This window comes from Neobacillus piezotolerans (assembly GCF_003362805.1).
Classification (GTDB): Bacteria; Bacillota; Bacilli; order Bacillales; family Cytobacillaceae; genus Bacillus_D; species Bacillus_D piezotolerans.
Map to the genome: position 1 here is coordinate 115,344 of NZ_QNQT01000006.1, position 57,671 is coordinate 173,014.

The following is a 57,671-nucleotide window of genomic DNA, read 5'->3' on the forward strand; positions in this document are numbered from 1 at the left end:
TGCGGCTTTTTTTCTTGGAGACTCAGATTAGGCGGGAAGTCCGGCTGCCTGGTGAGTGACAAAGATGTCCGAAGCCCGGAAAGTTGGCACACAAAGTCTTTAGTGACAACCACAGGTGAAAATCGGGCAGGGTAGTCAGAATGAGCCCGGATATCTAACAAGCCACAGGCGAAAATCGGGCAGGGTTGTCAGAATAAGCCCGGATATGTGACAACCGCAGGAGAAAATCCGATTTAGTTTTCTTTTCAAACTCGGCTGAGTGACAATGGCCGAATCAAATCCAAAAGAATGTCAATCAAAATTAGAATTAGGATTAGGCCGAACGGGACCAAGGCATGTTGGACGTATCGGATAACAGATATATCTGCCTGTAAGTTTCCGATATCTTTTAAATTACCAACTTATGCTATACTGTAGGAAAGTTTTCGATAGGAGGGCCATCCATGCCGCTGACAGACAGGGAAATGACTGTCCTTGCCGAGATCAAGGATTGGGAAAAGAAGCTTCTCGACTACGAACCGAATGACCTTCAGCTTACGTACGAAAAGTATTTGGAGTCTGGTTTTTCAATGCTTCCTGAAGAAGCGCGCAGCCAGTTCTTCGCTGTTGTTGACAATTGGCTATTCCATCTGAATGCTATGATTCAGGGCGCCCAATTCCAGTTGGACGCGAAGGAGAGAATTCTAGCTGCCGCGAGGGTCTTCGACAGCGGGGTTGGAAGAATTGAAGACATGAAGCATTTGGAAATAGACCAGTTAAATTATATTGCCCAGCAACAGATTGCAAGGCACAGGCTCTATTCTTTTGCCCAGGGCGGTATGGCGGGTACGGGGGGAGCGCTTCTGTTAGGAGCAGACCTACCAGCCATGGCAGTAATCAATCTCCGCGCGGTACAGCTTTTGGCGATGACGTATGGTTATGAAGTGAATACTCCATTCGAGATGATGACATCCCTAAAGGTTTTCCATACCGCGACATTGCCTCCAAGGCTGCAGGGAGAAAGCTGGAATCAGCTTTTAGAGGATTTAAAGGGGGAACGGGACAGGTATTTCTATGAAGGGAATGATCAACTGACAGATCCATCCTGGCTGGAAATGCCTATGAGGCAGGTTTTTAAGGGTGCCTTCATTACCCTTTTCAGAAAAAGAATGGTCCAAGGCATCCCGCTCGTAAGCATGGCGATCGGCGCCGGTGCAAACTATCAGCTTACAAGAAGGGTGACCGATTTTTCACATAACTATTACAGGCTCCGTTATTTAATGGACAGGGAGGAACGTTAATGAGTGTTCAGGAGCATAAAAAGGAAGCGCCACGGTATGTTTCATGCAAAGTCATTACTGTCAGTGACACAAGGGATGAGAACACCGACAAAAGCGGGCAGTTGATTATGTCCCTCCTAGAATCCAATGGTCATAAAGTGGCGGGTTACGCCATTGTAAAGGATGAAGGGGAGCTGATCAAGGCGGAGGTCCTTAGCGGCTGCGCCGACCCGGAGATCGATGTTGTCCTTACCAATGGCGGTACTGGGATTGCTGTTAGGGATGTCACAATCGAAACCGTCAAGAAGCTTTTTGACAAGGAGATTACCGGGTTCGGGGAACTGTTCAGGATGCTGAGCTACCAGGAAGATATCGGCTCAGCTGCAATCCTTTCCCGGGCAGCCGCGGGAGTTGTCAACAATCGGGCGGTCTTTTCCATCCCGGGTTCATCAGGCGCTGTTAAGCTCGCCATGAACAAACTGATCCTTCCGGAAATCGGACATGTCGTCAGGGAGCTTAAAAAAGACCTCGCTTAAATGAAAGAAGAAAGCTCCCGATGAATTGCGCGGGAGTTTTTCTTTAAGTATGCATTTTTTCTTCCACAACAGCGTCTGTAGCCCTGTACCATAGCCACAAATCGTTGATAATCGACGCAAGCCCGGCAATTTCAGTGTTTAATTCACAAGACTTCTCGAAGTTGCTTTCATTGGATAGCGCGGCCTGCTTTTCGTTTATGGAATGCTCTAGTTCCTTGATCCGGTCAGGAATCGAACCGCGGATCTGTTCCCATGAAAATAGAATTTTCTCTTGAATCTCCGGGCTGTATTTATCAAGGCTCTTCTCCATATCGGGTATCGGAATGCCAAGGCGGCTATCATATGAAAAAAATTGTTCCATGCTATTTCCTCCACTTTCCCTCACGTAAACTCTTTTTCAGATCTGACAACAAGCACATCACATGGCGCGTGCCGGCTAATATGTTCTGAAACGCTGCCGATTAAAAACCTTTCAACCGCGTTAAGTCCCGTTGCGCCGCAAATAATTAAATCGATGTTATGCTTTCTCGCGATTTCTTTTGGAATCATTAACTTTGGGGAACCAAATTCAACAAGAAAAGAAACATCCGACAATCCGCTGTCCAGTGCCTGTTGCCTATATTTTTCTAGCAAATCAAGGGCGTATTGGTCAGCACGGTCCGCAATGGCCTGGTCGTATGCTTCGACAATCGCGAATGTCCTAGTATCAATGACATGGACGAGCAGGAGTGATGCCTGGTTCCTGTCGGCTATGCCTAGTGCTTTCCTGAACGCTAGTTCCGCTTCCTTTGACCAGTCAACCGCTACCATAATTTTTTGATAATTGGTCCCCATTGCCTTTCCCCCTGTCAAAAGAAATTTAAACAAATAGGTGCCAGTTAGCCTTTTACCCAAATTATACATGAAAAGTGGCGGCATAGAAGGACCATCCCTATGAAAAAATATTATTTGTTAGACAGCTCTGTATCTTTAAAATAAAACAAGAATAGGAATGGTGCGGAATGCAAAAGAAAAATCAGGAACAGCGTCCAGCTTATAGCTATGAGGAAAAAGGGATTCAGGAAGTAAGCGCCCAAATCATGGATGCCTATAACAGCGGTTTCATGGGGGAAGAGGAGGCACGGGAACGAACAGACGAATATCCGGTTATGAGAGGGGATCTCGAATAACGAGGCGTTGTGGACATCCGGATATCTGAACGGTACTCCGTATAACCCCCATTTCCTGCGTGCAAGTTTGGACTGTTTACCCAGGAAATTTATAATAGCGGGGCAATAACCCAAGACCCTCCTCCTTTCGACGCATATCCTTTAGTGTATTTAAAAATTACAGAGGAGGAATTACCTTGTACAACGAGTATCAATTTGCGGGTGGACAGCCTGTTCATTTTACAAACCACAATATGATCGGCCCGAATGACGAGCGATTCGGCTTTGGGAGGCCTTGGGGCTTCGGTTTTGGCAGGCCGTGGGGCTGGGGCTTTGGTGGTCCTTTCGTAGGCGGCCTTCTTGGGGGCCTTGCAGCCGGAGCGCTAATTAGTCCATTTTTATACGGATATGGATATCCTTTTTACGGGGGATTTGGTTACCCTTACTTCTGGTAAAATAATATGTGAATCAATCGGGGCGCCGGGCTTATGCCCGCGCCTCCTTGGCTGTTTGGCCCAGATTGCCGGAATGTAGATTAATTGTTTCCGTTGATAGTTTATTTTGGTAAAATGAAAGTGCTTGCATAACAGTACATATTTTGTGGGAGGCATTGAATCATGAGGATTGGGGTACCAGCGGAAATAAAAAATAATGAGAACCGTGTCGCTATGACGCCTGCCGGTGTTGTAAACCTGCTCAATTTCGGCCATGAAGTTTATATTCAGTCCGGGGCCGGGCTTGGTTCGGGCTTTACGGATGAAGATTACGAGACGGCCGGCGCGAGCATTGTCAAAACGGCTGCGGAAGCTTGGGACAAGGATATGGTCATGAAGGTAAAGGAACCTCTTCCGGAAGAGTTTAAATACTTCTATGAAGGTTTAATCCTGTTTACGTATCTTCACCTTGCACCTGAGCCTGAATTGACGAAGGCGATGATGGAAAAGAAGGTTGTCGGAATTGCGTATGAAACCGTTCAGCTGCCAAATGGCGGCCTTCCGCTCCTTACGCCGATGAGTGAGGTAGCCGGGAGGATGGCAGCGCAAATTGGCGCGCAATTCCTGGAAAAAGTCCACGGCGGTAAAGGAATCCTGCTATCTGGCGTTCCTGGAGTCCAAAGAGGTACTGTAACGATTGTAGGAGGCGGTGTTGCAGGAACGAACGCTGCTAAGATGGCGATCGGCCTCGGAGCGAAAGTTACAATCATCGATTTAAATCCGGAAAGGCTTCGCCAGCTCGATGATATTTTCGGTTCGGACATCACAACACTTATGTCCAATCCGTATAATATCGCGGAAGCTGTAAAGGAATCCGATCTTGTTATCGGAGCCGTCCTGATTCCGGGCGCGAAGGCCCCTAAGCTTGTCACAGAAGAGATGATCGAATCGATGACTCCTGGCAGCGTCGTCGTCGATATCGCCATTGACCAGGGAGGCATTTTCGAAACGACCGACCGGATTACCACCCACGACAATCCAACATATATCAAGCATGGAGTCGTCCATTATGCTGTTGCGAATATGCCAGGTGCGGTGCCGAGGACATCGACGATCGCACTTACGAACGGAACCGTCCCTTACGCAATCCAAATCGCCAACAAAGGCTACAGGCAGGCCTGTCTTGATAATGAGGCCCTCCTGAAAGGAATCAACACCCTTCATGGCCATGTTACCTATAAAGCGGTAGCCGAAGCACAAGGGCTTGAATACGTAAGCGCGAAGGAATTGCTTGGACAGGAATAGGAAACACAAACTCCGTCCCGCGCTTAAGCCAGGAAACTTTAATGGCTCATACTAATTAAAAAGCAGGCATACCGTCACGCGGTAGCCTGCTTTTCCTATATTGGAAGCTTTATTTTATGATCTGAAGTTCCTTCGGATACTTTGTCAAAATTTCAAGCCCTGACGCTGTTACGTGGACATCATCCTCAATCCTTACGCCGGCGACGCCCGGAACATAAATGCCCGGTTCGATTGTGAAGACCATTCCTTCTTCCAGCTTTAAAGGATTCGTTTCAGTTACTGACGGGTATTCATGGATGTTGATTCCAAGTCCGTGCCCGAGGCGATGCGGGAAATATTCGCCATAACCTGCCTCTGTAATAACGCTCCTTGCGGCAAGGTCAACAGCGGAACAAGGCGTTCCGGGCTTTCCTGCTTCAATTGCAGCCAGCTGGGCTTTTAGGACCGTATCGTAAATTTCTTTTTGCTTGTCGCTGACATCCCCGTAAGCAAGTGTGCGGGTAATATCGGAGCAGTATCTGTCTACGACGACTCCCAGGTCAAACAGGACAAAATCTCCTTTTTTGATTTTAGTCTGACCTGGATTTCCATGTGGTGAGGCGGCATTTTGGCCGGCCAGTACCATCGTGCTGAAGGACATTTGGCTGACGCCTTTTTTCTTGAGTTCAAACTCGATGGCAGCGAGGACTTCGAGTTCGCTTTTTCCTTCGCTGATCTCACTTGCCCCGACTTCAATCGCGTAGTCCGCCAATGCGGCCGCTTCCCGCAGTGCCTTTAGTTCATTTTCGTCCTTTACAAGCCTCAACGACCGCATTTTTTCTTCAGCCGAAACAAACTGTTTGGCGTCAGGGAAAAGCTTCATGAGCTCCTCATAGCGCTCCACATTCAAATGCTCTTTTTCGATTGCGACTTTCGAAGCGTTTTTTTGTAGGCGCTTCGCGGCTGCGGTATGTACCATTTCCCAAGGGTTTTCAGTGTCCGTGAAACCGATGATTTCGTGGGCCCATCCGGATTGGAGGGCATCATTTTTTTCCATGGCCGGCAGGACAAGGAACGGCTCCTCATCCTGGAAAACCGCAAGGCCCAAAAGGCGCTCATGTGGGTCCGTAAAATAGCCGCTCAAATAAAATACGTTATCCGGAGAAGTCAAAAAACATACATCTATGCCGTTTTCCTTCATCCAGGAAGAAAGTTTCTTCAATCTTTCGTTCATTCGAATCCCCCTCGCAATGTGTTTGGAAACAGTCTTATTATATCAATAATGGGACGCTGATATAGGTTATTCGCATTAAAATGATGTTAAAAGTATAGCATGGCAGGAAATATAAAAAAAGAATGGAACCTATTAAGTAAATACTTTTATGGGAAGGGGATTGTAAAATGAAAATATCCTATCATGGACACTCTGTCGTCAAAATCATTACCGGGGGGAAAACGATTTTAATAGACCCTTTTATTAATGGGAATAGGCTTACCGATTTGAAGGCAGAAAATGAAAGCCCGGACGTGATCATCCTATCCCACGGGCACAATGATCATGTAGGGGATACGGTCAGCTTGGCGAAAAGAAATAATTCCCTCGTCATAGCAAATGCTGAAATTTCCGATTTCCTCGGCTGGCAGGGCGTCAAGACCCATGCGATGCACATCGGAGGGTCCTACCAATTTGACTTTGGGAGAGTAAAACTCACCCAGGCATTCCACGGCTCCAGTTATGAAACCCCTGATAAACAGCTGATCTATTGCGGCATGCCAGCTGGGATCCTGTTGATGGCCGAGGGCAAAACGGTTTATCACGCAGGGGATACCGGGCTGTTTTCCGATATGAAATTGATTGGCGAACGTCATCCTATCGATGTGGCCTTTCTGCCTATTGGCGATAATTTTACAATGGGGCCGGAAGATGCGGCCTACGCGGCGAAGCTCCTCAATGCAAAAATGGTAATACCGATGCATTACAATACATTCCCGCTAATTAAACAGGACCCCCACTCCTTTATTGAAATGCTCGAAGCCGGAAACGGTAAGGTATTGGACCCGGGTGATTCAATAGAAGTGTGATGGCCTAACCCGTTTGAGGACATTTTCCCTTCCTACGCGCATAAAATGGAACAAGCTTATGTAAGGGGGGAAAAACTGTGGCAAAAAATAGGTACATGCTTTGCTTTTTACTGGCAATCTTCCTCATCTATTACGCGGGGCCAAGGCTACCGTTTGAATTTGGCGGCGCCGGAGGAATATTCACGGCATCATGGACGGTGCTGGCCCTCCTGGTGCTTGGCGGAAATTTAGCGGGCACGATTCGGGCAAAAGAGGCAGCCGGGCCGCGTCCCGCGCGTATGCCAGGGCAAAAAAAGAGGATGCGTTCCCGCTATTGACTGCCTTTGCACCGCTTTTCGGCTATCCTGCATTGAATCGGGCATTTTTTAACCTTATAATAAAAATAAAATGACGTCCTTAATTGATAGCGGGGATAGGATAAAGGGTGAAGGTCTTGGCAACAAAGCACGAACAAATTCTGCAGTATATAGATGAGCTTACCATTGGGGATAAAATTTCCGTGCGCCAGATCGCCAAGGCGATGAATGTGAGTGAAGGGACCGCCTACAGGGCGATAAAAGATGCTGAAAACAAAGGATATGTCAGTACCATTGAAAGGGTAGGGACCATCCGGATTGAACGGAAGAAAAAAGAAAATATTGAAAAACTGACATATGCGGAAATTGTCAATATCGTGGAGGGCCAGGTGATTGGCGGTAAAGCGGGCCTCCATAAAACGTTGAATAAATTCCTGATTGGCGCAATGAAACTGGACGCGATGATGAGATATACGGGCGCGGGCAATCTCCTCATAATCGGAAACCGGACAAAGGCGCATGAGTACGCGCTGAAAGCGGGGGCAGCCGTGCTGATAACCGGAGGCTTCGATACGGAAGAGCATGTAAAGAAGCTTGCCGACAAACTGCAGCTTCCGATTATATCGACAAGCTATGATACCTTTACAGTCGCAACGATGATCAACAGGGCGATTTATGACCAGCTTATCAAAAAAGAAATTATCCTTGTCGAGGACATCCTGACCCCTTTGGAAAAGACAGTTTACCTCAGGACATCGGATACGGTCAGCCAGTGGCACTCAAACAACCGCGAGACTAAACACGGTCGCTATCCGGTAGTCGACCAGGGCATGAAAGTACAGGGGATCGTTACTTCAAAAGATATACTGGGCCAGGAAATGGATACACAGATAGACAGGGTAATGACGAGGCATCCAATGACTGTCGGCGGCAAAACGAGCGTTGCGTCCGCCTCGCATATGATGGTCTGGGAAGGCATCGAGCTATTGCCTGTAGTGGATGACTCAAACCGGCTTGAAGGCATCATCAGCCGCCAGGATGTCCTGAAAGCCCTCCAGATGGTCCAGAGGCAGCCTCAGGTGGGTGAAACGATTGATGACATCGTTACAAGCCAAATGCTTCTTACCCAAGGGAAAACAAAAGGCGAAGATTTTTATAAAATTGAAGTTTCCCCGCAAATGACAAACCACCTTGGGACCGTTTCCTATGGAGTTTTTACGACGGTTGTCGCAGAAGCGGCAAGCCGGATTTTAAGAGGCTATAAAAAAGGGGACCTTGTAGTGGAAAACATGACCATTTACTTCCTGAAGCCGGTACAGATCGACAGCATCCTGGAAATTTATCCGAAGGTGCTTGAAGTCGGCCGCAAGTTCGGGAAAGTGGATGTCGAAGCGTTCAGCGATGGATTGATGGTCGGGAAAGCCATGATGATGTGCCAGCTGATTGATCGGCAATAACCGCTAAGAAAAAAACTGCGCCTCCTTCAGGCGCAGTTTTAAAAAATGGCTTTGGACTCAGTTTTTGCCTTCCGCCTCTTCAATCGCATATGGCAAATAAAACTTGTATGCCTTTATTCCCGACCAAATATTGATTCCGCCAAGAAGGACAAAAACGGCGGCGATGATGAAAGACACCTTGGACTGGTAGATATACAACTGGTTGATGCCAAAAGCGAGCACAAACAATCCAAGAGCAATCCCGGATTTCGAGGAAATCCACTTGCGCTCGACGGGTTTGTTGCTCCTTACATATTTTATTTTATAGAACACGTAAAAGGCCAGGGAAAATACGATAATGGTTACAAGTATTGGCATTTGGAAGAACCCCCTCTTTCTACTACGATTTCAATTGTAGCCGGAAACGACGACAAATGCCACAATCCTGGTATTATTTTGTTTGTAATCATCTGATTTTAAGGAGACCATTTATGGAAAACAAAATTTTTGATGCGATTGAACAGCATGGAACAATCATCATCCATAGGCATGTCAGGCCCGATCCGGATGCATACGGTTCACAATGCGGGCTTGCTGAAATATTACGTGCTTCCTTTCCCGGAAAGGCTGTATATTCAGTCGGCAAGGATGAGGACACCCTCTCTTACCTCTGTGAAATGGATAAAATCCCCGACAGCGCCTACGAGGGGGCCCTTGTCATCGTCTGTGATACCGCCAATACGGAAAGGGTATGCGATGAAAGGTACAGGCTGGGGAAAACATTGATTAAAATCGACCATCATCCGAATGAGGATCCTTACGGAGATGTAATGTGGGTGGATACAACCGCAAGTTCGACGAGCGAAATGATATATGAACTGTACCTTTCCGGAAGGGAACGCGGCCTTGTCCTGAACGATGAAGCTGCAAGGCTTTTGTATGCGGGGATTGTCGGGGATACAGGAAGATTCCTCTACCCGAGCACAACCGACAAAACCTTTGCGTACGCGGGCGAATTGATCCATTACAATTTCTCAAGGACCGATCTGTATGACAAGATGTACGAACTGAGCCCGAATATCATTAAGCTGAATGGATTTATCCTGCAAAACTTTGAAATGCGGGAAAACGGGGTCGCATCCGTTATTTTGACAAAAGAACTCCTTCAGGAACATGGCGCGCTTCCATCCGAGGCTTCACTTCTTGTCAGCGAGCTTGGAAATGTAAAAGGAATAAAAGCATGGGTATTTTTCATTGAAGAGGATGACCAGATAAGGGTTCGGCTAAGGTCGAAAGGTCCGGTCATCAACGGGGTGGCTAGGAAGTTCCACGGTGGTGGGCATCCGCTAGCGGCAGGGGCGTCGATTTTTTCGTGGAATGAGATGGATGATGTCATCCGTGAAATGAATAAAGCATGCGAATAGGTTTTTTCGATTTTTAAGGGCCGACCGGTTTGAAACGCTGGACGGCCCTTGTTTTTTTACTGGAATTATCACGCGTCAAGGGTTAGATGGAGGACGATGGTGATGTTTGTGAAAAATACCAGTTCTTTTACCTCGAGCCTGTACTTTTTACCGTTCAGCGATACAGACCTGTTTTCGATGACCCTTTTTATTAAATCCCTGTTTTTATAAACGGTTTCAATATCTTTTGCCTTTAGTGTCTTTAAATCTTCCAGGACGGCTTCCTCTGTCTCGTGGACGCTGAGAAGGTCGAGCCCATATTTTTGATGGTTTGTTATTTTAACCGTTATTTGCTGGACTAGAAGGTGCCCGATGTTTTCTTTGTTCAGGTTTTTGAACTCCTCTTGCCAGATTAAGATGTCGCCCCTCAATTCCTGTATGGTATCTTTCTGCTCCTGGATAAGCAATGTCTGTTTTTCCTGAAGGACTCCATTCATATAAATGAACAGAAGCCAGCTGATTACGCCCCCGATGGCCATCCCCGCGAAAAATCGCTGCCACGACTTGTCATTGTAAAAGGCGGGGACCCTCATGAAGAAATGAACTCCTGGGTAAACCATTCAATAAGGAGAGCCCCGGTCTGCGCTCCGCCTAAAGCGGATAAAATCAATAGAATTTGTTTGAAGATATCTTTCGTTTGGCCGTCGAAAATTCCCTTTTCAAATTCATAGATGGGATCGAATGTACCTCCTATCGCGGCTACGATGGCCCAAATCCTTAAAGAGGAGGATAGCCTCGATATCACGGTAAGAGCGGGCTGCCCTGTAAGGAAGGCCGCGATTCCCCCGATTAAAGCCCCTCCAAGGAGGACTCCCAGAGCGATAAAATAACTTTCAATGAAAGAAGAAATGAATCCTGCCTGGTTCATGGCATCAACCCTTTTCATGACATAGCCTTCCTATTTCAATCTTATGGACAGACATTCCGATTTATGAATATAGGGAAAATCCGCAGTGCTGAGAGTTTCCCTTATAGAAGGCATGAAAAAGGGGAACATATTTTCTTTTCCATGCTGAAGCTCTATAATAGAAGAAGGACGCAATAAGGGGGAATGAGAAAAAATGTCTTTTATCCACCTTCATACATATAGCGCGTACAGCCTGCTTACCAGCACCGCTTCAATCCCATCGCTTGTTGCGGCAGCAAGTAAAAAAGGCTTTAAGGCGATTGCCTTGACTGACCGGAATGTCCTTTATGGAGCGATTGAGTTTTACAAGGAATGTAAAAAACGCGGCATAGCCCCCATCCTGGGCCTGACAGCCGATGTCCTGTCCGAACGGGAGGAGCGTGTCGCATTTCCTCTCGTATTGCTAGCAAAAAATAACGCCGGATTCAGGAATCTCCTTAAAATTTCAAGCGCGATCCAAACAAAATCCCGGGATGGCATACCGCTTAAATGGCTGAGGCATTACGCCGCCGGGCTCATCGCGATTACTCCCGGAGTTGAAGGGGAAATTGAACGATTACTGCTTGAAGGAAAGAAAGAGGAGGCGGGGACACTCGCCCAATTATATAAAACTATTTTTGCCGGGGACTTTTATTTTTCCATTCAAGACCATGGGCTTGAGGAAGAAAGGGACCTTCTTGGCATAATTCCTGAATTCGCCGAGCCGCTTGGGATTGGGCTGGCCGCTACCAATGCGGTCCATTACCTCGAAAGCGGCGATGCGCTCGCGCATGAATGCCTTCTGGCAATTAGGGACGGAGCCAGGATGCAGGACGAAGGCCGTTATAAGCTGTCAGGGGAGGACTATTACCTCAAATCGGCGGAGGAGATGGCCGGGTTATTCGGTGATTTCCCGGATGCGCTCGAAAATACACTGGACATTGTGGGAAGATGCTCGGTATCGATTGAATTCGGGCGGTTCCATATGCCGAAATATCCCCTGGAACCTGGAACGGAGCCTGGCCAAATGCTTGGGCAGCTTTGTTTTGCCGGATTAAAAAAGAGGCGTCCGGAATATGGGGATGAATACTCGGAAAGGCTCCAATATGAGCTTTCGATCATCCACAAAATGAATTTCAATGATTATTTCCTGATCGTTTGGGACTTTATGAAATATGCGCGGGAACGGGGAATCCTTACCGGTCCAGGGCGCGGCTCTGCTGCCGGATCGCTTGTGGCCTATTCCCTTTATATAACCGATGTCGACCCTTTGGAACATGGGCTTCTTTTTGAACGCTTCCTGAATCCGGAGCGGATTTCGATGCCTGATATCGATATCGATTTCCCGGACACCAGGCGCGACGAAGTTATTGAATATGTCGCTCGAAAATATGGAGAGCTCCATGTCGCCCAAATCGTGACATTCGGGACACTTGCTGCGAAAGCGGCAATACGCGACGTCGGCAGGGCGTTCGGCCTGAATGGGAAAGAACTGGATTCGCTTTCAAAAGCAATCCCTTCAAGGAACGGGATCACCCTAAAGGATGCCTACCGTGAATCGGCAAGGCTGCGTGAGTTTGTTTCAGGGAGTCCGTTCAATGAAAAAATTTTCGAAACAGCCCTTAAGATTGAGGGCCTTCCAAGGCATACGTCCACCCACGCGGCTGGCGTTGTCATCAGCGAAAAGCAGCTTGTTGATCTGGTCCCGATACAGGCAGGGCACAACGACGTGTTCCTTACCCAATATTCCATGGAGCACCTCGAGGAAATCGGGCTTTTAAAAATGGATTTCCTTGGCTTGAGGAACCTTTCCCTTCTGGAAGGGATTGTTGCATCGATCAACCGGGAAGGCAGAAGGAAGATCGATATAAGGACGATTCCCCTCGAGGACGAAAAAACGTACCAACTCCTGGCCAAAGGAGAAACGACAGGAATCTTCCAGCTCGAATCGGAAGGAATGAGGAAGGTCCTTACCCGTTTAAGGCCAACAAGATTTGATGACATTGTCGCCGTAAACGCCCTTTACAGGCCAGGGCCGATGGAAAATATCCCTTTATTCATCTCAAGGAAGCATGGCGGTGAAAAAATCGTCTATCCCCATATAGACCTTGAGCCTATTTTGGAAAATACATACGGGGTTATTGTTTATCAGGAGCAAATCATGCAAATCGCCTCCACAATGGCCGGATTTACGCTTGGGGAGGCAGATTTACTGAGGAGGGCCGTCGCCAAAAAGAAGAAAGAGGAACTAGACAGGGAAAGGGAGCATTTCGTGGCCGGGGCGGTTAAAAAGGGATACGGCCGAAGCGTTGCGGATGAAGTCTACGATTTGATTGTGAGGTTCGCGAACTACGGCTTTAACAAGAGCCACTCGGTAGCTTACAGCGTCATATCCTGCCAACTAGCCTATCTAAAGGCCCATTTTCCCGCGCATTTCATGGCGGCTCTGCTTAGTTCCGTAACCGGAAACGATGTGAAAATAGCCCAGTATATACGGGAGTTAAAAGCGTTGGACATACCCGTTTTCCCGCCATCAATCAACAATAGCCTGTTTTCATTCAAAGCTGAAAATGGTGGGGTCCGGTTTGGGCTTGGAGGGATTAAGGGCATTGGCGGGTCGGTTGCAAGGGAAATCCTGCAAGAAAGGAAACGGAAGCCTTTTGCCGATCTTTTCGACTTCTGCATCCGCCTGCCGCAAAAAACAGCCAGCCGAAAAACGCTTGAGGCTTTGGTCCATTCCGGCTGTTTTGATGAATTTGGGAAAGACAGGGCCACTCTGCTGGCGAGCCTCGATATCGCAATCGAACATGCCCAGTTGATGAGTCCGGGTGAAGATGGGCAAACAGGGCTGTTTTCGGATCATTCGCTTATGCCCGCGCCTAAATATATGGAAGTCGATCCAATAAGCCTTGAAAACAAACTCGCTTATGAGAAGGAGGTTCTGGGGTTTTACCTTTCAAGCCATCCGATATCCATGCATGAACAGAATCTCCTGGAGGCGGGAGCGTCCCCGCTCGCGGATTTGAAGCCTGGGACCAAATTCTGGAATGCAGGGGTTTATATAAATGCAGTAAAGAAAATCCGGACAAAAAAAGGTGAACCAATGGCTTTCCTCACAGTAAGCGATCCAAGCGGGGAAATGGAGGCGGTCGCGTTTCCCGAGGTATTTAAAAAGCATACGGCCCTTCTAAACCAGGGCGGATTGGCTGTCATTGAGGGCAAGGCTGAAGAGCGCGATGGAAAAGCACAATTCATCATTCGCAAGGCTGGGGATATCGACAGTTGGCTCAAGGAGAATTCATTGCGGCGCCTGTATTTGAGGCTCACCGATGAAAATCAGGAACCATCCCGGCTAGAAGCACTGAACAAAATTCTCTCGTCAAGCAAGGGGGAGGTTGAAGTCGTGCTTCACTATGACGGCGGCAAGACAGTCGGCCTAGGACCCGGGTATGGGATTCAACCGACAGATTCGGTGCTCCGCCTCCTATATGATTTTCTTGGGAAATCGAATGTTATTTTAAAATAAACAGCTTGTAATTTCTTGCTTTACATCGATTCAAGATGTGTTATAGTTGTAAAGGAAAGTGTGGTCTGACCACCGTAATAACCATGTCCTTCCATATCCTAAAGGAGTGAATATCTTGACATTGCGTGAAGAAGCACTGCATATGCACCGAGTAAACCAGGGGAAGTTGGAATCAAAATCGAAAGTGGAGGTAAGGAACGCCAGGGATTTAAGCCTTGCTTATTCTCCGGGGGTAGCCGAACCTTGCAAGGAAATTTATGATAAGCCCGAAACGGTATACGACTATACGATGAAGGGCAATATGGTAGCGGTGGTGTCAGATGGAACAGCCGTGCTGGGGCTGGGGAATATCGGGCCGGAAGCAGCACTCCCCGTTATGGAGGGAAAAGCTGTACTGTTCAAGAGCTTTGCAGGAGTTGATGCGTTTCCAATTTGCATTAACACAACAGATGTTGAAAAAATTATTGAAACAGTCAAGCTTCTTGAGCCGACATTTGGCGGGGTGAATCTTGAGGATATCGCCGCTCCTAAATGTTTCGAAATAGAGGAAAGGCTCAAAAAAGAAACGAATATTCCAATTTTCCATGACGACCAACACGGAACAGCGATTGTTACTGTAGCTGGACTAGTCAATGCGCTGAAGATTACCGGCAAAAAAATGACTGAAATCAAAGTGGTCGCAAACGGTGCGGGTGCAGCGGGGATCGCGATCATTAAGCTTCTTTACAGCTACGGTGTCCGAGACATCATAATGTGTGATACAAAAGGGGCGATTTATGAAGGCCGCCCTAGCGGAATGAACGCCATCAAGGATGAGGTTGCCCGGTTTACTAACAGGGACAGGCTTCAAGGGAACCTTGCGGACGTTATCAAAGGGGCTGATGTGTTCATCGGTGTTTCGGTTGCTGGCTCCTTGACTAAGGAAATGGTTGCCACGATGAATGACGGTCCAATCATCTTCGCTATGGCCAATCCGGTACCGGAAATTATGCCGGAGGAAGCCAAAGAAGCTGGAGCGCTTGTCATTGGAACGGGACGTTCGGACTTCCCGAATCAGGTCAACAATGTCCTTGCTTTCCCTGGTATTTTTAGGGGAGCCCTTGATGCTCGGGCTACCCACATAAACGAGGAAATGAAAGTAGCCGCGGTTGAAGCAATCGCAAGCCTGATAAGCGATGATGAACTGAATGAGGATTATGTCATCCCGGCCCCATTTGATGAAAGAGTCGCTCCAGAGGTCGCATCCGCGGTAGCCAAGGCAGCGATCGAAACAGGGGTTGCCCGCCTTCGTGTCGATCCGGAAGAGGTAAAGGAAAAGACAAAACGCCTTTCATTGATAGGTAGAAATAAGTGAACGATTCTATAAAGAGCAAATCCCAAAACTCAAAGGTATATATCGAAATTGTCAAGCAGCTACGGGAAATGATAGCTGCCGATGGACTGAAAACCGGGGACAAGATACCTTCCGAGCGGGAATTGTCCGAGCGCCTCATTGTGGGGCGCTCCTCTGTTAGGGAGGCTCTCCGGGCACTGGAATTATTGGGACTTATTGAGACAAGAAGGGGAGAGGGCACTTTTATCCGTGACTTCCAGGGAAACCAGCTTGTCCAGCTCCTTAGCACCTTCATCCTTCAGGACGAAAAAGCCAGGCGGGATGTGAAGGAAACGAAATACTGTATCGAAATGGATTCCCTGAGGCTTATTCTCCAAAAAGCTTCTGGTTTAAACCTTGAAGATATATTCGGATTGGTCGGAAAAGCGAAAATTAACGATGATGAATTTTTCCATCATCTAATCGTGCTGGCTGACAACCATTTGGTATTGCGCATATGGGTCATTTTAAAGGACTATTACCATTCCCAGGACTTTGAAAAAGAAATTGCCCGCCCCGAAGATTACAGGGCTCTCCTCGAGGCCCTCTCGGCCGGGGATGAGGAACTGGCAATAGAGAAATATAAGGTATTGAGAAAAATGTCTAAATCCTAGCGACAGAAAGCGGCATCTTTTTTTAAAAAAGTGCCCTATAGTATGGACAGGCAAGCCTTGGCTATCCGGGCCATTTTTAATCTTCAAGTGGTCTGGCCACTGTTGCTGCTACGCATCCGGAAAGTTTTTCGCTATACTATAGTATGACGAAAATGCCGATGCTCATCCACCAAAGTGGAATGCCAGGATCCCGGCCTGCCGGAAGACGGTCAATAAATGCTTAAGCATTGCAGTTCCCGGCTTCAATCCCACTCTTAAAACTAGGGAGGTACTAACTTGCTAAAAGAGCTATTTAATAAAAAACCGAAGAAGAAAAAATATGCCGCAATTCCCTCTGAAGCAGCAAAGCAGGACGTCCCTGAAGGCATCATGACAAAATGCCCTGGTTGCAAGAAAATCATTTATACACGGGAGCTTGCAAAAAACCTGAAAGTTTGTTTTCATTGCGGTCGCCATTATCCAATGAATGCGCGTGAGAGGATTCAAAGTTTCCTTGATGAAGGAAGTTTTGAAGAAATCGATGCAGGCATGATTTCGGAAAATCCGCTTGGATTCCCGGAATACCTGGAAAAAATTGAAAAAGATAGAATCAAAACAAAAATGAATGAAGCCGTGGTCACGGGAACCGGTACCGTGAACGGCATTAAAGTGTCCATCGCGATTATGGACTCAACGTTCCGTATGGGTAGCATGGGCTCGGTTGTCGGTGAAAAAATTACCCGGGCTGTTGAAAAGGCCGGGGAACTTGGCGTGCCATTTATCATATTTACAGCTTCAGGGGGAGCCAGGATGCAGGAAGGCGTTTTAAGCCTAATGCAGATGGCTAAAACGAGTGTGGCCCTGAAGCGGTTTAGTGACAATGGCGGGCTGATTATTTCCTTTATGACCCATCCGACAACGGGAGGGGTATCCGCGAGTTTTGCTTCCCTGGGCGATTACAATATAGCTGAGCCAGGCGCGTTGATCGGCTTCGCTGGAAGGCGGATTATCGAGCAAACCATCAGGGAAGAACTGCCCGAAGATTTTCAGACGGCGGAGTTTTTGTTAAAGCATGGCCAGCTTGATGCGGTGATTGACAGGCATGAGCTAAAGGGCCAAATTGGAATAATTCTTGAACTTCATCAGCGTGGAGGTGAGCTTGTTTGGTAGGGGAACTGGAATTCGAAAAGCCGATTATCGAGCTGAGAAAGAAGATTAGCGAACTTAAGGATTATACTAATAAAACGGATGTCGACCTTTCTTCTGAAATTGAAAAGCTCTCGGCCAGGCTTGAGAAGCTTGAAAATGATATTTACTCCAATATTAAGCCGTGGGACCGTGTGCAAATCGCGCGCCATCCAAACAGGCCAACAACCCTCGATTATATCGGATATTTATTCGACAGCTTTATGGAATGCCATGGCGATAGGTTATATGGGGATGATGAAGCGATCGTGGGCGGGATTGCGAAGTTTAAAGGCGTTCCCATTACGGTGATTGGACATCAGCGCGGAAAAGATACGAAAGAAAACATCAGGCGTAATTTCGGGATGCCCCATCCTGAGGGATACCGGAAAGCTTTGAGGCTGATGAAACAGGCTGAGAAGTTCAGCCGCCCAATTATTTGTTTTATCGATACAAAAGGGGCTTATCCTGGTAAAGCGGCTGAGGAGCGCGGCCAAAGCGAGGCCATTGCCCGCAATCTGTTTGAAATGGCAAGCCTGAGCGTACCGGTTGTCTGCATCGTTATTGGTGAAGGCGGCAGCGGCGGCGCCTTGGCACTTGGCGTCGGGAACCATATCCTGATGCTGGAAAACTCCACGTATTCCGTTATTTCGCCTGAAGGGGCCGCGGCACTCCTGTGGAAAGATGCTTCCCAGGCGAAACGCGCCGCCGAATCGATGAAAATTACCGCCCCGGATCTGAAAGATCTCGGAATTATTGATGCGATCATTCCTGAAGTGCGCGGCGGAGCCCATCGGAACGTCGAGGCGCAGGCGCATGAAATCGAAATGGCCCTTTTCCGATCCCTGAAAGAGCTATCAAGGCTTACAGGAGCGGAACTGAAGGATCAGCGGTATGAAAAGTATAAGGCGATTGGCGAGTATTCGTTTTTAAATGATTATATAGGGGTAAATTAAAAGCGTGCTTTTCGAAGCACGTTTCTTTTTTTGGACGGGTGCAATACTTCATACTTTGATGCATCAAAACAAATACTAATTGAATAGTTTCATACGTCCGGGCCATTCGATTCGTTAAAAAGTCCAAGGATTTTTTTATTAAACGCTTACACTGGATTCCTGTACCGTTTTTTGCTTTTTTCGCGCCGATTAAGTTGTTAGACCTCTTCCTTAATGGTATTTTATAAATGACCAGTTTGTTACCCTTATAACAATTTGAAGGTTTACAACAACAATTGTCTAGTGAACGAGTAAAGATATGGGGTGAAAAGTTCAATGAATAAAATTGGAGTTTTGACAAGCGGCGGGGACTCCCCAGGTATGAACGCTGCCATCAGGGCAGTTGTCAGGAAGGCAATCTTCCATGATATCGAGGTTTACGGAGTTTACGGTGGATTTGCCGGATTAATCAATGGGAATATCAAAAGGCTTGGATTGGGTTCCGTCGGGGATATTATCCATAGAGGCGGCACAATGCTCCAATCCGCTCGGTGTGCTGAGTTTAAAACGAAAGAAGGCCAAATGAAAGGGATAGAGCAGATGCGGGAGCATGGGATCGAAGGCCTTGTTGTAATTGGCGGGGACGGATCTTACCGCGGAGCCAAGGCACTTACCGAACTTGGGTTTCCGTGTGTCGGCGTGCCGGGAACAATTGATAACGATATCCCTGGAACCGAATTTACAATCGGATTTGATACTGCCTTGAATACAGTCATTGATGCAATCGATAAAATCCGTGATACTGCAAGTTCGCATGAGCGGACTTTCATTATTGAAGTAATGGGCCGGGATGCGGGGGACATCGCTCTTTGGGCAGGGCTTGCCGGAGGAGCCGAAACCATCCTCATTCCAGAAGAAAACTATGAAATGGATGATATCGCCGACAAGCTTCACCGAGGGAATGAACGCGGGAAGAAGCACAGTATCATAGTCGTGGCTGAAGGCGTATGCAGCGGAGTCGAGTTTGCCCGGAAGTTGAAAGAGGCTGCGAATATTGATACACGGATTTCCGTACTTGGCCATATGCAAAGGGGCGGATCGCCTACCGCGGCAGACCGTGTCCTTGCGAGCAGGCTTGGCGCCAGGGCGGTCGAGCTTCTACTTGATGGCCAAGGCGGCAGGGCTGTGGGGATCGAGCGGAACCGGCTGGTCGATTATGATATTATCGAGGCGATTGAAGAGAAAAAACATGTGCTTGACTTGGATTTGTATAAATTGTCCCAAGAACTATCTATCTAATGGCTGACAGGAGGATATAGCATGCGTAAGACAAAGATTGTTTGTACGATCGGTCCCGCAAGTGAAAGTGTTGAAAAACTAAAGGATTTAATGGTTTCAGGCATGAATGTCGCCCGCCTCAATTTTTCGCATGGCGATTTTGAGGAACACGGCGCAAGGATTGCGAATATCAGGAAAGCGGCTGAAATGACCGGAAAGACCGTCGCGATTCTTCTTGATACGAAAGGACCGGAAATCCGTACCCATAATATGAGGGATGGCGCGATTGAACTAATTGCCGGAGAAAATGTCGCCGTTTCAATGAAAGAAGTTGAAGGCAGCCCCGATATGTTCTCCATTACATATCCAGGCCTGATTGAAGACGTATCGAGAGGATCAAAAATTCTATTGGATGACGGGCTCATCGGGCTTGAAGTAACAGACATTGATCAAGATAACCAGCTAATCCATACAAAAATATTGAATACTGGAACATTAAAAAACAAAAAGGGCGTTAATGTTCCGGGGGTATCGGTCAATTTGCCGGGAATCACGGATAAGGATAGGAAAGATATCCTTTTCGGAATTGAACAGGATATTGATTTCATTGCTGCTTCGTTTGTCAGAAGGGCGAAGGATGTCCTTGAAATCCGCCAGCTGCTTGAGGAAAATAATGCATCGCATATTCATATTATTCCTAAAATCGAAAACCAGGAAGGGGTCGATAACATCGATGAAATCCTTGAGGTTTCGGATGGCCTTATGGTTGCCCGCGGCGATTTGGGCGTAGAGATTCCGGCTGAAGAAGTGCCTCTTGTGCAAAAGATGCTCATAAATAAATGCAATGCTGAAGGAAAACCAGTCATTACAGCGACACAGATGCTCGACTCCATGCAGCGGAACCCAAGGCCGACAAGGGCGGAAGCTAGCGACGTCGCAAACGCCATTTTCGATGGCACCGATGCGATTATGCTTTCCGGTGAAACGGCAGCAGGGCTTTATCCAGTTGAGGCTGTCCAAACGATGCACAATATCGCCTCTAGGGCTGAAGAAGCATTGAACCATAAAGAAATTCTTCAAAAGAGGAGCCGGGATACTGAAACCAATACGACAGACGCGATTGGGCAATCTGTAGCCTATACAGCTCTTAACCTGCAGGTGAGTGCAATCATTACTCCTACAGTCAGCGGCCATTCGGCAAGGATGGTTTCGAAGTACAGGACGAAAGCGCCTATCGTTGCCGTAACCTCAGACAAGGGCACTCAAAGGCGTCTTTGCCTCGTCTGGGGAGTGTATCCTCAGATTGGCAGGAAGGTTAAGACAACTGACGAAATGATGGATATCGCTGTTGGCGAAAGCCTGAACAGCGGCATTGTCCAACATGGCGATCTTGTCATCATTACTGCTGGGGTCCCTGTCGCGGAAGCCGGGACAACGAATTTGATGAAGATTCACATTGTCGGGGATATACTTGCCAAAGGCCAGGGAATCGGCAAAAAATCCGCGTATGGGAAAGCGGTTATCGCTCGGAATGCGGAAGAAGCATTGGCGAAAATAACACCTGGTGACATTCTGATTACGATTGGCTCGGACAGGGAAATGGTTCCCGCGCTCGAGAAGTGCGGCGCGCTGATTGCCGAAGAAGGCGGTTTGACAAGCCATGCGGCCGTTGTCGGCTTGAATCTTGGTATACCGGTTATAGTCGGAGTGGAAAATGCGACAGACGTTTTAAAGGATGGACAGGAGATTACGGTTGATGCGACAAGGGGCGTTATCTATAACGGCCACGCAAGCGTACTGTAATTGATTCGAAAAGAAGGGAGAGGCATCCCTTCTTTTTGTTTAAACGGCCGCTTGCTCTTTTCTAAAAAGAAGTGAATGTATGAAATTTGTCTAGCTCCAGTGCCCAGCGCCTAGTGTACTTCGGCCCCCTCGCAACGATAAGTCAACATCGATTCGCCTTCGCTCATCGTGTTTCCTTTATCTCCATCGGGGCCCTCCAGTCCATTCGGCGCTAAACGGCCGCTTGCGCTTTTCTATGGGGAGGTTGGGGATATAATGTTCCGTACTTATTTATTTTTGCTCATTATTCTTGTTCCAGCAGCAGAAATTGGGATATTGCTTTGGTCCGGAAAAACGATAGGCGTGCTCCCCACTGTCTTTATGATTTTATTTACCGGGGTGATGGGGACATATTTGGCCAAGAGCCAGGGATTGAAAGTCATCCGCCAGGCGCAGCAGCAAATGGCGTATGGCCAAATGCCCGGGGAGGCAATCTTGGACGGCATATGCGTTCTTGCCGGGGGTATCCTGCTCCTTACACCGGGATTTGTCACCGACCTTGCGGGGCTTCTCCTTCTGATTCCGGCAACCAGGAAGTTTTTCAAATATTGGCTGGCAGCAATTATAAGAAGATGGATGAACAAGGGAACAATCAGAATCATAAGATAAAGCCATGATAAATGGTTTTGTGCGGGACGCCAACCACGGGCAATAGGAAAAACGCCGGCTTCGGAAGCCGGCGTTTTTCCTATATTTTTGTTTCATTTCCTTTAATGAAATTCCATAGGTCTTCAAAGACATTAGCGCGTTTAAGGGTATTGAATATGACCAGGACGACTGGTCCGGCTATCAGGCCGAGAAATCCAAGCAGCTTGAAGCCTACGAAAAGGGCGACTAGGGTTGCCAAGGGATCCAGGCCGATGCTTGATGAGAGGATTTTGGGCTCCATAACTTGCCTTTGGACAAGTACAACGATATAGAGGACGCCTAGCCCAATCGCGAGGCCCATATCCCCCGCAATCGCCTCATACAGGATCCAGGGGACGAAAACGGTACCGGTGCCTAGATATGGGATGATATCGACAATCCCGGCAACAAGCGCGATGGTAATTGCATAATCGACGCGAAGCACCAGCAGCCCAATCAGGATGATGACGGTGGTGATTGAGATAAGGGTCAGCTGGGCCTTGATAAAACCGAAAAGTGCCTTTTTAAGGTCGGTGAATACGGTCCTGCCGCTAGCCCTTGCTTTTACAGGCATAAGCCGGCCTCCCATGGCGGACAGTCTTTGCCAGTCCTTGCTGATAAAAAAAGTTGCCAATAAAGAGAATATTAAGACTGTCGCAGCATTTGGAAACCAGGATAAAATCATGGGAATGTTCCCGAAAAATCCATTTAGGAATTGCCCGACGGTTGAGCCGACCCTTTGGCCAACATTCTGGATATTCTTCATAATTGTTTCCTGCTGGCCGGCATCTAGGTTGTTGAATAAGCCTGTGAGCTGATTGTACAGAGGGATGATCTGTGAGGCGAACATGTCTTCACTATACCGGATCAACGTGTTTAAATGCTTTGGAAGGACATCCGCTAAGTAAGTGGCGCCGCTGACAATTTCGGCAACCAATAGGGTTACAAGCCCCGCGAAAACCGCGAAAATAATAACCAATGTGATCAGGACCGCCAACGATCGCGGCATTCGTCCCCTCTTTTCAAAAAACTCGACCAGGGGATTAATCAGGAAGGCGATGGCAAAAGCAATTAGGAAAGGGTACGTTACCGCCGATATGTAATAGAACGCGATAAAAGCGCCTATCACCAGGCCCACTACCAAAAGCAGCCTGGCTGTCCGGGCTAGATAGACAGGATTCAATCCTTGGATTCCTCCTTCAGCTTAATCAGATAGTTTAAGTTTAACATTTTGCAAATGAATGTGCATTAAGGCTATACTTTTAAAAGGCGGAATCGAGACGGTTCCGGAAAATCCGCCATTCTTTGCCGGGATCTGCTATTTTCTATTAATATAATATTTTTTATTTTTCCAATTCCTTTTCATTCACAAAAATCTGACAATTGGTTATAATAAGACATGTAAGCGCAATCTTTTTTACATATGTTTTATTATTATGATTAAATAATTGTGTATAGTGTAAAGTGAAGGGATTTTTTTCAGCTTAATAGGCTTCTAGTGTGTGGCGGGGGAAGTGGCATTTGCTTCAGGGGATTGCAGATGCTCATTTTTTGGAAAGGTTCCGAGCAAGCGCTCATGCAATTAGCCGAGCAGTCCGGACTTCCAACTACACTATAGGAAAAGGGTATGGGGAAATTACAGATTGCAAAGGAGAGGTTTGGGATGTCAGTTACACGTGGACTAGAAGGGGTTGTGGCAACAACTTCCTCAATCAGCTCGATCATTGACGATACATTGACTTATGTCGGCTATGACATTGATGATCTTGCAGAGAATGCTAGTTTCGAAGAAGTCATTTATTTGTTATGGCACCGAAAATTGCCTACAAAGGCGCAGCTTGAGGAACTGAGGGACCAGCTTTCCGCCGAAGCGGGGCTGCCTCAGGAAGTGCTCGACCATTTCAAAATGTATCCGATCAAGTCTGTCCATCCGATGGCCGCTTTAAGGACGGCCGTATCGCTGCTGGGCCTGTATGATGATGAAGCGGATGAAATGAGCCAGGAATCCAATTACATGAAAGCTGTCCGACTCCAAGCAAAGATTCCAGCACTTATTACTGCTTTCGCGAGAATCAGGAAAGGGCTTGAGCCAATTGCACCGAGGAAAGACCTTGGCTTTGCGGCAAACTTCCTTTACATGCTGACAGGAAATGAGCCAGAGCCGATTGCGATTGAAGCTTTTAACAAAGCGCTCGTTCTGCATGCTGACCACGAATTGAATGCTTCGACCTTTACTGCAAGGGTTTGTGTCGCTACACTTTCCGATGTATATTCCGGAGTTACCGCCGCGATCGGCGCCCTTAAAGGCCCGCTACATGGCGGAGCGAATGAAGCGGTCATGAAGATGCTGTCGGAAATTGGATCCCCTGACAATGTCGAAGCCTATGTAAGGGGCAAGCTTGATAATAAAGAAAAGATCATGGGTTTTGGCCACCGAGTTTACCGTAAGGGAGACCCACGCGCGAAGCACCTGAGGGAAATGTCACGGAAACTGACCGGGTTGACAGGGGAACCGCACTGGTACGATATGTCGGTGAAAATTGAGGAAATAGTCACCAGTGAGAAAAATCTTCCGCCGAATGTCGATTTTTATTCAGCTTCTGTATACCACAGCCTTGGCATTGACCATGACTTATTCACGCCAATCTTTGCCCTGAGCCGTGTTTCCGGATGGCTTGCCCATATTCTTGAGCAATATGACAATAACAGGCTGATCCGCCCGCGCGCCGATTACACTGGGCCAGGAATGCAGAAATACATTCCGATTTCGGCACGCTGATCCGCCTGCGAATCGGTTTACTTTTCCATAAGAAATTGATGTAATGAATAGAGCGGGAAAGCCAAAGGATGGCCTTACCCGCTTTCAAAGGTTAGAAGCAGGCCTTCTAGCCTTTAGGTGTGGTTAACGTAGTTTATATCCTAAAAGGGTTCATCAGTGGAGGGAGAAATGACAATGCAAGGTGAAAAAATTACAGTCCAAAACGGGGTATTGAATGTCCCTAACAATCCAGTTGTCCCATTCATCGAAGGAGACGGAACCGGCCCGGACATTTGGGCGGCTTCAGTAAGGGTGCTTGATGCAGCAGTTGAAAAGGCATATAAGGGCGAGAAGAAAATCGTCTGGAAGGAAGTGCTCGCTGGAGAAAAGGCGTTCAACAAGACCGGCGAATGGCTGCCGCAGGAAACGCTCGACTTGATCAACGAATACCTGATCGCGATTAAAGGGCCTCTCACAACCCCGGTTGGCGGCGGAATCCGTTCACTTAACGTCGCGCTTCGCCAGGAACTTGATTTGTTCGTTTGCTTGCGCCCTGTTAGATGGTTTGAAGGCGTGCCTTCTCCAGTAAAGCGCCCGCAGGATACCGACATGGTCATTTTCCGTGAAAATACGGAAGATATTTATGCCGGAATTGAATATGCAAAAGGATCCGACGAAGTTAAGAAACTGATTGCATTCCTTCAAAACGAAATGGGTGTAAACAAAATCCGTTTCCCTGAGACTTCAGGCATCGGAATCAAGCCGGTTTCTGAGGAAGGAACAACCCGCCTTGTCCGTGCGGCTCTTAATTATGCAATCAAGGAAGGCCGTAAGTCGCTTACCCTGGTACATAAAGGGAACATTATGAAATATACAGAGGGAGCATTCAAAAACTGGGGCTATGAGCTTGCCGAGAAAGAATTCGGAGACAAGGTCTTCACATGGGCCCAATATGACCGGATCAAGGAAGAAGAAGGCACTGAAGCAGCCAATAAGGCTCAAGCCGACGCGGAAGCAGCAGGCAAAATCATCGTAAAAGATTCAATTGCTGATATTTTCCTCCAGCAGATCCTGACACGCCCGAAGGAATTCGACGTTGTTGCGACTATGAATCTTAACGGCGACTATATTTCCGATGCGCTGGCGGCGCAGGTTGGTGGTATCGGCATCGCGCCGGGAGCGAACATCAACTATGAAACTGGGCATGCCATTTTCGAAGCGACTCACGGCACAGCCCCTAAATATGCCGGCCTCGACAAGGTAAACCCTTCTTCCGTTATTTTGTCAGGCGTGCTTATGCTTGAGCACCTTGGCTGGAACGAAGCTGCCAATATGATCGTGAAATCAATGGAAAAGACAATCGCTTCCAAGGTAGTCACGTATGATTTTGCCCGCCTGATGGATGGCGCGACTGAAGTGAAAACGTCCCAATTCGGCGACGAGCTTATCAAAAATATGGAATAGGCGGGGCAGATTGCCCTCAACCCAATTTGCATTTCATGGCGACGGGCGGCAATGCTTCCCGCCGGCATCCCAGTTTAAAACGATAACCAGGGAGGAAACGACATGTCAATGAAACGCAAAAAGATTTCAGTCATCGGGGGAGGCTTTACTGGGGCGACGACCGCATTCATGCTCGCCCAAAAAGAGCTTGGAGATGTGGTTCTTGTCGATATTCCGCAAATGGAAAATTCGACAAAGGGTAAAGCTCTAGATATGCTGCAGGCAAGCCCTGTCCAGGGATTTGATGCAACCATTACGGGAACATCAAATTATGAGGACACAAGGGATTCCGATATTGTTGTCATTACCGCGGGAATCGCACGGAAACCGGGCATGAGCAGGGACGACCTTGTCCAGACAAACCAAAAGATCATGAAGAGCGTCGCTGGGGAAATAGTGAAATATTCACCGGAATGTTTCATCCTTGTTTTGACCAACCCTGTTGATGCCATGACTTATACAGTTTTCAAGGAAAGCGGCTTCCCTAAAAACCGTGTAATCGGGCAATCAGGCGTACTTGACACCGCCAGGTTCCGTACGTTTATCGCCCAGGAGCTCAACCTGTCAGTAAAGGACATTACCGGTTTCGTCCTTGGAGGGCATGGCGACGATATGGTGCCGCTTGTCCGCTATTCCTATGCGGGCGGCATTCCGCTTGAGACGCTTATTCCAAAAGACCGCCTTGAGGCAATAGTTGAGCGCACCCGTAAAGGCGGAGGCGAAATCGTAAATCTTCTTGGCAACGGAAGCGCATATTACGCGCCGGCAGCCTCCCTGGTTGAAATGTGTGAAGCAATCCTGAAGGATCAGCGCCGCGTTCTTCCATCAATCGCCTATCTTGAGGGCGAGTATGGATACGAAGGCATTTATCTTGGCGTGCCAACCATTCTTGGAGCAAATGGCATCGAGAAGATAATTGAGCTTGAACTGACAGAGGACGAGAAAGCCGGGCTTGATAAGTCGGCTGATTCAGTACGCAATGTCATGGCTGTGCTTGCGTAATAAAATAAACCGAATTCGGGGGAGCTTCCCCCGAATTTTTTCGCTAAATTGGAAGTTGCCCCTTATTTGATATAGGGAAATAATAGTTTGTGGACCGCTTAGAAAAGCGGCCAATAAGGAGGGCAGAGAACATGCTTTTAGGTAAAAAAAGAAAGCTTGGCAGAAGGATAGAAGAAATGTCAGTCGGAGAAAAACTTTCCCTTACGGAAAAAATAGAGGACAAGGACCTTCTTCTCTACCTTGGACTCACGAATGATGCGAATCCCTTATACATACAGCATGATTATGCGTCACAAACTCCGTTTGGGAAACCGGTTGTGCCGGCCATCATGCTGACTGGAATTATTACATCGGCCATTTCAAAATATCTGCCGGGACCTGGAAGCCATATCCTGGCGCAGGAACTGGAGTTTCCCAAACCGGTTTACCATTATGGAACTGTCGATTTTCTTCTCAAGGTAATTGATGTGGACCCAAAATCACATACTGTCACAATTTCGGTAACCGGAAAAAACGAAAATGAGGAAAACGTAGTTACGGGAAAAGTAAAAGTCTGCCCTCCCCATCGCCTCTCAAGGATGGATGGCAGCGCGCTGGAAAACTTTTAAGGGCAGCCCATAGCTGCCCTTTCGCCATTCTTGAAGGTAAAAAATATTTACTATAGTATAGTAATAGGGGAAGTTATAAATATATAGGGGATTTCTTATTTACGGAGGTTGTTATGAGGAAAAAGGTACTAGTTGTAGACGATGAACAATCGATTGTCACGCTGCTTAAATACAATCTGGAACAAGGGGGATACGAAGTCATCACGGCGATGGATGGAGAGGAAGGCAGGGAGCGGGCGATAAATGAAAGCCCCGACATGATAATCCTTGACCTTATGCTTCCCAAAATCGATGGGATTGAAGTTTGCAAGCAGCTCCGCCAGCAAAAGGTGATGATTCCGATCCTGATGCTCACGGCGAAGGATGACGAACTGGATAAAATATTGGGCCTGGAGCTTGGCGCCGATGATTATATGGTCAAGCCATTCAGCCCCCGTGAAGTTTTGGCGCGTGTAAAAGCGATACTTCGCAGGACAGAGCAATATCAGGAAAAACAACAGGAAAAACCGGAAGAGGAAGATGCACTCCTGGTTGGGGATTTGAAAATTTTCCCGGATAGGTTTGAAGCTTTTTTCAAAGATGAATTTCTTGCGCTTACGCTAAAGGAATTTGAACTCCTTAATTGCCTTGCGCAAAATAAAAACAGGGTGCTGACAAGGGACCAGCTTTTAAGCACTGTCTGGAATTATGATTTTGCCGGCGATACACGAATTGTCGATGTACATATTTCACACCTTAGGGAGAAAATCGAGGCAGACTCCAAAAAGCCTGAATATATCAAAACTATCCGGGGATTGGGCTATAAAATGGAGGAACCGAAGACCGAATGACAAAATACAGGACAAGGCTTTTAATTGCAATGGTTCTCCTTACTGTCGCGGTGCTACTTGCCCTCGGCATCCTGCTTGGCCAGCTTCTTAAAAATTATTACCTTGATTCCTATTATGAGAGGCTAGAAAATGAAAGCAGCTTGCTCCGTATGTATATCGAGGATTACGGAGGCATGCTTGGCGTGGACAGGAATGAGCTGGGGAAGTTTGGCGATAAGCTGGGGGCAGGCATCTTACTGGTGGACGTCGACGGAGCCATCCTGTATAACAGCAAGAATAATATCTCCACGCCAGAGGACCTGATTACGGATATTGTCTCGGGTGGAAACAAAAAAAAGCGGTTTTTTAAATTGAAGGACAGGCAGGAAGTCCATTATTATTGGACAGAATTGAAAGTGGGGAACGATACTGAAGGATACTTGCTCCTTAGCCTGGCTTCTAGCCAATTGAAGGATGCGTATAAAAATATTTGGTGGTTTATCTCCCTTACCCTAGGCCTTGCCCTGGCAATTATCGTGCTGCTGGGAATGAGGATTACAAGAAAATATGCCAAGCCCATCGAATCGGCGGCGAATGTGGCCATGGAACTTGCGAAGGGGAATTACCGCGCAAGGACTTATGTAGAGGAAAACATTGATGAGACCGGGTTATTGAGTACTTCCATTAACGTCCTTGCGAGAAACCTGGAGGATATGGCAAAGACGAGGGACATGCAGCAAGAGAGGCTGATGGCCCTGATCGAAAATATCGGCAGCGCCCTTGTGCTTATCGATAGCCGCGGTAATATTAGCCTCATCAATCGTGGATACAGGGACTTGGTTGAGGTGGAGCCGGCGGATTTGTTATATCGGCCTTACTTCGAGGTGATTCCTTTCAGGGAAATCCGTGAAATGATTGAAGAAATCTTCATGACTGAACAGGAGCAGAGGAGGCAGTTCATTTTGCCTGTTTCAATCGAAAGAAAGTATTTCGACGTTTCAGCCCTGCCGATAATTGGTACGAACAACGTCTGGAAAGGCGTACTGCTGGTTTTCCATGATATAACGGAACTGAAAAAATTGGAACAAATGAGAAAGGACTTCGTGGCGAATGTCTCGCATGAGCTAAAGACGCCGGTCACTTCAATCAAGGGATTTGCCGAAACGCTGATTGATGGCGCGATGAGGGATGAAAAGGCGCTACAGGAGTTCCTTTCCATAATCCTTAAGGAAAGCGACAGGCTCCAAAGACTGATCCAGGACCTTCTTGAACTTTCAAAATTGGAACAGCATAATTTCGTGCTTGATATCTCGCCATTCAGCCTCGATCCTATTGTAAAGGAAATTTTGGCCATCCTTGAAGGAAGGGCCTTTCAAAAAAATATCAGCCTTGTGGTCCATCCGTTTCCGGTCAAAACCGAAATGGAAGGAGATCCATTCAGGATAAGGCAGGTATTGATCAACCTCCTTTCAAATGCAATAAATTATACGCCGTCTGGCGGGAAAGTTGAATTATCCGTCCAAGAAGCTGGAAGCGATATTGTCATTTCCGTGAAGGATACCGGCATAGGAATTGAGGAGGACGAGGTACCGAGGATTTTTGAACGCTTTTACCGTGTAGACAGGGCGAGAAGCCGAAATTCCGGAGGCACTGGCCTTGGTCTCGCGATTGTAAAACATATCGTCGAAGCCCATCGGGGAAAGATTACAGTAAAAAGCAGGCCGGGAAAAGGGAGCGAATTCATTCTTGAATTCCCAAAAAGGGCGCGGAAAGTTTAACAATTTAAGTGGACCGATTTTGCAAAAGGGTTTTTACAGTTAGGGCCGGTTTTGCAAAGGGACAGGAGGAATATTTGTGGAAAAAAAGAAGCTCGTTTTAATTGATGGAAACAGCATTGCCTACCGCGCTTTCTTTGCATTGCCCCTACTCAATAACGACAAAGGCATTCATACAAATGCTGTGTACGGGTTTACAATGATGCTGCAGAGGATCCTTGAAGATGAGAAGCCGACTCATATGCTTGTCGCATTCGATGCCGGAAAAACGACATTTCGCCATACAACATTCAGTGAATACAAAGGCGGAAGGCAAAAGACGCCGCCAGAGTTGTCCGAACAGTTCCCGTTCATCCGTGAATTATTGGACGCTTACCAGGTTTCAAGATATGAGCTTGAAAATTATGAGGCCGACGATATCATTGGAACTCTATCGCTTGAAGCTGAAAAAGAAGGTTTTGAAGTGAGGGTGATTTCGGGGGATAAGGACCTTACACAGCTGTCATCTGACAAAACGACAGTCGGCATTACAAGGAAGGGCATTACCGATATCGAAGAATACACTCCGGAGCATATACAAGAAAAGTATGGCCTTGAACCTTGGCAAATCATTGATATGAAGGGCTTGATGGGTGATGCATCAGATAATATCCCAGGAGTTCCAGGTGTCGGTGAAAAGACGGCTATCAAGCTTTTGAAGGAATTTGAAACTCTCGAAAACCTGCTTCAATCCACAGACAAGGTAAGCGGGCAGAAATTGCGTGAGAAACTTGAGGAATTCAAGGGCCAGGCAATCATGAGCAAGGAGCTTGCGACAATTACAAGGGAGGCGCCAATTGAAGTAAAGCTTGATGAAATATCCTATGAAGGCTTTGACAAGGGTAAGGTCGTGTCGATTTTCAAAGAGCTTGGCTTCAATTCACTGCTTGATAAACTCGGCGAGGATATTGGCGGAGATGAATCGGAAGCGGATCTGGCTGAAGTCAATTTTGAAATACCGGCGGAAATAAGCGGAGATATCTTTGGGGATGAAACAGCCTTTTTTGTTGAAATTCTTGAAGATAATTATCATTACGCTGACATAATCGGAATGTCTGCAGTAAGTGAAAAGGGTCGGTTTTACCTTCCAGCGCAAAAAGCGCTTGAGTCCTCTGAATTCAAGCAATGGGCGGAGGATGAAACGAAAAGGAAGGTTGTGTATGACGCCAAGGCGACCGAAGTGGCCTTGCGAAGGCGCGGCATTCATCTCAAGGGGGTCATTTTCGATGTGTTTATCGCCGCCTACATTATTGACCCTTCCGCAAATAGTGATGACCTTTCCACGATTGAGAAGAAATATGGATTTCGCAATGTCCAGGCCGATGATGCGTTTTATGGAAGGGGCGCGAAAAGGAAAGTTCCCGATGAGGCGGATCTGGCGGGGCATCTAGTCAGAAAGGCAATTTCGACAGCGGAACTTAGGCCGCTGCTGGAAAAAGGACTGCGTGAAAACAGCCAGTACGAATTATTTACTGAGCTTGAGATGCCGTTGAGCCTAGTCCTCGCCGATATGGAATCAACGGGGATAAAGGTTGACCTTGCCAGGCTAAAAGCTATGGGCAGTGAAATCCACGAAAAATTGGAAGTCATTGAACAAAAGATCCATGAAATGGCCGGTGAAAAATTTAATATCAATTCCCCGAAACAACTTGGCGCCATTTTATTTGAAAAGCTGGGTCTTCCTTCGGGCAAAAAAACAAAAACAGGATATTCAACCTCGGCCGATGTCCTTGAGAAGCTTGCGGATGAGCACGAAATCATCAGGCTAATCCTTGATTACCGGCAGCTTGGGAAACTGCAGTCCACTTACATTGAAGGGCTCCTGAAAGTGGTGGATCCCAAAACGGATAAGGTCCATACCCGCTTCAATCAGGCTCTAACGGCAACTGGAAGGCTAAGCTCAACGGACCCGAACCTTCAGAACATCCCCATCAGGCTTGAAGAGGGCAGGAAAATCCGGCAGGCTTTCATCCCGTCCGAGGAAGGCTGGGTCATTTTCGCGGCGGACTATTCTCAAATTGAGCTAAGGGTGCTCGCCCATATCGCGAATGATGAAAAACTGATTGAAGCATTCCAGGAGGGCGAAGATATTCATACAAAGACGGCAATGGCTGTTTTCCATGTCGGGGCGGATGAAGTAACCTCGAACATGCGCCGCCATGCCAAGGCTGTCAATTTCGGGATTGTATACGGAATCAGCGATTTCGGCCTTTCCCAAAGCCTTGGGATTACAAGAAAAGAGGCCGGGAAGTTCATAGAACGGTACCTTCAAAGTTATCCGGGTGTTCAGGATTATATGGAAGATATCATAAAAGTCGCCAAGCAGAACGGATATGTAACAACCCTTATGCACAGAAGAAGATACATCCCTGAAATCACCAGCAGGAATTTTAACCTGAGGAGCTTTGCCGAGAGGACGGCAATGAACACGCCAATCCAGGGAAGCGCGGCCGATATTATTAAAAAAGCGATGATTGACATGGCTGACGCGCTTAAGGAAAAAGGTCTAAAATCCCGCCTGCTTCTCCAGGTTCATGACGAATTAATTTTTGAAGCGCCTCGAGAAGAAATTGAAACACTTGAGACACTTGTTCCTGAAATTATGGAAAATGCCCTCGAGCTAAACGTCCCTCTAAAAGTGGATTACTCATACGGGCCAACCTGGTATGATGCAAAATAGGCGCGGGCGGCAAAATGGAAAGGTGGGCTTGGAATGCCGGAACTGCCGGAAGTAGAAACCGTCAGGAGGACGCTTGAACAGCTGGTAATTGGAAAAAGGATCAGCAATGTATCCATCTTTTGGCCAAAAATGGTGAAAAATCCAGAGGACACAGCTCAATTCACCGATGCATTAAGGGGTCAAAGTTTCCTTGAAATCGGCAGGCGGGGAAAATTCCTGATTTTTTATACGGAAGAGTTTGCCCTTATTTCCCACTTGAGGATGGAGGGAAAATATTCTTTGAACAAATCCGGCGACCCGACGGATAAGCATACCCATGCGATTTTCTTTTTTGAGGATGGAACCGAGCTTAGATACCGGGACGTCAGGAAATTCGGGACGCTTCATTTGTTCCTGAAGGGGACGGAATTCAGCCAGCCTCCACTTTTCGGCCTTGGACCGGAGCCTTTTTCGGAACAGTTTACCGCGGGGCATTTGGCCGAAAAGCTCGGGAAGACGAACCGGAAGGTAAAAACCGCGCTGCTTGACCAGCGGGTCCTTGTCGGGCTTGGAAATATTTATGTGGATGAGGCGCTGTTCAGATCTGGCATCCATCCGGAGCGGCCCGCGAACACGCTTGTCGGGGAAGAAATAGAAAGATTATATGAAGAGATTGTGGCCACACTTGGCGAGGCCGTTGAAAAAGGCGGCAGCACAATCCGTTCCTATGTGAATTCACAGGGACAAATGGGAATGTTCCAGCTTGAATTGTTTGTTTACGGCCGAAAAGGCGAAGAATGCAAAAACTGCGGGACGCCTCTATCCAAAGGAGTTGTCGGCGGCAGGGGAACCCATTACTGCCCGAATTGCCAAAAGTTATAGCCGCGATTTGTAAGTTTTAAGGCGGTTGCCTTTGGAGCGAAGCAATCCTTCTCGGACTTGCCCTGTCCCTTGATTCGTTTGGGGCAGGGATTGGGGCGGCTATGCTTGGCCTGTCCCCGATTTATCTTTCATTGGCAGCAGCAGCCATGAGTTCCGGATTCGTCTATGCCGGAATTAAATGCAGTTCCTATTTTTCGCATTGGCGCTGGTTTGAGAAGATCTCGTTTTTCCCTGGCGTGCTGCTCATTATTTTGGGGATTTGGAAATTATATAGTATCGGGGTAATCATTATGGTATTGACTATCGGGTTAACCGGCGGAATCGCCAGCGGAAAAAGTACAGTAGCAAATATGTGCAAGGAAATGGGCATACCGGTCATTGACGCGGATATAGAGGCACGCCTTGCTGTCGAACCAAGTGAGCCCGCATACAGGAAAATTGTAGAAGCTTTCGGCCCTGGAATCTTGCTGCCCAACGGGGAATTAGACAGGCAGGCGCTTGGCGCTCTCATCTTCCATGACGTAGCAAAAAGAAATCTGCTGAACGGGATTGTCCACCCGGAAGTAAGAAAAAGGATGGCTGAAAAAAGGGAGGCTGCGGAAAAGTCCGGAGCGGAAGTCATTATCCTCGACATCCCTCTCCTTTTTGAAAGCAAATTGACACATTTGGCGGATAGGACACTCGTCGTCCAAGTCGACTGGGAAACCCAGCTTTCCCGGCTAATGGCAAGGAATTCTTTTTCAAAGGAAGAGGCGGAAGCAAGAATCCGTTCCCAAATGCCCTTATCTGAAAAAGCGGCCTTGGCAGATGCTGTCATTGACAATAACAAGGGAATTGAAGAAACAAAACGCCAGCTGCTTGAAATACTTGCGCGCTGGCGGGCGGAACACGTCATATAGCTGGTTTTAGGATACAGGGACCCACAGGTATGGGTGCCTGTATTTTTTTGTCTATTATTTTTAAAAAAACACATTGAAAAAGGTAAAAAATCAACGCATTAATCATCACAATTTGTTTTAAATATGTTATACTAATTGTGTAAAAATGCGGATATAAGTATAACATAGTGTGGAAGGAGCCAAATAATGAAGGCGAGAATTGCGATCAATGGGTTTGGGAGAATTGGAAGGATGGTTTTCCGGAAAGCCATTCTGGAAGAAAATATTGATGTGGTTGCTGTCAATGCCAGCTATCCAGCTGAAACACTGGCACATTTAATTAAATACGATACAACACATGGCCCTTTCAATGGGGATGTGGTGGCTCTCGAGAACGAACTGATTGTAAATGGAAAGCGTGTTAGTCTGCTTAGCAACAGGAACCCAGAACAGCTGCCATGGAAGGAATTGAACATAGATATTGCAATAGAAGCTACAGGGAAATTCAATTCACGTGATAAGGCGGCCCTCCATCTTGAAGCGGGAGCGAAGAAAGTCATTATCACAGCTCCGGGAACAGATGAGGATATTACAATTGTAATGGGCGTAAATGAAAGCGCATTAAATATTGAAGAGCACAGCATCATTTCAAATGCCTCCTGCACGACAAATTGCCTTGCGCCGGTCGCGAAATTGCTTGATGCGAAATTTGGAATTGAAAACGGCCTGATGACGACCGTGCATTCATATACAAATGATCAAAAGAACATTGACAATCCCCACAAGGATTTAAGGCGTGCGAGGGCTTGCGGCCAATCCATCATCCCGACCACTACTGGTGCCGCCAAAGCGCTAGCCCTGGTGCTTCCGCAGCTTAAGGGGAAGCTGCATGGGATGTCACTCAGGGTTCCGACCCCAAATGTATCCCTTGTCGACCTTGTTGTTGACTTGAAAAAGGATGTTACTGTTGAAGAAGTCAATGCGGCATTCATTGAAGCGTCCAGGGGGGAAATGAAAGGCATACTCGATTTTACAGATGAGCCACTCGTTTCGGTCGACTTCAATACCAATTCGCATTCTGCTATCATCGATGGCCTGTCGACAATGGTCATGGGCGGCAGGAAAGTAAAAGTATTGGCATGGTATGACAATGAATGGGGCTATTCGTCCCGCGTAGTCGACCTGGCGCTTTATGTCGCCAAGCAAATAGCTTCCAAATCGGAAATCAAAATAGGATAACGTGAAAAGCCGCCGTGTTGGCGGCTTTTCTGCTTGTTTGGGGTACATTGAAGTTCGCGAGTCTTTCAGCTTTCTGGGAGCTGTTTTTTATTCAAAACTAGGTCGCTGAGTGAGAAAGATTAAGCTATTGAAAAAAGATATTCGGAATCAATGACAATGTTTTCATATTCGTCAAAGGAAATCACTCAAATCCCGTTGAGTGACATTGATTGGGCACAATTTGAAAAGGAAGTCACGCAAATCCGTTAACAGACAGGCGTTTGTAACCCTGTAAAAGCATTTCGCTTCCAGATACTCCCTATATACCAAGGATAGCTACCAAAAATCAGCCAAAATCCGCTCCCGTTGACGGTCGCTTTCTTTGAATTAAAAATCATTTTAATAGGTTGCAAAAAGAATATAAACAAAGTATACTAGTCATCGTGAACTTCTTGAAATTAGGTAGCGATTAATTACTTAAAGGGTTAGGACCTCTCTGGACTAACTTTCCCCCGTGGTAATTACCGGTTACCGTCAATTGTATGGTTTCAAGAATGAAGCGAAAATGTTTGAGGGGGATAATTTAATATGGAAACTATGGGACGACACGTGATCTCCGAACTGTGGGGATGCGACTTTGAAAAGCTGAATAACATGGATTTTATTGAAAGAACTTTTGTTGAAGCTGCTTTAAAATCAGGAGCCGAAATCCGGGAAGTGGCATTTCACAAATTTGCGCCACAGGGAGTGAGCGGGGTAGTCATTATTTCCGAATCCCACCTGACAATCCACAGCTTCCCTGAACATGGGTATGCTAGCATCGACGTTTATACGTGCGGCGATTTGAATCCAAATGTTGCCGCGGATTACATCGCTGAAGCGTTGAATGCACAAACACGCGAGAATATCGAACTTCCTCGCGGCATGGGCCCTGTGCAGGTTAACCAGGCGAAAGCCCTTTAATTTCATACTGACGAAACCAAAGAGGCGTGAATGCGCCTCTTTTTATATTTGTCCACGAATAAATCAAATTAAACCTTTTAGATAACTCGAAACAAGTTGTTGTAATCCAGCTCCACAAGGAAAGCTGCGGCAGCATAGCATCGCACGAAAGAAAAGTGTTTTTCTTTTCCGAGGAGCGCCTAGCACCTCGAGGTCGCTTCGGTCCTTCAGGTGAAGTCAAAGAGCGACTTCTCCTTCAGGCCCTCCAGCGCTTGTCGGGGCTGACCACTAAGGAAAGCTCCTGAGAATAATCATCGCAGGGACAGGCGGTCTTTGCCTGTCACGAAGGCTCTTGCGCATTTTGTTCTTTTCCTAAATGTTGTACACTGGATATAGTTAATGTTCAACCTGCCTTCAACAACCCGAAGGCAAGAAAAAAAGCGGTGGGGGAAGGAATTGTGTTTAAGAACTTGGTGCAGCGTTTTTCAAATGTATGTGAAACGAGCGAAGGTAATTCCGATGGCGGGCTTCGGACGCGTTATTACCGTACAGGCAAAGACCCGTTGTTCACAAGCCTGGAAGGGGTCCTCAGCAAACGGCCGGGATTCAGGATTGTGGATTCATCGAAAGAACGGGGGGAAATCGCCTGCGAGCTTTCCGAACCTATTCCCTCCTTCCTGATCATCACAATTGTGAATGTCAGGCCATTTGAAACAGCCGTGGATTTCCATCTTTCAACCGAACGCCCCGCTATATTGGGGAACTATAAGAAACTGAGGGGAATCGCGCTTGATTTATACAAGGTTCTGGACAAGACGCATGCATATATTGGCTCCGGGAAAAACAATGAATAATCCTTGTACAAAAAGCCTCTTTTATATAAGATTAAAGATGATGGGAATACAATTTCAACCCGGCAACGATTGTGAGTGATGCCGGAAACAATTTGGAGTTGATTGAATGAAATGCCCGGCTTGCCAAAATAGCGGTACACGCGTGCTTGATTCAAGGCCTGTCGATGAAGGGCGTTCCACTAGGAGAAGACGTGAATGCGAGGAGTGCAGCTACCGTTTCACGACATTCGAAAAGGTGGAAGAAATCCCCCTGATTGTTGTTAAAAAAGAAGGCACACGTGAAGAATTCAGCCGCGATAAGATATTACGCGGTTTGATCAAGGCATGCGAAAAGCGCCCGGTCGCACTCCATCAACTTGAGGAGATTACAAGTGATGTGGAAAAAGAGCTGCGCAGCCAGGGAACTTCCGAAATAAACAGTGAAGTGATTGGTGAAATGGTGATGGACAGGCTTGCATTGGTCGACGAGGTCGCCTATGTCCGTTTTGCCTCCGTTTACCGACAATTTAAGGATATTAATGTATTTATAGAAGAACTGAAGGAATTACTAAAAAAAGAAAAGGGTTAAAGGCAAGTGGATGGAACTCCATTACATATGCCAGGACTTAGGCATTCGCTAAAAAGGAGCGGATGCCTCATTTTTCTAAAATGGAAAAGAGGTTAAGGTTATGGCCCAGCACTGGCAGGAACTTGTACCGGTTGACAGATATATAGTCGCCTCAAACGGCCTCCTTCATGAGTATGATAGAAAAATACTTTCTTTTCTCTATCAGCCCCTGATTGGGTCTGAATGTTTCAGTGTGTATATGACTCTCTGGAGCGAACTTGAGGAAAACCGTTTATGGTCCGAAGCATCTTCCCACCACTTTTTAATGAACCTGTGCGGCTTGAACCTGAAAAGGATTTATGAGGCTAGGCTAAAACTTGAAGGAATCGGCTTGTTAAAGACCCGTGTAAAAAACGAGGATGACATCCGGTCGTTCATCTATGAACTGCAGCCCCCGCTAAGCCCGCAACAATTTTTCATGGATGGGATGCTGAACGTTTACCTGTACAGGAAAATCGGCAAAAACCATTATCTTAGGCTGAAACATTTCTTTTGTGACGGCACAATGCCGGAGCATGAGGGGTATGAGGAGATTACAAAGCCATTCCAGGATGTGTTTGTTTCAGCTCCATCGAACTCCCTTCAATATTTGCAGGACCATTCTGAAGAACTTGACGCGGAGGACGGGAAACAGTTTATTGGCCGGCAAGCTGCCGCTCCCATTCAGCTTCCCCACCATACGTTCAATTTTGATCTCCTTGTCTCGGGATTGGGGGATTCCCTCGTTCCAAAAAGGTCCCTAACCCCGAAGGTGAAGGATGCCATTTGCAACCTCGCCTTCCTGTATAATATTGATGCGCTTCAAATGAAAAACATCGTCCTTAGCGCTGTGAACGAGAAGGATGAAATAGAGATAGAAGAGCTGAGGAAGGCGGCCAGGGATTGGTACCAGTTCGAGAATTACGACAAACTGCCCGCATTGGTTCAACGCGTCCATCCTATGGCCGACAGGGTCCAGCACGAGGAGCCAAAAACCCAGGAAGAAAAGCTCATCAAGTATTTGGAGACAGCTTCGCCACTTCAAGTTCTGAAAGACCTATCCGGCGGGGCGGAGCCTTCAACCGCAGATTTACAGGTTATCGAGGGCGTCATGCTGAACCAGCAGCTGCTTCCAGGGGTAGTCAATGTGCTCATCCAGTTCGCTATGCTGAAAACCGACATGAAGCTGACGAAGGGATATGTTGAAAGGCTGGCGGGCCACTGGGCGAGAAAACAAGTCAGGACGGTTAAAGAGGCGATGGAACTGTCAAGGCAGGAACATGCCAAATACATTGAATGGAGTTCTGGCAACGGGAAACCATCCACAAAAAAGCAGTCGAAGCAGAAACCGATCCGTACGGAAATGCTTCCGGAATGGTTCGATAAAGAAGGAAATCCTTCAAATGGGGATACAGGCGGTACCGAGGAACTTGAAGCAAGGAAGAAAGAAGTCGAAGAAATGCTGAAAGCGTTCAGGGATTAGAAAGGAGGGAACTGAATGGAGCGGATTAACCAAACACTGAAACGGCTTGCGTCAAATGAAGATTTCATGAAACGGTATGAGCAAATGAAAAGCCAAATCATGAACGACAGGGATGTCAGGGAATTTATCCAAAAGAACAAAGACAGCATTACCGAAAACATTATTGAAAAAAGCATGGTTAAGCTTTACGAATATACGAATCAAAGCAAGCATTGCCAGTTTTGTGAAAGCCTTGATAAGTGCCGGAACATTATGCAGGGCTACCACCCAGGGCTTGTTTTGCAGCGGGATTCCATTGATATTCAATATGAACGGTGCCCTCGTAAAATAATGGCGGATGAAAAGAGGAAAAATGAACGGCTGATCAAGAGCCTGCATGTGCCCAGGGAAATCCTCAATGCTTCATTTTCATCCCTTGATGTTGAAGGCCTACCGGGAAGATTGGAGGCAATGAAGAAAGCCGCCTCATTCGTCATGGAGTACCAGAACGGGGAGAGGCCAAAAGGGCTCTATTTATATGGGGAATTTGGGGTCGGAAAATCATTTTTGCTCGGCGCGCTGGCCAATGAGCTTGCAAAGAAACAAATCTCTTCGATGATTGTTTACGTACCCGAGCTTCTGAGGGAAATGAAAAGTGCGATAGGGGACCACACCCTCAATGAAAAAATAGATGCATTGAAAAAGGAACCAGTCCTGATGCTGGACGATATTGGCGCTGAAGCTGTGTCGAGCTGGACAAGGGATGAAGTGCTTGGCCCAATTCTCCAATTCAGGATGCTGGAAAATCTGCCAACCTTCTTTTCCTCCAATTTCAACCACAAGCAGCTGGAACACCATTTAACTTACAGCCAGCGAGGGGAAGAAGAAAAAATGAAAGCCCGCAGGATTATGGAACGCATAAAGTATTTGAGTGAGCCTGTGATGCTTGATGGTCCGAACCGCCGCCAATAATAAGGTAATACCTTTCAGGAAGCCGCTTCTAAAGCGGCTTCTTTTGCTTTTTCAAAAAGGCCGTGGTACTTCTAATCCCACTATGTCCCCCATATACATGATTATAGGAACCAGCGGGACAGGGAGGGATATGGTTGGGAGAAATCATCTTCGAGAACGGGCCTGATGCCAGGGGCTTCTTTACGCGGGTACAAAAGCAGTTTCAGAATGCCGGGCACGGTATCGAACTTCAGATTATAGAAGACCGCCATTGCAATAAAATACTATTTGGGTCCCTTGATGGGAATTCAATTGATAAATTAGCGCAGGCTTTCTGGTTGTACCTTGCCGAGGCCAAATGGGACGAGTGGTTCAGGGGGATTTTGCGGGACACATATTATTTCAGCGACCCCTCAGAGCAGCAGCACATTATTGACATAATGCACTCCATCCTTGAAGGTGACAGGAGGGAACTGTTTGTTTTCCTCGGGAAAAATGGTCCGGAAAGCTATGTAAAAGAATCAATCGGGCAGATGTTACGGGAAGGCACGAGTTTTTCGTTTGATTCATTTGTAAAATTCAGGCTCCGCCCTTTTTTTGACTATATGGAGGAAGTGGCTGCCCTATCTATCGATGAATATAAAATGGAGCAGGAATACCTTATTTTTATTGAGTCGTTAAGGGAGTTTGTCCAGGGCCGCCCCGCGCGCATGAACCTGCTTCACGTTCTGGCGGGTGAAGAAATCACATTTTACGATGAACAATTGGCCGAAGTAAAAAGGGCTGAACTTGTAAAAATGATTGACAGGAAGCTACTGAACAACCACCCGGTATATGTGGATTCGTATTCAATCGCGCCGCTTCTCTCGATTGCCCCGGCTGCAATCCACCTATACGCGGAGGAACCGGAAATACCACTTATCAGGACGATTTTGAACATTTTCGAGGAAAGGGTCGAGCTCCATAAAACGGATGAGTTTCCGGCCAGGGCTTAGGGGCAGGGAAAATGATCTGGCCGCTTGATTTTTTTATGGCAAATCCTTATAATAACGTACATAGCAACTATCGAAGCAAAAGTGATGATAAGGACATGGGTGTTTCTTTACGGCTTGCAGAGAGGGAAGGATTGGTGGAATCTTCCCAGCACGAATGGAATGCTTACCCCCTTTAAACTCCAGCCGTGAAAGTGGACATGAGTAATTGCTGGCGGCCGCAGCCGTTATCTGTATAAAGTCATTTTTTCAAACGGGCCGGTGTGCCTGTTTAAATGAAAAATTGGGTGGAACCACGTGCGTAATAGCTCGTCCCTTTTCCAGGGGCGGGCTTTTTTGTTTTTTCAAACCAGCTTGGCGGAATTTCGCCAGGTTTATGAATAGAAGGAGGAAAATAACATGGCAGAATTAAAAATTACGTTCCCTGATGGAAATGTGAAAGAATTCGCGAAAGGTACTTCAACAGAAGATATCGCCGCATCCATTAGCCCGGGATTAAAGAAAAAGGCAATCGCGGGCAAGGTGAACGGGAAAATGTACGACCTGAGGAGACCGATTGAAGAAGACGCATCGGTGGAAATCATCACCCAGGATTCCCCTGAAGCGCTCGAGGTGCTTCGCCACAGCACGGCCCACCTGATGGCACAGGCAATCAAGCGCCTGTATCCTGAAGCCAAATTTGGGGTTGGCCCTGTAATTGAAGGCGGGTTTTATTACGACGTAGACCTTCCTGAATCGTTGACTCCGGAAGACCTGCCGGCCATTGAAAAAGAAATGGCTAAAATCGTGAATGAAAACGTTGAAGTGAACCGCAGGGAAGTCAGCCGTGATGAAGCGGTTGCTTTCTTCAAGAAAATCGGTGATGAATACAAGCTTGAGCTCATCGAAGCGATTCCTGCAGAGGAGACAGTCACAATTTATGACCAGGGCGAATTTTCCGATCTTTGCCGTGGCGTTCACGTCCCATCAACAGGGAAAATCAAGGAATTCAAGCTTTTGAGCATTGCCGGCGCTTACTGGCGCGGTGACAGCGATAATAAAATGCTGCAGCGCATTTACGGCACCGCATTTTTCAAAAAAGAGGATCTTGCGGAACACCTCCGCCTGCTTGAAGAAGCGAAGGAGCGCGACCACAGGAAAATCGGCAAAGAGCTAAACCTGTTTACAAACTCGCAAAAAGTCGGACAGGGGCTACCAATCTGGCTTCCAAAAGGCGCGACAATCCGCCGGATTATCGAGCGCTATATCGTTGATAAGGAAACAAGGCTTGGTTATGATCACGTCTACACACCTGTCATGGGAAGCGTTGACTTGTACAAGACTTCCGGCCACTGGGACCACTACCAGGAAGATATGTTCCCGGTTATGGAAATGGACAATGAACAGCTTGTCCTCCGCCCGATGAATTGCCCGCATCATATGATGGTATACAAGAATTCCATGCATAGCTACCGCGAGCTGCCAATCCGTATTGCGGAGCTCGGTCTGATGCATCGCTATGAAATGTCCGGAGCCTTATCCGGTTTGCAAAGGGTGCGCGGCATGACGTTGAATGACGCCCATATCTTCGTACGCCCGGACCAGATCAAGGAAGAATTCAAGCGTGTCGTCAACCTGGTCCTTGAAGTTTATAAGGACTTTGATATCAACGACTATTCATTCAGGCTTTCCTATCGTGACCCAGAAAACACTGAAAAGTATTTCGATGATGATGAAATGTGGGAAAAAGCGCAGGCTATGCTGAAGGAAACGATGGATGAGCTTGGCCTTGAGTATTTCGAGGCGGAAGGCGAAGCCGCTTTCTACGGACCTAAGCTTGACGTCCAGGTTAAGACGGCGCTCGGCAAGGATGAAACATTGTCGACTGTCCAGCTAGACTTCCTTCTTCCGGAGCGATTCGACCTTACTTATGTCGGCGAAGATGGCAAGCAGCACCGCCCGGTTGTTATCCACCGCGGAGTTGTATCCACAATGGAACGTTTCGTCGCGTTCCTGATTGAGGAATACAAGGGAGCATTCCCAGCTTGGCTAGCGCCAGTCCAGGTTCAGGTTATTCCTGTATCACCGTCCGCCCATTACGAGTATGCCCGTAAAGTCCAGGAGCAGCTTCAGATGGAAGGGTTCCGGGTTGAGATGGATAATCGCGATGAAAAAATCGGCTATAAAATCCGTGAGGCGCAAATGCAAAAGATTCCTTACATGCTTGTCGTTGGTGACAAAGAAGTGGAGGAAGGCGCCGTCAACGTCCGCAAATACGGCGAACAAAAGTCGGAGACAATGCCATTTGATCAGTTTGATGCACTCTTGAAAGCGGATGTAACACGATAATGAAAAACAGCTGCCGGAGTTCATGCCCGGCAGCTGTTTTTTGTTTTTAGAAACGATCGTTGCGGCCGTTGTCCAACACGTCTCGTTTTCCATCGAAATCTCTCTCATCATCCGTTTCGATATGCGCCTCTTCACGCTTGACGTTTTCAACAACCCTTTCGGTCGACTGCACTTCCTTTTTGCCGATTACGAGTTCTTCCGTTACGACCGGCCTTTTCGTGACTTCTACTTTTTCTTCCACAATTGGCACGCGAATCGTTTCATCGCCCCCGATTTCCCCGGCGTCGGCATCAAAATTGTCAACCTCGCGGCGTTCCACGTAGACCTCTTCGCGGGATACAGGGACATATATAGACTCCTGTTCTTCGACTACGTCCTTGTGAACCTTCACTTCGCCTGTTTGGACGCGGTCCTTTTGGACGTCGAGCTGTTCTTCACGAAGCTTAAGCGTACGTTCATCATCGGAATCGAGCCTGTCCCGGTCGAACCCGGTTAGATTTTGGCCTGTATCTGTGAAGCGTGTTTGAGTATTTGTGGCCTGTCCGGTAACATCGGTATCCTCGAAAAGGATAATCCGTCCCGCTTCTAAATCGCCGACGTACTCACGGGCTTCGCTTTCACCTAGTCCCAATCCTACGAGGCGGTCGTAATAGGTAACTTCGCCTGTGTCGTCGGGATCATCAAAGGCGGAAGCAAGACTTTTGAAAAATCCCCGGTTGTCCGTTCCGGCATCCTCGTTCAATGTTTCCTCCCGCAAGCCCGTCAAATTTCCGAGGTGTGACATGGTCCCGTCTGTATTTCCGAATACGGACAGGTTGTTCAGCGTATTGCCTTCTGTCTGGTAACGGTCAATAGCTTCAATCAATTCTTCTTCATTGTTATAAACTCCAACTACTCGTTTAGCCATTTTTAATCACCCTCCATATTTTTTTGGACGTCCCTTAAAGCAGGGCGTATGTGCCGTTTTCCCGCTATGCCGGGAGTGAAAACAAATAAACGGTGGCAATTCCGGGTTATTTTGGAAATAGTTTTCGTGGTTTCCAAAAAACAGTGTTGAATTTTGTTGGATGGTCTGGTAGAATAACTAACGTTGCCATCAAAAACAACATGATTGACACCCTTGCTGGTGTGTGATATAGTTACAAAGGTGAAATTGAATACGAAAATTTGGGAAAGAAGAAGCACCCGCTTCTCACCTGGCTGACGCCTAGGCAGTTGGCAGGTTTTACGTAACTGGTTTTTTTAAACCTTTTTCTGTTCGTAAAAGTGTGGGTGTGTGCATCCGCGCTTTTTTTATTGCAAAAAACCTGTCCGGCCTGGAGCTGGAAGCCCTTTGCCCCGGACAACGTATTCGTTATTAAACCTTGGAGGTGGCTAACTATTAGCAAAGACCAAATGTTGTTGAACGAAGGCATTCGCGCCCGGGAGGTTCGCCTGATTGACCAGAACGGCGAGCAGCTTGGAATCAAAACGAAATTTGAAGCTCTCGAAATCGCAGGCCGTGTAAATCTTGATTTGGTGCTGGTCGCACCGAATGCAAAGCCGCCGGTAGCCCGGATAATGGATTACGGCAAGTTTAAATTCGAGCAGCAAAAGAAAGAAAAAGAGGCGCGCAAGAACCAGAAAATCATTACAACAAAAGAGGTTCGCCTCAGCCCGACCATTGATGAGCACGACTTCAACACGAAGCTTCGCAATGCGATCAAGTTCCTTGAAAAAGGAGATAAAGTAAAAGCATCAATCCGCTTCAAGGGCCGTGCAATCACCCATAAGGAAATCGGCCAGCGAGTTCTGGACCGTTTTTCTGAAGCGTGCAAGGACGTTGCGACGATCGAATCCCATCCAAAGATGGATGGCCGGAGCATGTTCCTGGTTTTAGCACCTAAAAACGACAAGTAACAAGGAGGACATCCCAATGCCAAAAATGAAAACTCACCGCGGCGCTGCCAAGCGTTTCAAAAAGACCGGATCTGGTAAACTGAAGCGTGACCACGCTTATACAAGCCACTTGTTCGCGAACAAGTCTACTAAAGCAAAGCGCAAGCTTCGCAAATCTGCAATGGTTTCTAAAGGTGACTTCAAACGCATTCGCCAATTGTTGGATAATCTTAAGTAATATCGAGCGATCGATTCATATAGGAGGGAAATTACATGCCACGTGTAAAAGGCGGTACTGTTACGCGCAAGCGTCGTAAAAAAGTTCTTAAATTAGCAAAAGGTTATTTCGGTTCAAAACATACACTCTACAAAGTTGCAAACCAGCAGGTTATGAAATCCCTGATGTACGCATTCCGCGACCGTCGCCAGAAGAAGCGCGACTTCCGCAAACTTTGGATTACCCGTATCAACGCGGCTGCACGTATGAACGGCCTTTCCTACAGCCGTTTAATGCACGGCCTTAAGCTTGCGGGCATCGAAGTAAACCGCAAAATGCTTGCTGAGCTTGCTGTCAGTGATGCAGCGGCATTCGCAGAACTTGCAAATGTTGCAAAGCAGCAATACGAAAAATAAGAACAATTGTAAAGCCATTTCCTAAAAAGGGAATGGCTTTTCTGCTATATTAATTAGGTGTGGACTTAGTAAAGTACATTTCGCTTTTTGGGGGAAGGATATGGCCGCGGTATACGGATATATTTTTGTTGTGAATATTGTCGCTTTTGCGATGATGGGGATTGATAAAAAAAGGGCGAGGAACGGAGAATTCAGGATCAGGGAGAGATCTCTTTGGCTGGCGGCGCTCGCCGGGGGAGCAGTCGGGGCAACATTTGGGATGAACTTTTTTAGGCATAAAACAAAGCACACCACCTTCAGGTTCGGCTTTCCTTTTTTGGCGCTCCTTGAGACCACCCTGATCCTTTATTTGGTGTTGTTTTATTGATAAATCGACATAAGCTTTCTCAAATGCTCCTTCGCCGAGCCATTCCATTCGATTGAAGAATGCGGATAGGATTTCGCCAATTCACTTTGGATGAACAGGAAGTCTTCATGTGTCATGCCATTAAGCTTGACGGCTTCTTTCGGCCAAAGGGAAATAGAGATAACGCCAAAGGAATCACCGGTAATTCCCAGATACTTTTCTCCTTCAAAAACCGCCCCTTTATAAGTAAGGAAAAAATTCTTTCTAGGGTTTGAAATATCGTCCAGGAGGAAAAACCGTTTCTGGTTTTTCGCGGACGCAAGTTTCCTCGGTCCACTGAAAATAATCCCGGCAATCCAGTAAATAATGGAGGCTACTAAAACGAGCCCTGTTAGACGCAATGCTAAGATCATATTTACGCCCTCCTGGCATTGGATGCATTTCGTTCCGATTTATAGTTATGCGCAGCGCTTCTATCCTGGTCCGGGGAAATTTTTACTGGAAATCCAGGCGTGCTGTTTCTTGATTTTGCCGAAAATCTTCTGGATTCAAGCGGATAAAGCTACTCGAGCCACTATTTTTGGATTCAAAACCTTTTTGTATCCTATACATACGAAGCAAAAGGAAAAAGGTTCCCAATTGGAGCCTCGATAACAAATTAGACACCGAACATAGATTACAGAGTCGCGTTTAAAACCAGCATGACCTTCATTGAATGGAAGTGTGGTGTAAAGGCCGTTTCGCGGGGTTAAGTCCATCGAAAAGGTCTTAAGAGGAGGCATAAAGGCCGTTTCACTGGAAAAAGCCCATTGAAACAGTCTTAAGAGGTATTGTTTACCAGGGGGCTATCTTATCAACAACAGGGAGGACAGTTATGAATCTTAAAAAATTATATGAAATGCAAAAAGCACTTGATTTCCACATCGAAATGAAGCATGGTTTGGAAAATCAGGATCTTTTTGACCAAAAGGTTCTTGCCCTTTTAGTCGAAGTCGGCGAATTGGCCAATGAAACCCGCTGTTTCAAATTTTGGAGCAAGAAGCCTTCATCGCCGCGTGAAACCGTCCTTGAGGAATTCGTGGATGGCATCCATTTCATCCTTTCGCTTGGGATCGAATGCGGTTTCACTTCGGAAATTGAATTCATGGGCGAATCTAAAGGGAGTATAACTGAACAATTCAATGACGTTTTCAGGACGATTTCTTCTTTTCAAAAAAGCAGGTCGGAAAGCGATTATCGAAACCTGTTCCGTTCATTTATGAATCTTGCGAACCTTCTAGGTTTTGCAACAAACGATATTGAAGAGGCATACCGCGTGAAAAATGAAGTAAATTATGAGAGACAGCAAAACGGCTATTAGCAGAAAATTTTTACAAATCTAGAGCCGTTTTGTATAATGAACTGGTCAAATACATAAAAAAAGGGAGTCATAGATATGGCACAACTGGATGAAACATTGCAAATGCTTAAAGCGCTCACGGATGCAAATGGAATTCCGGGAAATGAGCGGGAAGTACGCGAAGTCATGAAAGAGTATATTACTCCTTATGCAGACGAAGTCACAACTGATGGCCTCGGCAGCCTAATTGCCAAGAAAACCGGCAAGGAAGGCGGCCCTAAAATCATGGTCGCCGGCCACCTTGATGAAGTTGGGTTCATGGTAACCCAGATCGATGAGAAAGGATTCATCCGCTTTCAGCCTGTCGGCGGCTGGTGGAACCAGGTAATGCTTGCCCAGCGTGTCACGATCGTTACCCGCAAAGGAGATGTAACCGGCGTAATCGGTTCGAAGCCTCCACACATTTTGACAGCGGAAGCGAGAAAGAAGCCTGTTGAAATAAAGGATATGTTTATCGATATCGGTGCGACGAGCAGGGATGAAGCATCCGAGTGGGGAGTCCGCCCTGGAGACATGATTGTTCCGTACTTTGAGTTCACAGTGATGAAAAATGAAAAGATGCTTCTGGCAAAGGCGTGGGACAACCGAATCGGCTGTGCGATCGCCATCGATGTCCTGAAGCAGTTGAAAGGTGAGGATCATCCAAACGTCGTTTACGGCGTGGGGACGATTCAGGAAGAAGTCGGCCTGCGCGGAGCCAGGACAGCGGCAGCTAAAATCCAGCCTGATATCGGCTTTGGTGTCGACGTCGGGATTGCCGGAGATACTCCAGGGGTTACTGAAAAAGAAGCGCTTGGAAAAATGGGCAATGGCCCGCAAATCATCCTTTACGATGCGTCTATGGTCTCCCACAAAGGATTGCGTGATTTCATAACCGATACAGCCGATGAACTGAATATTCCTTATCAGTTCGATACTGTCCCAGGCGGCGGAACCGATGCAGGCGCCATCCATATGTCCCATAATGGCGTTCCATCTTTGGCGATTACAATCGCAACCCGCTACATCCATTCGCATGCGGCGATGCTTCACCGCGATGACTACGAAAACTCAGTCAAGCTGATTGTCGAAGTTATCAAACGCCTTGACAAGGAAACCGTCGAGAAAATTAAATTAGGCTAAAAACAAAGCTCCCCTGATAAGGTCATGGGGAGCTTGTTTTATCATGATTTTTTCAATCCGCCTTCAAGGGCCTGAAGCATTTCTTTTTTCTCGTTTTCCGAAGAATTGTTCCAGATGATTTCAAATAGGACGCCAAGTCCCGGAAGCATTTTTTCCTCGCCATTCTGGATGGCGTCGACAATTGTGTCTTCTAGTTCCTGCTGGGTATTTTCGTGAATGTTATGGATAACAGCAGCGCGTAAATTAAGGTCCATTATTCAATCCTCCTTTTCAATTTTCATTCATCCCTATCTTTTTCTATTTCAGGTTTTAATATGTATGGGAGTTAAGCTATAATAGGAAAATGAGTGATTAAGAAAGGGGGGCAGCTGTGAAACATATCCAATCCGCCCAAAACCCTCAGGTGAAGCAATGGAAGAAGCTGTCCATGAAGAAAGAAAGGGACCGATCCGGCCTGTATTTGGCTGAAGGGTTCCATCTTGTTGAAGAAGCAATCAAAAGCCCGGGTACAATCGCTGAACTGATTTTATCCGAAGGAACCGACATTACTCCCCGGTTTGATTATAAGGATATTCCCATTACCCTCGTAACGAAGGATATTTTTAAAAGCCTGTCAGAAACAGAAACACCACAGGGAATCATGGCGGTATGCAGGCAGAAATCCAGCCAAGCTGCTTTAGAAAGCGCGGAGACGTTTCTATTGCTTGATGCTGTACAGGACCCAGGCAATCTTGGGACGATGATCAGGACCGCTGACGCCGCGGGAATTGATGTTGTCATAGCAGGAACAGGCTGTGTTGATATTTATAATCCTAAGGTGCTTCGTTCAGCGCAGGGAAGCCACTTTCACCTGCCAGTCGTGACCGGGAGGCTTGAAGAATGGATTCCTAAGCTTATTGAAAAAGGAATCGCCGTATACGGAACCGCGCTTGAAGGGGCCAGCAATTATACGGAAGCAACGCCAGCGAAAAGGTTCGCGCTTCTTGTCGGGAATGAAGGGAATGGTGTTTCCAAAGATCTTTTGGAAAAAACAACTGAAAACCTGTATGTCCCGATTTACGGAAAAAGCGAATCGCTGAATGTCGCCGTCGCGGCAGGGGTGCTGTTATATTATTTGCGGACGCATCAAGCCCAATAAAAGAACAATTTTCAGAAAAACCCTCGCAGCGGTAAATTAATTCCGCTGAAAGAGTTTGAAACAAATGCGAAAATACGCTATAATAGCTACTAAATTTATACAAGAAAAACAATGACGGAGAAAAGTACCTTGACCGTAGCCTTTTAGGGAAAAAGTGCCCTGGACTGAAAGCACTTTTAGGCAAAAGCAAGCGAAGTTCACCTCCCGAGTTGGCACCGGGACCATCCACAATGGATATAAAGGTGCGCCGGCAGAAGCCGTTATCTCAATGAAGCGAACACGAATGTTCTATACATACGTGTTTACAAGGGTGGTACCGCGAACACAAGCCTCGTCCCTTATTTGGGATGGGGCTTTTTTTGTTTTTTAGGCAATTTTAAAATCGAACATTGTGGGCAACTCGAAATAAGTTATTGTAATCCAGCTCCAGCGCCTAGCCCCTCGAGGTCATAAGCCGGTTCCCTCCGGAGGGCAGGCCCGTCCTGCGGGCCCCGTCTTATGCTTGTCGGGGCTGACCAAGGCGCTTGCGCATTTTGTTCTTGCCTGAAAGTGCACTGTACTTAGCCCTGATTGATAAAAGGAGGAATATATCCATGCAGGAAAGATTGACGGAATTGCAAAATGAAGCCATTGAAAAAGTGGCCCAGGCGTCAAGCCTGAAAGAACTGAACGATGTCCGCGTCGCCTATCTCGGCAAAAAAGGGCCGATTACAGAGGTGCTGCGCGGAATGGGCAAGCTGTCCGCGGAAGAACGCCCCGAAATGGGGGCGCTTGTCAACGAGGTGCGCGAAGCGATTGAAGCGGAAATTTCCGCCAAGCAGCAACAGCTTGAAGAAGCGGCTGTCAATGAGCGTTTGGCTTCGGAAACAATCGACGTGACATTGCCAGGCAGGCCGGTCAAGACCGGAAGCCATCACCCATTAACGAAAATTATTGAAGAAATCGAAGACCTGTTCATCGGAATGGGTTATCAAATCGCCGAAGGGCCGGAAGTTGAAAAGGATTATTACAACTTTGAAGCCCTTAACCTGCCAAAAGGCCATCCGGCGCGCGATATGCAGGATTCCTTTTATATTACTGAAGAAACATTGCTTCGCACCCATACTTCGCCTGTCCAGGCAAGGACGATGGAAAAGCAGGGCGGCGAAGGCCCAATCCGAATCATCTGCCCGGGGAAAGTGTATCGCCGCGACAACGATGATGCAACGCATTCTCATCAGTTCATGCAAATCGAAGGGCTAGTTGTCGGTGAAAATATCCGGATGAGCGATTTGAAAGGAACGCTTGCCGAGTTTGCGAAAAAAATGTTCGGCGATGACCGCGAAATCAGGCTGCGCCCTAGTTTCTTCCCGTTCACCGAACCATCCGTGGAAATGGACATTTCATGCAAGATTTGCGGCGGCCACGGCTGCAGCGTCTGCAAAGGAACCGGCTGGATTGAAATCCTCGGCGCTGGCATGGTTCATCCGAACGTCCTTGAAATGGCCGGCTATGACTCGAAAAAATATACAGGATTTGCATTCGGCATGGGACCTGAGCGGATTGCGATGCTGAAGTACGGAATTGACGACATCCGCCATTTCTATACGAACGACATTAGATTCTTGAAGCAATTTTCAAGGCAGGAATAGATTCAATTTTTGAAAATGGGAGGCTTTAAACATGTTTGTTTCATATAAATGGCTCCAAGATTATGTCGATTTATCCGGCGTAACGGCTGAAGAGCTTGCTGAAAAAATTACGAAGAGCGGAATAGAGGTTGAGGGTGTAGAAACTCTTAACGAAGGAATCACAGGTGTCGTAATCGGGCATGTCCTCGAGCGCGAACAGCACCCTAATGCGGATAAGCTGAGCAAATGCCTTGTTGATATTGGCGAGGAATCCCCGGTCCAAATCATTTGCGGCGCGCCGAACGTTGCAAAAGGGCAAAAGGTAGCCGTCGCAAAATCTGGAGCGGTCCTGCCAGGGAATTTCAAAATTAAAAGAGCGAAACTGCGTGGCGAAGAATCGAACGGAATGATCTGCTCGCTGCAGGAGCTTGGCATGGAAGGCAAAATTGTCCCGAAGGAATACGCGGAAGGTATCTTCGTTTTCCCGGAAAGCGTGACGCCTGGTGAAGACGCCATCGCGGCACTTAACAGGGATGACAAGGTCCTTGAACTCGGACTTACTCCAAACAGGGCGGACTGCCTAAGCATGCTTGGGGTTGCTTATGAGGTCGGCGCAATTTTGGGAAGGGAAGTAATGTTCCCTGAAATCAAGCTGGACGAAGCAGGCGAAAAAGCTTCCGATTACATTAAAGTAACCGTCGAAGCGACGGAAGATAATCCGTTATACGCGGCGAAAGTAATCAAGAATGTCAAAATCGGTCCGTCGCCTCTTTGGATGCAGACACGCCTTATGGCAGCAGGCATCCGCCCGCACAACAATGTTGTCGACATTACAAACTATATTTTGCTTGAATACGGCCAGCCACTCCATGCGTTCGACTATGATAAGCTTGGCTCGAAGGAAATCCTTGTCCGTCGCGCGCATGATGGCGAAACGATTGTTACGCTCGATGATGCGAAGCGGACGCTTACAACAGATCACCTCGTTATCACAAATGGAACAGAGCCTGTCGCCATTGCAGGCGTGATGGGCGGAGCGAATTCGGAAGTGGATTCAGCTACAACGACTGTCCTGCTTGAGGCCGCCTATTTTACAGGAGGCACGATCAGGAAAGCGTCGAAGGACCACGGCCTTCGCAGCGAAGCAAGCGCCAGGTTCGAAAAAGGCGTTGACCCAAATCGGGTGCGCGAAGCTGGTGAAAGGGCAGCGGCACTCATGTCCGAGTACGCCGGTGGCACTATCCTTGAAGGCACTGTCGAAGTTGATGCACTAAAAGTGGAACCGGCTGTCGTTTCAATAACAATGGAAAAACTGAACTCCTTCCTTGGAATGCAGCTTTCAATCGATGAAGTGAAAGATATTTTCGCTAGGCTGAAGTTCGACGCATCTGTTGAAGGTGATACCGTGACTGTCGTTGTTCCGACCCGCCGCGGCGATATTACGATTGAAGAGGACTTGATCGAGGAAGTTGCCCGCCTTTACGGATACGACAACATTCCGAAAACCCTTCCGGCTGGCGAGCAATCTGCCGGGAAATTGACTTCTTACCAGGCGAAACGCCGTGTGGTACGCCGCTATCTTGAAGGCGCCGGGCTATACCAGGCTGTAACCTATTCACTAACAAGTGAAGAAAAGGTTGCCCAATATGCGCTTGAAAAAACGGATGCGATTAAACTTGCGATGCCGATGAGTGAAGAACGGAGCCTGCTGCGCCTAAGCATCGTGCCGCAGCTTCTGGAAGTATTGAAATACAATGGCGCGCGCCAGGCGGATAGCCTAGCCGTTTATGAAACAGGAGCCGTGTTCCTTTCCAAAGGTGAAGAGCTTCCGGTCGAAGAAGAACACCTCGCGGCCGCTGTAACAGGGCTTTGGGTTTCAAACCCATGGCAGGGCGAAAAAAAGCCAGTTGATTTCTACGTCCTTAAAGGAATCCTAGAAGGTCTTTCCGAAAAACTTGGCCTTGATGGACGCGTTGAGTTCGTGCAAGTTCAGCTTGACGGCATGCACCCTGGAAGGACTGCCGACATTTTGCTCGATGGAAAACGCATCGGCTTCATCGGCCAAATTCATCCTACCGTACAAAAAGAGCTTGATTTGAAGGATACGTACGTGTTCGAATTGAAGCTAGGCGAATTGCTGGAAGCTGGAATTGAGCCGCTTCACTATGAGCCAATACCAAGGTTCCCGTCCATCACAAGGGACATCGCGCTTGTCGCCGATAAAGAAACGCCGGCAGGAAAACTGCGCAGCATCATCCTCGAGGCGGGCAAGCCGCTATTGAAGGAAGCATCCGTGTTCGACCTTTACGAAGGCGCGAATATGGAAGCCGGCAAGAAATCGATTGCCTTCTCATTGAAGTATGCGAATCCTGAACGGACGCTTACGGATGAAGAGGTAACAAAGGTGCATGAAAAGGTGCTTGAAGCTCTCAAGGAGCAGGCTGGCGCCGTCCTGAGGGGATAAATTTAAAAAGTTGAAGATAATGATTGAACAAAAAGAGCCGCTACCCGCTTGGGTACGGCTCTTGTCATTTTAGCTGGCATCGGCTAAAACTTTCCCCTTCTTTTGGCAACCAGCGCCATAGCTTTTTGTGTATTCGCAAAATGCAGTTTGACGAAATGGGGCAGGGCGGATTGCCCTTTGGCCAAAATTAGTTTGGCGGCTGCTTCGTCCACTTTTGTGCCAGCTCCCTTTGGAATGGTAAACCCAGTCTCTTCACCGAGTTTCTCAAAGTGCCGTATGAACGCATATCTTGCTAGGATCGATGCTGCTGCGACTGAAAGGTGCAGTCCCTCTGCTTTAGTGCTGAAAAATACATTTTCGCGGACAACTGTTTTTTGCCCCCTAAGGTGGGCGTAGTAAATTTCAGGCTTGGCAAACTGGTCGACAAGGATCGCTTCCGGTTTTTCGGGGGCGATTTTTCCAAGAAGGTGGTTCAGCGCCTGATTGTGAAGGATTGCTTTCATTTTCCCCTGCGTCATTCCCGATTGCTGTAGCTCGTTGTACTTTTCATTATGTAGGGTGAGCAGGCTGAACGGAATGACGTTCTTTATGTCCTTTGCAATGGAAATGATCTTTTCGTCGTTCAGGTCTTTTGAATCCCGGACCCCAAGCTCCTTCAGAAGGGGAAGGTCCTGTTGTCTCGCATAGGCCGCTACCACGGTAATTGGCCCGAAGAAGTCGCCTGTTCCCACTTCGTCAGAGCCGATGACGGACAAATGGCCAAAATTGGGGGGTAAATGCGAACCGGGCGCTGGCTTCGATGCAGTAGTTTTTTTAGCAGCGGCTGACTGAGAAGGCATGAGGCCGTTCCATCGTGCCGCCTCGCTCTCGGCCGCTGCCCCTTGGAAAAGGACCTTGCCGGATTTGTAGGCTGTAATCGTGCAGGAAGGCGTTTTTGCCGAAAACACGCTGCCGGTGGGGAGTTTATCCAGTAAGAATTGCGAATAATGCTCTTTCAATTTTGCTATTTCAGTTTGTGAAGCGAGAATGACAGCGTGGCCCAAAACGTAGCACCCCTTTTGGAAAATTCACTTATATGGTTGAAATAAATTTATACACACTATTTATTTGGAATGTAAGTTGATTGGAGCGGAGGGCACCGACTCCAGCGGGATGTAGCGGCAAGGTGGAGACCCCACAGGCGCTAGCGCCGAGGAGGCTCCACTGACGCCCCGTGGAAAGCGTGTGCCCGTAGCGGAAATCAACCGCAAGGTTACATTAGCGGATAAATTTTTTGGTTCAACCTATTTATCAGCTTATTTTACCATACTTTCGCGAGTCCTAAATGGCAGTCCAATTATCGACAAACCCCGCGTGTGTCCCTTCAAGCGGACTGGCTTCTATTTCGCTTTTCCAGCAAAGCCCGTTCATGTTATGATAAGGAATAGGATTCTTTGAATGGAGGCAACTACGTGTCGAATATCAATAAAAACCGGACAACGGTCGATATATATGGCCAGCAATATACAATTATTGGGCCGGAAAGCTCGAGCCATGTAAGGCTTGTCGCGTCGCTCGTCGATGATAAAATGCGGGAAATCGGTTCCAAGAATCCTTCACTTGATGTGAACAAACTGGCTGTCCTTACCGCAGTGAATGCTGTCAATGACTTTATTAAACTGAAAGACGAGCTTGAACGGCTTAAATCAGATTTGGAAAGGGAACACGAATAAAAATGCTTGATTTGGCACTTATCATTCTTTTCATTATGGGCTTTTTAATCGGCCTTAAACGCGGGTTTATCCTGCAGTTGTTTCATCTGGCAGGGTTTGTCGTCGCCTACATAGTCGCCTATATGTACTACGATAGTTTCGCCCCGAAGCTGAAGCTGTGGATTCCTTATCCTTCACTTGGCGATTCTTCCCCGCTTTCAGTATTTGGAACTTCCGGCAATATGGAAGAAGCCTATTACAGGGCGTTCGCTTTTATCGCCATCTTCTTTGCGGTAAAAGTGCTCGTTCAAATCATCGGTTCAATGTTCGACTTCATCGCTCATCTTCCCATCCTAAGGACGTTGAATGTTTGGGCTGGCGGATTGCTTGGAGCCGCGGAGGTGTATTTGGTTCTCCTATTACTCCTTTATATTGCCGCGCTTGTCCCGATGGATGTCATCCAGAAGCCACTTGAGGAATCGGTCATTGCGGAAGCAATCATCAAGCATACCCCGGTTATTTCGCAGCAATTGAAGGAATTGTGGATAGAATATGTAGCTGCTTGAACTTCTCTGACAGCAGGGGAGTTCTTCTTTCTTTAATGGAACTTTATCCTGGTATTTTCGTACAACTGATAAGGCAGGTGCTGATTGGGATGGAAAAAAATAAAAAAGACGTCATTGCCCTTCTTGAAACGATTGCTGTGTATCTGGAGCTGAAAGGGGAAAACCCGTTCAAGGTTTCGGCATTCCGGAAAGCCGCTTTCGCCCTTGAGACGGATAACAGAAGCCTTACGGGCATTACGGATTTTACCGCCATTCCCGGTATTGGGAAAGGGACGGCCGCGGTAATCGAGGAATACATCCAGGAGGGCGGTTCCTCCGTTTTAAAAGAATTGCAGGAAGAAGTTCCCGCAGGGCTTGTTCCCCTGCTGAAGCTGCCGGGGCTTGGCGGCAAGAAAC

57 protein-coding genes, 1 pseudogene and 3 other annotated features (1 of these 61 only partly in view) are annotated in these 57,671 nt (G+C 47.3%); of the genes and pseudogenes, 47 read left to right on the forward strand and 11 right to left on the reverse strand.

The genetic code is table 11. The annotated features are described in order from the left end of the window. The first annotated feature begins 443 nt into the window (after positions 1-443). Positions 444-1,280 (forward strand): EcsC family protein, encoded by an 837-nt coding sequence (locus DRW41_RS14310; RefSeq protein ID WP_115452689.1) that lies wholly within the window; start codon positions 444-446, stop codon positions 1,278-1,280. Further along, entirely contained in the window at positions 1,280-1,795 is a 516-nt protein-coding gene (locus DRW41_RS14315; protein WP_115452690.1) for a MogA/MoaB family molybdenum cofactor biosynthesis protein, read from the forward strand. Before DRW41_RS14310 ends, DRW41_RS14315 begins: the two co-directional genes overlap by 1 nt. Positions 1,796-1,838: 43 nt before the next feature. On the opposite strand, the gene DRW41_RS14320 is transcribed toward DRW41_RS14315, so the two are convergent. Next, positions 1,839-2,156, reverse strand: a complete 318-nt coding sequence (locus DRW41_RS14320) for a hypothetical protein (RefSeq protein WP_115452691.1) — start codon at positions 2,154-2,156, stop codon at positions 1,839-1,841. Positions 2,157-2,176: 20 nt separating this feature from the next. Next, positions 2,177-2,629, reverse strand: coding sequence for a universal stress protein (locus DRW41_RS14325; protein WP_115452793.1), 453 nt, complete (start codon positions 2,627-2,629; stop codon positions 2,177-2,179). Positions 2,630-2,796: 167 nt separating this feature from the next. On the opposite strand from DRW41_RS14325, the gene DRW41_RS23030 reads away from it, so the two are divergent. The 3 genes from DRW41_RS23030 to ald all read left to right on the forward strand — a co-directional run bounded on the left by DRW41_RS23030 (position 2,797) and on the right by ald (position 4,682). Beyond that, the gene (locus DRW41_RS23030) at positions 2,797-2,964 is read left to right on the forward strand and encodes a hypothetical protein (RefSeq protein ID WP_181884560.1); all 168 of its coding nucleotides are present in this window, start codon (positions 2,797-2,799) and stop codon (positions 2,962-2,964) included. Positions 2,965-3,197: 233 nt separating this feature from the next. Continuing rightward, complete coding sequence (gene ymaG, locus DRW41_RS14330; protein ID WP_245959451.1) at positions 3,198-3,398, forward strand: inner spore coat protein YmaG; 201 nt, start codon at positions 3,198-3,200, stop codon at positions 3,396-3,398. Between the two features lie 162 nt (positions 3,399-3,560). Further along, positions 3,561-4,682, forward strand: coding sequence for an alanine dehydrogenase (ald, locus tag DRW41_RS14335; RefSeq protein WP_115452693.1), 1,122 nt, complete (start codon positions 3,561-3,563; stop codon positions 4,680-4,682). Between the two features lie 109 nt (positions 4,683-4,791). Here the strand turns inward: ald and DRW41_RS14340 are convergent, their stop codons facing one another. Then, on the reverse strand, positions 4,792-5,895 hold the full coding sequence (locus DRW41_RS14340; RefSeq protein WP_115452694.1) for a M24 family metallopeptidase: 1,104 nt from the start codon (positions 5,893-5,895) through the stop codon (positions 4,792-4,794). Between the two features lie 167 nt (positions 5,896-6,062). Between DRW41_RS14340 and DRW41_RS14345 the strand changes: the two genes are divergently transcribed. The 3 genes from DRW41_RS14345 to DRW41_RS14355 all read left to right on the forward strand — a co-directional run bounded on the left by DRW41_RS14345 (position 6,063) and on the right by DRW41_RS14355 (position 8,496). Continuing rightward, positions 6,063-6,743 (forward strand): metal-dependent hydrolase, encoded by a 681-nt coding sequence (locus DRW41_RS14345; protein WP_115452695.1) that lies wholly within the window; start codon positions 6,063-6,065, stop codon positions 6,741-6,743. 77 nt (positions 6,744-6,820) lie between these two features. Continuing rightward, entirely contained in the window at positions 6,821-7,060 is a 240-nt protein-coding gene (locus tag DRW41_RS14350; protein WP_115452696.1) for a hypothetical protein, read from the forward strand. A 116-nt stretch (positions 7,061-7,176) separates the two neighbouring features. After that, positions 7,177-8,496, forward strand: coding sequence for a CBS domain-containing protein (locus DRW41_RS14355; RefSeq protein ID WP_115452697.1), 1,320 nt, complete (start codon positions 7,177-7,179; stop codon positions 8,494-8,496). A gap of 57 nt (positions 8,497-8,553) precedes the next feature. Here the strand turns inward: DRW41_RS14355 and DRW41_RS14360 are convergent, their stop codons facing one another. Continuing rightward, complete coding sequence (locus DRW41_RS14360; protein ID WP_115452698.1) at positions 8,554-8,853, reverse strand: YtpI family protein; 300 nt, start codon at positions 8,851-8,853, stop codon at positions 8,554-8,556. A 113-nt stretch (positions 8,854-8,966) separates the two neighbouring features. On the opposite strand from DRW41_RS14360, the gene DRW41_RS14365 reads away from it, so the two are divergent. Continuing rightward, complete coding sequence (locus tag DRW41_RS14365) at positions 8,967-9,899, forward strand: DHH family phosphoesterase (protein WP_115452699.1); 933 nt, start codon at positions 8,967-8,969, stop codon at positions 9,897-9,899. Positions 9,900-9,967: 68 nt separating this feature from the next. Here DRW41_RS14365 and ytrI read toward each other — a convergent pair whose 3' ends face one another. Together ytrI and ytrH are read right to left on the reverse strand one after the other, a co-directional pair. Continuing rightward, complete coding sequence (gene ytrI / locus DRW41_RS14370; protein WP_115452700.1) at positions 9,968-10,471, reverse strand: sporulation membrane protein YtrI; 504 nt, start codon at positions 10,469-10,471, stop codon at positions 9,968-9,970. Then, entirely contained in the window at positions 10,468-10,824 is a 357-nt protein-coding gene (ytrH, locus tag DRW41_RS14375) for a sporulation membrane protein YtrH (RefSeq protein WP_439330875.1), read from the reverse strand. The genes ytrI and ytrH overlap by 4 nt, the downstream gene beginning before the upstream one ends. A 175-nt stretch (positions 10,825-10,999) precedes the next feature. Between ytrH and dnaE the strand changes: the two genes are divergently transcribed. The 8 genes from dnaE to DRW41_RS14415 all read left to right on the forward strand — a co-directional run bounded on the left by dnaE (position 11,000) and on the right by DRW41_RS14415 (position 22,164). Then, positions 11,000-14,350, forward strand: a complete 3,351-nt coding sequence (dnaE, locus tag DRW41_RS14380; protein ID WP_115452701.1) for a DNA polymerase III subunit alpha — start codon at positions 11,000-11,002, stop codon at positions 14,348-14,350. Positions 14,351-14,465: 115 nt separating this feature from the next. Further along, positions 14,466-15,704, forward strand: coding sequence for an NADP-dependent malic enzyme (gene ystJ / locus DRW41_RS14385; protein ID WP_115452702.1), 1,239 nt, complete (start codon positions 14,466-14,468; stop codon positions 15,702-15,704). Continuing rightward, entirely contained in the window at positions 15,701-16,336 is a 636-nt protein-coding gene (locus DRW41_RS14390) for a FadR/GntR family transcriptional regulator (protein ID WP_281272318.1), read from the forward strand. The genes ystJ and DRW41_RS14390 overlap by 4 nt, the downstream gene beginning before the upstream one ends. A 276-nt stretch (positions 16,337-16,612) precedes the next feature. Beyond that, complete coding sequence (gene accD / locus DRW41_RS14395) at positions 16,613-17,485, forward strand: acetyl-CoA carboxylase, carboxyltransferase subunit beta (protein ID WP_115452703.1); 873 nt, start codon at positions 16,613-16,615, stop codon at positions 17,483-17,485. After that, positions 17,479-18,456, forward strand: coding sequence for an acetyl-CoA carboxylase carboxyl transferase subunit alpha (gene accA / locus DRW41_RS14400; protein WP_115452704.1), 978 nt, complete (start codon positions 17,479-17,481; stop codon positions 18,454-18,456). Before accD ends, accA begins: the two co-directional genes overlap by 7 nt. A 315-nt stretch (positions 18,457-18,771) precedes the next feature. Next, a complete protein-coding gene (gene pfkA, locus DRW41_RS14405; RefSeq protein ID WP_115452705.1) occupies positions 18,772-19,734 on the forward strand; it encodes a 6-phosphofructokinase in 963 nt (320 codons plus the stop codon). 21 nt (positions 19,735-19,755) lie between these two features. Continuing rightward, entirely contained in the window at positions 19,756-21,516 is a 1,761-nt protein-coding gene (gene pyk / locus DRW41_RS14410; protein ID WP_115452706.1) for a pyruvate kinase, read from the forward strand. A 276-nt stretch (positions 21,517-21,792) separates the two neighbouring features. Beyond that, entirely contained in the window at positions 21,793-22,164 is a 372-nt protein-coding gene (locus DRW41_RS14415; protein WP_439330876.1) for an FxsA family protein, read from the forward strand. 79 nt (positions 22,165-22,243) lie between these two features. Here DRW41_RS14415 and ytvI read toward each other — a convergent pair whose 3' ends face one another. Then, complete coding sequence (gene ytvI, locus DRW41_RS14420) at positions 22,244-23,365, reverse strand: sporulation integral membrane protein YtvI (RefSeq protein ID WP_115452708.1); 1,122 nt, start codon at positions 23,363-23,365, stop codon at positions 22,244-22,246. Between the two features lie 480 nt (positions 23,366-23,845). On the opposite strand from ytvI, the gene citZ reads away from it, so the two are divergent. The 18 genes and pseudogenes from citZ to thrS all read left to right on the forward strand — a co-directional run bounded on the left by citZ (position 23,846) and on the right by thrS (position 44,428). Then, entirely contained in the window at positions 23,846-24,961 is a 1,116-nt protein-coding gene (gene citZ / locus DRW41_RS14425) for a citrate synthase (protein WP_115452709.1), read from the forward strand. Positions 24,962-25,135: 174 nt separating this feature from the next. Next, complete coding sequence (gene icd / locus DRW41_RS14430; RefSeq protein WP_115452796.1) at positions 25,136-26,404, forward strand: NADP-dependent isocitrate dehydrogenase; 1,269 nt, start codon at positions 25,136-25,138, stop codon at positions 26,402-26,404. 102 nt (positions 26,405-26,506) lie between these two features. Further along, positions 26,507-27,445, forward strand: a complete 939-nt coding sequence (gene mdh / locus DRW41_RS14435) for a malate dehydrogenase (RefSeq protein WP_115452710.1) — start codon at positions 26,507-26,509, stop codon at positions 27,443-27,445. 131 nt (positions 27,446-27,576) lie between these two features. After that, positions 27,577-28,053, forward strand: coding sequence for a MaoC/PaaZ C-terminal domain-containing protein (locus DRW41_RS14440; protein ID WP_115452711.1), 477 nt, complete (start codon positions 27,577-27,579; stop codon positions 28,051-28,053). Between the two features lie 113 nt (positions 28,054-28,166). Beyond that, a complete protein-coding gene (locus tag DRW41_RS14445; protein WP_115452712.1) occupies positions 28,167-28,883 on the forward strand; it encodes a response regulator transcription factor in 717 nt (238 codons plus the stop codon). After that, positions 28,880-30,640 carry a two-component system histidine kinase PnpS gene (gene pnpS / locus DRW41_RS14450; protein ID WP_115452713.1) on the forward strand — a complete coding sequence of 587 codons (1,761 nt, stop codon included), beginning with the start codon at positions 28,880-28,882 and terminating at the stop codon, positions 30,638-30,640. The genes DRW41_RS14445 and pnpS overlap by 4 nt, the downstream gene beginning before the upstream one ends. Before the next feature lie 76 nt (positions 30,641-30,716). Next, entirely contained in the window at positions 30,717-33,356 is a 2,640-nt protein-coding gene (polA, locus tag DRW41_RS14455; RefSeq protein WP_115452714.1) for a DNA polymerase I, read from the forward strand. Between the two features lie 33 nt (positions 33,357-33,389). Beyond that, positions 33,390-34,217 carry a DNA-formamidopyrimidine glycosylase gene (gene mutM / locus DRW41_RS14460; RefSeq protein ID WP_115452715.1) on the forward strand — a complete coding sequence of 276 codons (828 nt, stop codon included), beginning with the start codon at positions 33,390-33,392 and terminating at the stop codon, positions 34,215-34,217. 44 nt (positions 34,218-34,261) lie between these two features. Continuing rightward, a pseudogene (locus DRW41_RS23660) lies at positions 34,262-34,468 on the forward strand (manganese efflux pump); the annotation flags it as partial. Positions 34,469-34,507: 39 nt separating this feature from the next. Beyond that, entirely contained in the window at positions 34,508-35,116 is a 609-nt protein-coding gene (coaE, locus tag DRW41_RS14465; RefSeq protein WP_181884568.1) for a dephospho-CoA kinase, read from the forward strand. Between the two features lie 186 nt (positions 35,117-35,302). Continuing rightward, positions 35,303-36,334: a glyceraldehyde-3-phosphate dehydrogenase gene (locus DRW41_RS14470; RefSeq protein WP_115452717.1), complete on the forward strand. Its 1,032-nt coding sequence runs from the start codon at positions 35,303-35,305 to the stop codon at positions 36,332-36,334. Positions 36,335-36,901: 567 nt separating this feature from the next. After that, a complete protein-coding gene (speD, locus tag DRW41_RS14475) occupies positions 36,902-37,276 on the forward strand; it encodes an adenosylmethionine decarboxylase (RefSeq protein ID WP_115452718.1) in 375 nt (124 codons plus the stop codon). A 437-nt stretch (positions 37,277-37,713) separates the two neighbouring features. Continuing rightward, positions 37,714-38,109: a hypothetical protein gene (locus DRW41_RS14480; protein ID WP_115452719.1), complete on the forward strand. Its 396-nt coding sequence runs from the start codon at positions 37,714-37,716 to the stop codon at positions 38,107-38,109. A 106-nt stretch (positions 38,110-38,215) separates the two neighbouring features. Further along, on the forward strand, positions 38,216-38,677 hold the full coding sequence (nrdR, locus tag DRW41_RS14485; RefSeq protein WP_115452720.1) for a transcriptional regulator NrdR: 462 nt from the start codon (positions 38,216-38,218) through the stop codon (positions 38,675-38,677). A 100-nt stretch (positions 38,678-38,777) separates the two neighbouring features. Beyond that, positions 38,778-40,178 (forward strand): replication initiation and membrane attachment family protein, encoded by a 1,401-nt coding sequence (locus DRW41_RS14490; RefSeq protein WP_115452721.1) that lies wholly within the window; start codon positions 38,778-38,780, stop codon positions 40,176-40,178. Positions 40,179-40,193: 15 nt separating this feature from the next. Further along, entirely contained in the window at positions 40,194-41,129 is a 936-nt protein-coding gene (dnaI, locus tag DRW41_RS14495; protein WP_115452722.1) for a primosomal protein DnaI, read from the forward strand. A gap of 134 nt (positions 41,130-41,263) precedes the next feature. Next, positions 41,264-42,103 (forward strand): putative sporulation protein YtxC, encoded by an 840-nt coding sequence (locus tag DRW41_RS14500; RefSeq protein WP_181884561.1) that lies wholly within the window; start codon positions 41,264-41,266, stop codon positions 42,101-42,103. A 75-nt stretch (positions 42,104-42,178) separates the two neighbouring features. After that, positions 42,179-42,420, forward strand: a binding site (T-box leader). A 79-nt stretch (positions 42,421-42,499) separates the two neighbouring features. Then, entirely contained in the window at positions 42,500-44,428 is a 1,929-nt protein-coding gene (thrS, locus tag DRW41_RS14505) for a threonine--tRNA ligase (protein WP_115452724.1), read from the forward strand. Between the two features lie 46 nt (positions 44,429-44,474). Here the strand turns inward: thrS and DRW41_RS23045 are convergent, their stop codons facing one another. Then, a complete protein-coding gene (locus tag DRW41_RS23045) occupies positions 44,475-45,335 on the reverse strand; it encodes a YsnF/AvaK domain-containing protein (protein WP_181884563.1) in 861 nt (286 codons plus the stop codon). A 260-nt stretch (positions 45,336-45,595) separates the two neighbouring features. After that, positions 45,596-45,728, forward strand: a sequence feature (ribosomal protein L20 leader region). A 95-nt stretch (positions 45,729-45,823) separates the two neighbouring features. Between DRW41_RS23045 and infC the strand changes: the two genes are divergently transcribed. From infC to DRW41_RS14530, 4 genes are all read left to right on the forward strand, one after another. Continuing rightward, positions 45,824-46,327 (forward strand): translation initiation factor IF-3, encoded by a 504-nt coding sequence (gene infC, locus DRW41_RS14515; RefSeq protein ID WP_115452725.1) that lies wholly within the window; start codon positions 45,824-45,826, stop codon positions 46,325-46,327. A 16-nt stretch (positions 46,328-46,343) separates the two neighbouring features. Further along, entirely contained in the window at positions 46,344-46,544 is a 201-nt protein-coding gene (gene rpmI, locus DRW41_RS14520; RefSeq protein ID WP_115452726.1) for a 50S ribosomal protein L35, read from the forward strand. 35 nt (positions 46,545-46,579) lie between these two features. Then, positions 46,580-46,939 carry a 50S ribosomal protein L20 gene (gene rplT / locus DRW41_RS14525; protein ID WP_115452727.1) on the forward strand — a complete coding sequence of 120 codons (360 nt, stop codon included), beginning with the start codon at positions 46,580-46,582 and terminating at the stop codon, positions 46,937-46,939. Between the two features lie 100 nt (positions 46,940-47,039). Further along, entirely contained in the window at positions 47,040-47,306 is a 267-nt protein-coding gene (locus DRW41_RS14530; RefSeq protein WP_115452728.1) for a DUF1294 domain-containing protein, read from the forward strand. On the opposite strand, the gene DRW41_RS14535 is transcribed toward DRW41_RS14530, so the two are convergent. Next, positions 47,300-47,698, reverse strand: a complete 399-nt coding sequence (locus DRW41_RS14535) for a sigma-w pathway protein ysdB (RefSeq protein ID WP_115452729.1) — start codon at positions 47,696-47,698, stop codon at positions 47,300-47,302. The two genes, DRW41_RS14530 and DRW41_RS14535, sit on opposite strands and share 7 nt — an antisense overlap. 461 nt (positions 47,699-48,159) lie before the next feature. Here DRW41_RS14535 and DRW41_RS14540 point away from each other — a divergent pair, with 461 nt between their 5' ends. Both DRW41_RS14540 and DRW41_RS14545 read left to right on the forward strand, forming a co-directional pair. Continuing rightward, positions 48,160-48,645, forward strand: coding sequence for a dUTP diphosphatase (locus tag DRW41_RS14540; RefSeq protein ID WP_115452730.1), 486 nt, complete (start codon positions 48,160-48,162; stop codon positions 48,643-48,645). Between the two features lie 75 nt (positions 48,646-48,720). After that, a complete protein-coding gene (locus DRW41_RS14545) occupies positions 48,721-49,806 on the forward strand; it encodes a M42 family metallopeptidase (RefSeq protein ID WP_115452731.1) in 1,086 nt (361 codons plus the stop codon). A 41-nt stretch (positions 49,807-49,847) separates the two neighbouring features. Here the strand turns inward: DRW41_RS14545 and sspI are convergent, their stop codons facing one another. Continuing rightward, positions 49,848-50,060 (reverse strand): small acid-soluble spore protein SspI, encoded by a 213-nt coding sequence (sspI, locus tag DRW41_RS14550; protein WP_115452732.1) that lies wholly within the window; start codon positions 50,058-50,060, stop codon positions 49,848-49,850. Positions 50,061-50,176: 116 nt separating this feature from the next. On the opposite strand from sspI, the gene DRW41_RS14555 reads away from it, so the two are divergent. From DRW41_RS14555 to pheT, 3 genes are all read left to right on the forward strand, one after another. After that, complete coding sequence (locus tag DRW41_RS14555; protein ID WP_115452733.1) at positions 50,177-50,944, forward strand: TrmH family RNA methyltransferase; 768 nt, start codon at positions 50,177-50,179, stop codon at positions 50,942-50,944. A 102-nt stretch (positions 50,945-51,046) separates the two neighbouring features. Further along, positions 51,047-51,286, forward strand: a binding site (T-box leader). A 251-nt stretch (positions 51,287-51,537) separates the two neighbouring features. After that, on the forward strand, positions 51,538-52,575 hold the full coding sequence (gene pheS, locus DRW41_RS14560) for a phenylalanine--tRNA ligase subunit alpha (protein ID WP_115452734.1): 1,038 nt from the start codon (positions 51,538-51,540) through the stop codon (positions 52,573-52,575). 31 nt (positions 52,576-52,606) lie between these two features. Next, a complete protein-coding gene (gene pheT / locus DRW41_RS14565) occupies positions 52,607-55,018 on the forward strand; it encodes a phenylalanine--tRNA ligase subunit beta (RefSeq protein ID WP_115452735.1) in 2,412 nt (803 codons plus the stop codon). Between the two features lie 83 nt (positions 55,019-55,101). Here pheT and rnhC read toward each other — a convergent pair whose 3' ends face one another. Continuing rightward, entirely contained in the window at positions 55,102-56,061 is a 960-nt protein-coding gene (gene rnhC / locus DRW41_RS14570) for a ribonuclease HIII (RefSeq protein ID WP_115452736.1), read from the reverse strand. Between the two features lie 408 nt (positions 56,062-56,469). On the opposite strand from rnhC, the gene zapA reads away from it, so the two are divergent. From zapA to polX, 3 genes are all read left to right on the forward strand, one after another. Further along, positions 56,470-56,730, forward strand: a complete 261-nt coding sequence (gene zapA / locus DRW41_RS14575; RefSeq protein WP_115452737.1) for a cell division protein ZapA — start codon at positions 56,470-56,472, stop codon at positions 56,728-56,730. A gap of 2 nt (positions 56,731-56,732) precedes the next feature. Beyond that, complete coding sequence (locus DRW41_RS14580) at positions 56,733-57,275, forward strand: CvpA family protein (protein WP_115452738.1); 543 nt, start codon at positions 56,733-56,735, stop codon at positions 57,273-57,275. An 89-nt stretch (positions 57,276-57,364) separates the two neighbouring features. Beyond that, on the forward strand, positions 57,365-57,671 hold the start of the coding sequence (polX, locus tag DRW41_RS14585) for a DNA polymerase/3'-5' exonuclease PolX (RefSeq protein ID WP_115452798.1). Its footprint extends 1,406 nt past the window's final position; only the first 307 of its 1,713 coding nucleotides appear in the window; it begins with the start codon at positions 57,365-57,367; its stop codon lies off the right edge, out of view.

What these genes read in the sequence shown, in the direction of transcription:
- pheS (WP_115452734.1), top strand. Translation starts at nt 51,538, where the DNA reads ATGCAGGAAAGATTGACGGAATTGCAAAATGAAGCCATTGAAAAAGTG.
- DRW41_RS14545 (WP_115452731.1), top strand. Translation starts at nt 48,721, where the DNA reads ATGGCACAACTGGATGAAACATTGCAAATGCTTAAAGCGCTCACGGAT.
- DRW41_RS14320 (WP_115452691.1), bottom strand. Translation starts at nt 2,156, where the DNA reads ATGGAACAATTTTTTTCATATGATAGCCGCCTTGGCATTCCGATACCC.
- DRW41_RS14310 (WP_115452689.1), top strand. Translation starts at nt 444, where the DNA reads ATGCCGCTGACAGACAGGGAAATGACTGTCCTTGCCGAGATCAAGGAT.
- DRW41_RS14345 (WP_115452695.1), top strand. Translation starts at nt 6,063, where the DNA reads ATGAAAATATCCTATCATGGACACTCTGTCGTCAAAATCATTACCGGG.
- DRW41_RS23045 (WP_181884563.1), bottom strand. Translation starts at nt 45,335, where the DNA reads ATGGCTAAACGAGTAGTTGGAGTTTATAACAATGAAGAAGAATTGATT.
- DRW41_RS14580 (WP_115452738.1), top strand. Translation starts at nt 56,733, where the DNA reads ATGCTTGATTTGGCACTTATCATTCTTTTCATTATGGGCTTTTTAATC.
- DRW41_RS14445 (WP_115452712.1), top strand. Translation starts at nt 28,167, where the DNA reads ATGAGGAAAAAGGTACTAGTTGTAGACGATGAACAATCGATTGTCACG.
- dnaI (WP_115452722.1), top strand. Translation starts at nt 40,194, where the DNA reads ATGGAGCGGATTAACCAAACACTGAAACGGCTTGCGTCAAATGAAGAT.
- thrS (WP_115452724.1), top strand. Translation starts at nt 42,500, where the DNA reads ATGGCAGAATTAAAAATTACGTTCCCTGATGGAAATGTGAAAGAATTC.
- DRW41_RS14360 (WP_115452698.1), bottom strand. Translation starts at nt 8,853, where the DNA reads ATGCCAATACTTGTAACCATTATCGTATTTTCCCTGGCCTTTTACGTG.
- DRW41_RS14470 (WP_115452717.1), top strand. Translation starts at nt 35,303, where the DNA reads ATGAAGGCGAGAATTGCGATCAATGGGTTTGGGAGAATTGGAAGGATG.
- ytrH (WP_439330875.1), bottom strand. Translation starts at nt 10,824, where the DNA reads ATGAAAAGGGTTGATGCCATGAACCAGGCAGGATTCATTTCTTCTTTC.
- citZ (WP_115452709.1), top strand. Translation starts at nt 23,846, where the DNA reads ATGTCAGTTACACGTGGACTAGAAGGGGTTGTGGCAACAACTTCCTCA.
- DRW41_RS23030 (WP_181884560.1), top strand. Translation starts at nt 2,797, where the DNA reads ATGCAAAAGAAAAATCAGGAACAGCGTCCAGCTTATAGCTATGAGGAA.
- pyk (WP_115452706.1), top strand. Translation starts at nt 19,756, where the DNA reads ATGCGTAAGACAAAGATTGTTTGTACGATCGGTCCCGCAAGTGAAAGT.
- dnaE (WP_115452701.1), top strand. Translation starts at nt 11,000, where the DNA reads ATGTCTTTTATCCACCTTCATACATATAGCGCGTACAGCCTGCTTACC.
- pheT (WP_115452735.1), top strand. Translation starts at nt 52,607, where the DNA reads ATGTTTGTTTCATATAAATGGCTCCAAGATTATGTCGATTTATCCGGC.
- rplT (WP_115452727.1), top strand. Translation starts at nt 46,580, where the DNA reads ATGCCACGTGTAAAAGGCGGTACTGTTACGCGCAAGCGTCGTAAAAAA.
- rpmI (WP_115452726.1), top strand. Translation starts at nt 46,344, where the DNA reads ATGCCAAAAATGAAAACTCACCGCGGCGCTGCCAAGCGTTTCAAAAAG.
- DRW41_RS14315 (WP_115452690.1), top strand. Translation starts at nt 1,280, where the DNA reads ATGAGTGTTCAGGAGCATAAAAAGGAAGCGCCACGGTATGTTTCATGC.
- mdh (WP_115452710.1), top strand. Translation starts at nt 26,507, where the DNA reads ATGTCAATGAAACGCAAAAAGATTTCAGTCATCGGGGGAGGCTTTACT.
- sspI (WP_115452732.1), bottom strand. Translation starts at nt 50,060, where the DNA reads ATGGACCTTAATTTACGCGCTGCTGTTATCCATAACATTCACGAAAAT.
- DRW41_RS14325 (WP_115452793.1), bottom strand. Translation starts at nt 2,629, where the DNA reads ATGGGGACCAATTATCAAAAAATTATGGTAGCGGTTGACTGGTCAAAG.
- ymaG (WP_245959451.1), top strand. Translation starts at nt 3,198, where the DNA reads ATGATCGGCCCGAATGACGAGCGATTCGGCTTTGGGAGGCCTTGGGGC.
- DRW41_RS14535 (WP_115452729.1), bottom strand. Translation starts at nt 47,698, where the DNA reads ATGATCTTAGCATTGCGTCTAACAGGGCTCGTTTTAGTAGCCTCCATT.
- ytrI (WP_115452700.1), bottom strand. Translation starts at nt 10,471, where the DNA reads ATGAGGGTCCCCGCCTTTTACAATGACAAGTCGTGGCAGCGATTTTTC.
- DRW41_RS14530 (WP_115452728.1), top strand. Translation starts at nt 47,040, where the DNA reads ATGGCCGCGGTATACGGATATATTTTTGTTGTGAATATTGTCGCTTTT.
- mutM (WP_115452715.1), top strand. Translation starts at nt 33,390, where the DNA reads ATGCCGGAACTGCCGGAAGTAGAAACCGTCAGGAGGACGCTTGAACAG.
- speD (WP_115452718.1), top strand. Translation starts at nt 36,902, where the DNA reads ATGGAAACTATGGGACGACACGTGATCTCCGAACTGTGGGGATGCGAC.
- DRW41_RS14340 (WP_115452694.1), bottom strand. Translation starts at nt 5,895, where the DNA reads ATGAACGAAAGATTGAAGAAACTTTCTTCCTGGATGAAGGAAAACGGC.
- pfkA (WP_115452705.1), top strand. Translation starts at nt 18,772, where the DNA reads ATGAATAAAATTGGAGTTTTGACAAGCGGCGGGGACTCCCCAGGTATG.
- DRW41_RS14440 (WP_115452711.1), top strand. Translation starts at nt 27,577, where the DNA reads ATGCTTTTAGGTAAAAAAAGAAAGCTTGGCAGAAGGATAGAAGAAATG.
- DRW41_RS14365 (WP_115452699.1), top strand. Translation starts at nt 8,967, where the DNA reads ATGGAAAACAAAATTTTTGATGCGATTGAACAGCATGGAACAATCATC.
- DRW41_RS14490 (WP_115452721.1), top strand. Translation starts at nt 38,778, where the DNA reads ATGGCCCAGCACTGGCAGGAACTTGTACCGGTTGACAGATATATAGTC.
- nrdR (WP_115452720.1), top strand. Translation starts at nt 38,216, where the DNA reads ATGAAATGCCCGGCTTGCCAAAATAGCGGTACACGCGTGCTTGATTCA.
- infC (WP_115452725.1), top strand. Translation starts at nt 45,824, where the DNA reads ATGTTGTTGAACGAAGGCATTCGCGCCCGGGAGGTTCGCCTGATTGAC.
- icd (WP_115452796.1), top strand. Translation starts at nt 25,136, where the DNA reads ATGCAAGGTGAAAAAATTACAGTCCAAAACGGGGTATTGAATGTCCCT.
- coaE (WP_181884568.1), top strand. Translation starts at nt 34,508, where the DNA reads ATGGTATTGACTATCGGGTTAACCGGCGGAATCGCCAGCGGAAAAAGT.
- DRW41_RS14540 (WP_115452730.1), top strand. Translation starts at nt 48,160, where the DNA reads ATGAATCTTAAAAAATTATATGAAATGCAAAAAGCACTTGATTTCCAC.
- ald (WP_115452693.1), top strand. Translation starts at nt 3,561, where the DNA reads ATGAGGATTGGGGTACCAGCGGAAATAAAAAATAATGAGAACCGTGTC.
- pnpS (WP_115452713.1), top strand. Translation starts at nt 28,880, where the DNA reads ATGACAAAATACAGGACAAGGCTTTTAATTGCAATGGTTCTCCTTACT.